The sequence below is a fragment of the Dorea hominis genome, from assembly GCF_014287705.1.
GTDB classification, from domain to species: domain Bacteria; phylum Bacillota; class Clostridia; order Lachnospirales; family Lachnospiraceae; genus Dorea_D; species Dorea_D hominis.
Genome location: NZ_JACOOY010000004.1, coordinates 1 through 57671, shown reverse-complemented (window position 1 = coordinate 57671; position 57671 = coordinate 1). Strand labels below are relative to the sequence as shown.

The 57671-nt window shown below is 41.9% G+C and carries 54 protein-coding genes (1 of these 54 running past the window's edge); 34 read left to right on the top strand and 20 right to left on the bottom strand.

Annotated features, from left to right (window positions below; genetic code table 11):
- From H8S07_RS04000 to H8S07_RS03985, 4 genes are all read left to right on the top strand, one after another.
- On the top strand, positions 1 to 1682 hold the 3' portion of the coding sequence (locus H8S07_RS04000) for an alpha-galactosidase (protein ID WP_186855467.1). The gene continues 550 nt to the left of window position 1, outside the view; only the last 1682 of its 2232 coding nucleotides appear in the window; its start codon lies beyond the left edge, outside the window; it ends in the stop codon at positions 1680 to 1682.
- A gap of 15 nt (positions 1683 to 1697) precedes the next feature.
- Entirely contained in the window at positions 1698 to 2321 is a 624-nt protein-coding gene (locus tag H8S07_RS03995; RefSeq protein WP_186855466.1) for a YczE/YyaS/YitT family protein, read from the top strand.
- Between the two features lie 187 nt (positions 2322 to 2508).
- The gene (locus H8S07_RS03990) at positions 2509 to 3156 is read left to right on the top strand and encodes a DUF4317 family protein (protein WP_186855465.1); all 648 of its coding nucleotides are present in this window, start codon (positions 2509 to 2511) and stop codon (positions 3154 to 3156) included.
- A gap of 80 nt (positions 3157 to 3236) precedes the next feature.
- Positions 3237 to 3506: an FmdB family zinc ribbon protein gene (locus H8S07_RS03985; protein ID WP_186855464.1), complete on the top strand. Its 270-nt coding sequence runs from the start codon at positions 3237 to 3239 to the stop codon at positions 3504 to 3506.
- Positions 3507 to 3661: 155 nt separating this feature from the next.
- Here H8S07_RS03985 and H8S07_RS03980 read toward each other — a convergent pair whose 3' ends face one another.
- Entirely contained in the window at positions 3662 to 4699 is a 1038-nt protein-coding gene (locus tag H8S07_RS03980; RefSeq protein ID WP_186855463.1) for a DNA/RNA non-specific endonuclease, read from the bottom strand.
- Entirely contained in the window at positions 4696 to 5103 is a 408-nt protein-coding gene (locus H8S07_RS03975; RefSeq protein WP_117537052.1) for a ribonuclease Z, read from the bottom strand. Before H8S07_RS03975 ends, H8S07_RS03980 begins: the two co-directional genes overlap by 4 nt.
- An 84-nt stretch (positions 5104 to 5187) precedes the next feature.
- Between H8S07_RS03975 and H8S07_RS03970 the strand changes: the two genes are divergently transcribed.
- Entirely contained in the window at positions 5188 to 5517 is a 330-nt protein-coding gene (locus H8S07_RS03970) for a C-GCAxxG-C-C family protein (protein WP_186855462.1), read from the top strand.
- A gap of 62 nt (positions 5518 to 5579) precedes the next feature.
- On the opposite strand, the gene H8S07_RS03965 is transcribed toward H8S07_RS03970, so the two are convergent.
- Positions 5580 to 6353, bottom strand: coding sequence for a class I SAM-dependent methyltransferase (locus H8S07_RS03965; protein WP_186855461.1), 774 nt, complete (start codon positions 6351 to 6353; stop codon positions 5580 to 5582).
- Between the two features lie 185 nt (positions 6354 to 6538).
- Between H8S07_RS03965 and H8S07_RS03960 the strand changes: the two genes are divergently transcribed.
- The gene (locus H8S07_RS03960) at positions 6539 to 8119 is read left to right on the top strand and encodes a glucose-6-phosphate isomerase (protein WP_186855460.1); all 1581 of its coding nucleotides are present in this window, start codon (positions 6539 to 6541) and stop codon (positions 8117 to 8119) included.
- Positions 8120 to 8371: 252 nt separating this feature from the next.
- Here the strand turns inward: H8S07_RS03960 and H8S07_RS03955 are convergent, their stop codons facing one another.
- From H8S07_RS03955 to H8S07_RS03940, 4 genes are all read right to left on the bottom strand, one after another.
- Positions 8372 to 9355 (bottom strand): calcium/sodium antiporter, encoded by a 984-nt coding sequence (locus tag H8S07_RS03955; protein WP_186855459.1) that lies wholly within the window; start codon positions 9353 to 9355, stop codon positions 8372 to 8374.
- Between the two features lie 459 nt (positions 9356 to 9814).
- Positions 9815 to 10888, bottom strand: a complete 1074-nt coding sequence (locus H8S07_RS03950) for a PTS sugar transporter subunit IIC (RefSeq protein WP_021859656.1) — start codon at positions 10886 to 10888, stop codon at positions 9815 to 9817.
- Between the two features lie 138 nt (positions 10889 to 11026).
- Positions 11027 to 11878: a response regulator gene (locus H8S07_RS03945; RefSeq protein ID WP_186855458.1), complete on the bottom strand. Its 852-nt coding sequence runs from the start codon at positions 11876 to 11878 to the stop codon at positions 11027 to 11029.
- Positions 11875 to 13215 carry an ATP-binding protein gene (locus H8S07_RS03940; RefSeq protein ID WP_118288001.1) on the bottom strand — a complete coding sequence of 447 codons (1341 nt, stop codon included), beginning with the start codon at positions 13213 to 13215 and terminating at the stop codon, positions 11875 to 11877. Before H8S07_RS03940 ends, H8S07_RS03945 begins: the two co-directional genes overlap by 4 nt.
- Positions 13216 to 13532: 317 nt before the next feature.
- Between H8S07_RS03940 and H8S07_RS03935 the strand changes: the two genes are divergently transcribed.
- Positions 13533 to 15320: an aminopeptidase P family N-terminal domain-containing protein gene (locus H8S07_RS03935; protein WP_118288000.1), complete on the top strand. Its 1788-nt coding sequence runs from the start codon at positions 13533 to 13535 to the stop codon at positions 15318 to 15320.
- A 249-nt stretch (positions 15321 to 15569) separates the two neighbouring features.
- The gene (locus H8S07_RS03930) at positions 15570 to 16160 is read left to right on the top strand and encodes a 50S ribosomal protein L25 (protein ID WP_118519960.1); all 591 of its coding nucleotides are present in this window, start codon (positions 15570 to 15572) and stop codon (positions 16158 to 16160) included.
- 154 nt (positions 16161 to 16314) lie between these two features.
- On the opposite strand, the gene H8S07_RS03925 is transcribed toward H8S07_RS03930, so the two are convergent.
- Positions 16315 to 17241, bottom strand: coding sequence for a CAP domain-containing protein (locus H8S07_RS03925; protein WP_186855457.1), 927 nt, complete (start codon positions 17239 to 17241; stop codon positions 16315 to 16317).
- A 118-nt stretch (positions 17242 to 17359) separates the two neighbouring features.
- On the bottom strand, positions 17360 to 21280 hold the full coding sequence (locus H8S07_RS03920) for a fibronectin type III domain-containing protein (RefSeq protein WP_186855456.1): 3921 nt from the start codon (positions 21278 to 21280) through the stop codon (positions 17360 to 17362).
- A gap of 217 nt (positions 21281 to 21497) precedes the next feature.
- Between H8S07_RS03920 and H8S07_RS03915 the strand changes: the two genes are divergently transcribed.
- Positions 21498 to 23309, top strand: a complete 1812-nt coding sequence (locus H8S07_RS03915) for a DUF6273 domain-containing protein (RefSeq protein WP_118287997.1) — start codon at positions 21498 to 21500, stop codon at positions 23307 to 23309.
- Between the two features lie 183 nt (positions 23310 to 23492).
- Here H8S07_RS03915 and H8S07_RS03910 read toward each other — a convergent pair whose 3' ends face one another.
- The 3 genes from H8S07_RS03910 to H8S07_RS03900 all read right to left on the bottom strand — a co-directional run bounded on the left by H8S07_RS03910 (position 23493) and on the right by H8S07_RS03900 (position 24797).
- Entirely contained in the window at positions 23493 to 23840 is a 348-nt protein-coding gene (locus H8S07_RS03910; RefSeq protein WP_021859663.1) for a PadR family transcriptional regulator, read from the bottom strand.
- A gap of 109 nt (positions 23841 to 23949) precedes the next feature.
- Entirely contained in the window at positions 23950 to 24405 is a 456-nt protein-coding gene (locus H8S07_RS03905; protein WP_186855455.1) for a hypothetical protein, read from the bottom strand.
- Between the two features lie 17 nt (positions 24406 to 24422).
- Positions 24423 to 24797, bottom strand: a complete 375-nt coding sequence (locus H8S07_RS03900) for a DUF6120 family protein (protein ID WP_186855454.1) — start codon at positions 24795 to 24797, stop codon at positions 24423 to 24425.
- 176 nt (positions 24798 to 24973) lie between these two features.
- Between H8S07_RS03900 and H8S07_RS03895 the strand changes: the two genes are divergently transcribed.
- Positions 24974 to 25222: a hypothetical protein gene (locus tag H8S07_RS03895; protein WP_186855453.1), complete on the top strand. Its 249-nt coding sequence runs from the start codon at positions 24974 to 24976 to the stop codon at positions 25220 to 25222.
- A 40-nt stretch (positions 25223 to 25262) separates the two neighbouring features.
- Positions 25263 to 25910 (top strand): hypothetical protein, encoded by a 648-nt coding sequence (locus H8S07_RS03890; RefSeq protein ID WP_021859667.1) that lies wholly within the window; start codon positions 25263 to 25265, stop codon positions 25908 to 25910.
- Positions 25911 to 26282: 372 nt separating this feature from the next.
- Here H8S07_RS03890 and H8S07_RS03885 read toward each other — a convergent pair whose 3' ends face one another.
- The 6 genes from H8S07_RS03885 to malQ form a co-directional block, all read right to left on the bottom strand.
- Positions 26283 to 27092, bottom strand: coding sequence for a Cof-type HAD-IIB family hydrolase (locus H8S07_RS03885; protein WP_186855452.1), 810 nt, complete (start codon positions 27090 to 27092; stop codon positions 26283 to 26285).
- A gap of 13 nt (positions 27093 to 27105) precedes the next feature.
- A complete protein-coding gene (locus H8S07_RS03880; RefSeq protein ID WP_186855451.1) occupies positions 27106 to 28473 on the bottom strand; it encodes a UDP-N-acetylmuramoyl-tripeptide--D-alanyl-D-alanine ligase in 1368 nt (455 codons plus the stop codon).
- A 15-nt stretch (positions 28474 to 28488) separates the two neighbouring features.
- Positions 28489 to 29556, bottom strand: a complete 1068-nt coding sequence (locus tag H8S07_RS03875; RefSeq protein WP_186855450.1) for a D-alanine--D-alanine ligase family protein — start codon at positions 29554 to 29556, stop codon at positions 28489 to 28491.
- 18 nt (positions 29557 to 29574) lie between these two features.
- The gene (locus H8S07_RS03870) at positions 29575 to 31029 is read right to left on the bottom strand and encodes a nicotinate phosphoribosyltransferase (protein WP_186855449.1); all 1455 of its coding nucleotides are present in this window, start codon (positions 31027 to 31029) and stop codon (positions 29575 to 29577) included.
- Positions 31030 to 31115: 86 nt separating this feature from the next.
- Positions 31116 to 31850 carry a lysophospholipid acyltransferase family protein gene (locus H8S07_RS03865; protein WP_118287991.1) on the bottom strand — a complete coding sequence of 245 codons (735 nt, stop codon included), beginning with the start codon at positions 31848 to 31850 and terminating at the stop codon, positions 31116 to 31118.
- A 28-nt stretch (positions 31851 to 31878) separates the two neighbouring features.
- Positions 31879 to 33414 (bottom strand): 4-alpha-glucanotransferase, encoded by a 1536-nt coding sequence (malQ, locus tag H8S07_RS03860; protein ID WP_279287641.1) that lies wholly within the window; start codon positions 33412 to 33414, stop codon positions 31879 to 31881.
- Between the two features lie 132 nt (positions 33415 to 33546).
- On the opposite strand from malQ, the gene H8S07_RS03855 reads away from it, so the two are divergent.
- The 12 genes from H8S07_RS03855 to H8S07_RS03800 all read left to right on the top strand — a co-directional run bounded on the left by H8S07_RS03855 (position 33547) and on the right by H8S07_RS03800 (position 46597).
- Positions 33547 to 33954, top strand: a complete 408-nt coding sequence (locus H8S07_RS03855; RefSeq protein WP_186855447.1) for a protease complex subunit PrcB family protein — start codon at positions 33547 to 33549, stop codon at positions 33952 to 33954.
- Between the two features lie 225 nt (positions 33955 to 34179).
- Positions 34180 to 35796 (top strand): DUF3794 and LysM peptidoglycan-binding domain-containing protein, encoded by a 1617-nt coding sequence (locus tag H8S07_RS03850; RefSeq protein WP_186855446.1) that lies wholly within the window; start codon positions 34180 to 34182, stop codon positions 35794 to 35796.
- Between the two features lie 55 nt (positions 35797 to 35851).
- Positions 35852 to 36730, top strand: a complete 879-nt coding sequence (gene ispE / locus H8S07_RS03845; protein WP_118287987.1) for a 4-(cytidine 5'-diphospho)-2-C-methyl-D-erythritol kinase — start codon at positions 35852 to 35854, stop codon at positions 36728 to 36730.
- Positions 36727 to 37407 (top strand): GntR family transcriptional regulator, encoded by a 681-nt coding sequence (locus H8S07_RS03840; protein ID WP_021859677.1) that lies wholly within the window; start codon positions 36727 to 36729, stop codon positions 37405 to 37407. The genes ispE and H8S07_RS03840 overlap by 4 nt, the downstream gene beginning before the upstream one ends.
- Before the next feature lie 76 nt (positions 37408 to 37483).
- A complete protein-coding gene (locus H8S07_RS03835; protein ID WP_330598503.1) occupies positions 37484 to 38206 on the top strand; it encodes a stage II sporulation protein R in 723 nt (240 codons plus the stop codon).
- A 13-nt stretch (positions 38207 to 38219) separates the two neighbouring features.
- Positions 38220 to 39404 carry a cation diffusion facilitator family transporter gene (locus tag H8S07_RS03830; RefSeq protein WP_118287986.1) on the top strand — a complete coding sequence of 395 codons (1185 nt, stop codon included), beginning with the start codon at positions 38220 to 38222 and terminating at the stop codon, positions 39402 to 39404.
- Positions 39391 to 40107 (top strand): acyl-[acyl-carrier-protein] thioesterase, encoded by a 717-nt coding sequence (locus tag H8S07_RS03825; RefSeq protein ID WP_330598502.1) that lies wholly within the window; start codon positions 39391 to 39393, stop codon positions 40105 to 40107. Before H8S07_RS03830 ends, H8S07_RS03825 begins: the two co-directional genes overlap by 14 nt.
- Positions 40108 to 40119: 12 nt before the next feature.
- Entirely contained in the window at positions 40120 to 40959 is an 840-nt protein-coding gene (locus tag H8S07_RS03820; RefSeq protein WP_118287985.1) for a CvfB family protein, read from the top strand.
- A gap of 93 nt (positions 40960 to 41052) precedes the next feature.
- A complete protein-coding gene (locus H8S07_RS03815; protein WP_021859682.1) occupies positions 41053 to 41286 on the top strand; it encodes a hypothetical protein in 234 nt (77 codons plus the stop codon).
- 329 nt (positions 41287 to 41615) lie between these two features.
- Positions 41616 to 45089, top strand: coding sequence for a DNA polymerase III subunit alpha (locus tag H8S07_RS03810; RefSeq protein WP_186855444.1), 3474 nt, complete (start codon positions 41616 to 41618; stop codon positions 45087 to 45089).
- A gap of 74 nt (positions 45090 to 45163) precedes the next feature.
- A complete protein-coding gene (pfkA, locus tag H8S07_RS03805) occupies positions 45164 to 46141 on the top strand; it encodes a 6-phosphofructokinase (RefSeq protein ID WP_021859684.1) in 978 nt (325 codons plus the stop codon).
- Between the two features lie 18 nt (positions 46142 to 46159).
- Positions 46160 to 46597, top strand: coding sequence for a DUF1934 domain-containing protein (locus H8S07_RS03800; protein WP_021859685.1), 438 nt, complete (start codon positions 46160 to 46162; stop codon positions 46595 to 46597).
- 49 nt (positions 46598 to 46646) lie between these two features.
- On the opposite strand, the gene H8S07_RS03795 is transcribed toward H8S07_RS03800, so the two are convergent.
- A complete protein-coding gene (locus H8S07_RS03795; RefSeq protein ID WP_021859686.1) occupies positions 46647 to 47087 on the bottom strand; it encodes a hypothetical protein in 441 nt (146 codons plus the stop codon).
- Between the two features lie 162 nt (positions 47088 to 47249).
- On the opposite strand from H8S07_RS03795, the gene cls reads away from it, so the two are divergent.
- A complete protein-coding gene (cls, locus tag H8S07_RS03790; protein ID WP_408640164.1) occupies positions 47250 to 48677 on the top strand; it encodes a cardiolipin synthase in 1428 nt (475 codons plus the stop codon).
- A gap of 143 nt (positions 48678 to 48820) precedes the next feature.
- On the top strand, positions 48821 to 49921 hold the full coding sequence (tig, locus tag H8S07_RS03785; protein WP_021859688.1) for a trigger factor: 1101 nt from the start codon (positions 48821 to 48823) through the stop codon (positions 49919 to 49921).
- A gap of 171 nt (positions 49922 to 50092) precedes the next feature.
- Here tig and H8S07_RS03780 read toward each other — a convergent pair whose 3' ends face one another.
- A complete protein-coding gene (locus H8S07_RS03780) occupies positions 50093 to 51421 on the bottom strand; it encodes a helix-turn-helix domain-containing protein (protein ID WP_021859689.1) in 1329 nt (442 codons plus the stop codon).
- A 252-nt stretch (positions 51422 to 51673) separates the two neighbouring features.
- Between H8S07_RS03780 and H8S07_RS03775 the strand changes: the two genes are divergently transcribed.
- The 9 genes from H8S07_RS03775 to H8S07_RS03740 all read left to right on the top strand — a co-directional run.
- Positions 51674 to 52849, top strand: coding sequence for a M20 family metallopeptidase (locus H8S07_RS03775; RefSeq protein WP_186855442.1), 1176 nt, complete (start codon positions 51674 to 51676; stop codon positions 52847 to 52849).
- A 52-nt stretch (positions 52850 to 52901) separates the two neighbouring features.
- Positions 52902 to 53183, top strand: coding sequence for a hypothetical protein (locus H8S07_RS03770; RefSeq protein WP_330422626.1), 282 nt, complete (start codon positions 52902 to 52904; stop codon positions 53181 to 53183).
- Between the two features lie 26 nt (positions 53184 to 53209).
- Positions 53210 to 53473 carry a sporulation transcriptional regulator SpoIIID gene (spoIIID, locus tag H8S07_RS03765; protein ID WP_117537033.1) on the top strand — a complete coding sequence of 88 codons (264 nt, stop codon included), beginning with the start codon at positions 53210 to 53212 and terminating at the stop codon, positions 53471 to 53473.
- A gap of 249 nt (positions 53474 to 53722) precedes the next feature.
- On the top strand, positions 53723 to 54400 hold the full coding sequence (locus H8S07_RS03760; RefSeq protein WP_021859692.1) for a TetR/AcrR family transcriptional regulator: 678 nt from the start codon (positions 53723 to 53725) through the stop codon (positions 54398 to 54400).
- Between the two features lie 98 nt (positions 54401 to 54498).
- Positions 54499 to 55218: a CpsB/CapC family capsule biosynthesis tyrosine phosphatase gene (locus H8S07_RS03755; protein WP_118519945.1), complete on the top strand. Its 720-nt coding sequence runs from the start codon at positions 54499 to 54501 to the stop codon at positions 55216 to 55218.
- 33 nt (positions 55219 to 55251) lie between these two features.
- The gene (locus H8S07_RS14615) at positions 55252 to 55374 is read left to right on the top strand and encodes a hypothetical protein (protein ID WP_021859694.1); all 123 of its coding nucleotides are present in this window, start codon (positions 55252 to 55254) and stop codon (positions 55372 to 55374) included.
- Between the two features lie 69 nt (positions 55375 to 55443).
- The gene (locus tag H8S07_RS03750) at positions 55444 to 56451 is read left to right on the top strand and encodes an LCP family protein (RefSeq protein ID WP_186855441.1); all 1008 of its coding nucleotides are present in this window, start codon (positions 55444 to 55446) and stop codon (positions 56449 to 56451) included.
- Between the two features lie 54 nt (positions 56452 to 56505).
- Positions 56506 to 57249 carry a YveK family protein gene (locus H8S07_RS03745; RefSeq protein WP_021859696.1) on the top strand — a complete coding sequence of 248 codons (744 nt, stop codon included), beginning with the start codon at positions 56506 to 56508 and terminating at the stop codon, positions 57247 to 57249.
- On the top strand, positions 57249 to 57671 hold a 423-nt coding region (locus H8S07_RS03740), incomplete at its 3' end, for a CpsD/CapB family tyrosine-protein kinase (RefSeq protein WP_186855440.1). The genes H8S07_RS03745 and H8S07_RS03740, both read left to right, overlap by 1 nt.

The window sequence follows — 57671 nt, the reverse complement described above, 5'->3', positions numbered from 1 at the left end:
GTCTGGATCTTCCGGACAAGGATTATATATGGATGCAGTTATCCGGTGCATGGTCAAGAGAGCGTTATGTGAAAAACAGAGTTTTAGAACAGGGAATTACAGCAATCGATAGTATGCGTGGAAATTCCTCTCATGAGCATAATCCATTTATGGTATTGAAACGAGAGAATACAGATGAAAATGTAGGAGAAGCCATTGGTGTTAGCCTTATATACAGTGGAAATTTTCGGATACAGGCAGAAGTGGATACCCATGATGTTACAAGAATTACAGCAGGTATTAATCCGACAGGATTTGATTGGAAATTAGAACCTATGGAGAGTTTTCAGACGCCTGAAGCAATGCTTGTATATAGTGATCAGGGACTGAATGGAATGAGTCAGACTTTTCAGAAATTATATGCCAAAAGGCTGGCAAGAGGCTATTGGAGAGATCGGACCAGACCAATTTTGAATAATAATTGGGAAGCAACTTATTTTGACTTTACGGAAGATCGGCTTGTTGAGATCGCCGGAAAAGCTAAAGAATGCGGAGTTGAATTATTTGTACTGGATGACGGATGGTTTGGCGCAAGAAGAAATGACAGAGCCGGTCTTGGTGACTGGGTAGCAAATCCGGATCTTTTACCAAATGGGATAAAAGGCTTAGCTGAAAGAATTGAGAATCTGGGGATGAAATTCGGTCTCTGGTTTGAACCGGAAATGGTAAACAAAGATTCAGATTTATATCGTACACATCCGGACTGGATCATTCAGACCCCGGGAAGAAATACTTCTCATGGAAGATATCAGTATGTACTGGATTTTTCAAGAAAAGAAGTTGTGGATTGTATTTATAATATGATGAAAAAATTATTGTCAGAAGCTAAGATATCTTATATCAAATGGGATATGAATCGCAGCATTACAGAGTGTTACAGTGTAAAACTTCCGGCAGACAGGCAGGGAGAGATATTTCACCGTTATATTTTAGGCGTATATGATTTATATGAACGTCTGACAATGGCATTTCCGGAAGTATTATTTGAATCCTGCGCGAGTGGTGGCGGAAGGTTTGATCCTGGCATGTTATATTATGCTCCGCAGGGATGGACAAGCGACGATTCAGATGCAATTGAACGTCTGAAGATTCAATATGGGACTTCTATGTGTTATCCACTCAGCAGTATGGGAAGTCATGTATCGGTTGTTCCGAATCATCAGGTATTTCGTAATACTCCGTTACATACCCGTGCGAATGTTGCATATTTTGGAACCTTTGGATATGAGCTGGATCTGAATAAATTAACAGAGGAAGAAATCAAAGAAGTAAAAGAACAGATTGTATTTATGAAAGAATACAGAGAGGTGTTGCAGTTCGGAACATTTTACAGATTGAAGAGTCCGTTTGATGGAAATGAAACTGTCTGGATGGTGACCAATGAAGATCGTACACTTGCGATTGTAGGTTATTACCGTGTGTTAAATGGAGTTAATCAACCGTATAGTCGTGTCCGTTTACAGGGACTGAATCCGGATATGCTTTATGAAAATGTCTGGAATCACACAGAAAATTATGGAGATGAGCTGATGAACTTTGGACTTATCACCTCTGATGTAACAGCAGGAGAAGTGCCGGGAGATGCTGTCCCGTGTACGGATTTTGAATCAAGAATATATATGTTAAAAGGGAAAAAGGAGTAGGAGGAAAGAAGAACAATGAAAATAACAAAACGGGCTGGGATGATGATTTTAGGAATCTTGTTTATTGGTCTGTGTGTGTCTTTCCTTCGTTTGTCCGGGTTTGGCGTAGACCCTTTCAGTGCAATGAATCTTGGAATCAGTGGATTTATCGGCTGGAGTTTTGGAACATGGCAGTTATTGATGAATGCAGTGATTCTTGTAATTGTATTTTTCCAGGCAAGGCACTGCATTGGTGCAGGAACTATCATTAATATGATTTTTGTCGGATATATCGCAGATTTTGTTTGTTGGCTGGCACAGGATGTAGTACAGATAGAAATGTCTCTTCCGCTTCGTATAATTGCGCTTGTACTCGCCCAGTTAATGGCATCAATGGGAGTTGCATTATATATGGTTGCGGATATGGGAATTGCACCATATGACAGTGTGGCAATCATTATTGAAAAGCTGACACATCAGAAAATTCCATTTCATAAAGCAAGAGTACTTTCAGATGTGGTTGTAGTAATTGTTGGAATTGCATTTGCAATCGCATCAGGAGCAGGAATCTGGGCTGTTGCAGGAATTGGTACAGTGATTAATGCATGTTTCAACGGACCTTTGATTCAGTTTTTTAAAACAAAACTTGAAAAAATGTAAAGATTCCTGTAAAGAAATGTAATAAAAATTTATAACCCCGCAATAAAAAGGAAAAAGAATTGAATTTAAAAGGTTCTTCTATGATCGAATAAAAATCATAGGAGAACTTTTTTTGCAAAAACAGGATTGCGAGGCAGAAAGGCTACGTTTATAATAAAGAATAGAGAATATAAGGGGAAAAAGACAGATGGCAGAAGAGTTAAAAACGAGAAGAATAAACCGGGAGGATATGCTGGAGCTGACGCGTCGCATGACAATAAGCCGTAACTGTTTTTCGAGAGTTGTAGGAGCGTATTTTGATGAAGAAGGATATGTGGATGGTACATTTAATATTCATTTCTTGAAATTATCAAAAGCGGATCAGGGAAAAAATTTGAAGCTTGCAAAGGCAATCCCGTTTGCAGATACAAACAGGCAATTAAAAGAATATGTATTTCCGAAGACGGCAAAAAAGCCGGGAAGTATTTGGCAGCTTCTGATGGCATTGAAAGAGTGTGAACTCAAAAATGACGGACTTCTGGAAACATTTTACGAAATCCTGGGAGAGAAGCTTAACCAAAACAGGGAATATGGATTTTATCTGTTTTATGGCTGCTATGATGTGCCGAGAAAAGGCAACGACAAGACAGAACAGTGGGAATCCGAAGAAGTATATCCGTTCCTGACAGGTGTATTTGCGCCGGTCAGTGGAGATTACGAGATGGGCGAGCCGCAGTTTGGCTTTTTATTTCCGGCATTTTCGGACCGGAGTGGAGATTCCGGAGCGATTGCATGGTATGAGAAGAATGCAGGCAGACCACATGAGGAATTCTTACAGCTGTTGCAATTAATGTGATTACAGAGTTTGTGCTTGATTCTGACAGAAGATAGAAAAATCAGCAAAAGACAGAAGTATTATTTAAAGGGGGATAAAAGATGTATTATGTACCTGATGGCACACAGATGTGTGGCTATTATGAATGTGAAGAGTGTGGGAACCGTTTCTTATCACTTACGGTAAGACCACAGATGGTCTGTCCGGCATGCGGTGAGCAGCCGGATATGGAGATCGGCCCGGATGAGCCGATGCCTGTAATAGAAGAAACGGCAAAATTATTACAGGTAATCCAGGGCGAAGATGAAGTAGAGAAAATGGATGCTTTGCTTTCCCTTGCAGTAACAGGCGGAAATGAAGAGTGGATATAACGAGCATAAAATACAGCAAAATCCTGATAGTTTCCACCCGGTAACGATTAGATAAAAAAGAGGAAAGTAAAAAACCGCATTGCAGCAAGTTTAATCGCTACTGTAATGCGGTTTTATAATTTTTATAATATTCGGAAAAGCCACCCGTGACAGTATCACGGGTTACAGTTCTTGCACGGCTCATACCCCGAATTGATGAGCTCAGAGCGTTTCCCGGTATATGTTTTCTTATTCTTATCTTTCATCATCTTCACGCTCCGGCAGTCCGGTTTGTGAAATTTGTTCGTGTTCTCGTTAATGATGTAAGTTCCTTTTGCGGAACTCTGTCCGGAACGGCGTGAATCTTTCGCAGAGCTGTCGCCAGTCTCATAATCAATCTTGATTCCCGGCTGTACGTTATACACATATACGCAGTAGGAAATGCCTTTGCCTTTGTCCTCAACAGATTCCGCTTCCATCAGTACACCGTCAGCCAGTAAGTTTTCATCCGTATATATCGGCGTTACCCGGTACAGAACGTGGTTGTTTGTCTCTTTTACATAGTCAGCAACCATATTTTCAAAAGGCAGCATGCCATCTACATTCAGATAGCGCGTTCCGGTCATGAGATTACTTTCGTTCGCATTTTCAGCGGTGAGCTGATAACCGATCAGATGACAGCGGTTGTAGAGGTATTTGCCGTCTACGTTGTTGTACTTCACTGTGTGCCAGCCGGAAGGTTTGACCATACCGATCCGTCCGCGCTTTTCCGTTGGCATGGTTGCTTTGCAGACATTGGCATAAGCAGTGCGGCAGCGGCCGAGCGCATCTAATTTGCTGTACTTCTCAAAGACTTTTTTCGTCAGGTCCGACTTCTTAAAAAACGGTACATTGTTATGAACTTTGATATAAGGCGAACCAGAGTACTTCGGTATCTTAGAAGTACTTACAGCCGAAGTTTTTGCCTTAGAAGCGGCAGCCTTTGTCTTGCCTGCGGTATCAGAACCGGCAGTATTACCGGAATCCGCCTGTGCAGATGTATCATCCGAACTGTCTTCGGCATTCGTATTTTGATCTTCAGATGAAGCAGATTCCTGCGTAGTCGTTTCTTTAGAAGACGAAGACTGTGAACTGTCCCCGGCATCCGCACAGCCACCGAGCACCAGCACACCGGCAAGTATAATATTTGCAAGTAATAACTTTAATTTTTTCATCTTGTCCATATCTCTCTCGTTATCTTATCGTGTGAAAATCCCTTGAACTCCTTCTGGTCTGCCAGAGTCCAGCCGTGCAGATCAATGTCAAAATAATAATCAGCCGGGTAAACACGATTCCAGTGATACAGAACAATCTCATCCAGTCTCGATTCATCAATCAAATATTGTCCGTTTTCAATAAAACAATAGTCGTTGTCATCTGCCTGGATCAGAAAATTATTTGCAACCTGGATCCGGGATGTATCGTCCGTTTCAAACTGTTCAAGACTGTATTCATTCATCCAGATCCGTTCCGGCATCGTATAGGCAAGAATGTCATGACGCACTTCGCGGTCCTTCGACTGACGACGCCGGTTGAACATCATGCCATTGTTGTCATCAACGCAAATAATAAGTTTCATGTAAGCTCCCCTTTCCCTTACTAATGGTAGTGGTTTTATTATACCACAGATGACGAAACTATGTTCGTATAAATTTTACCAGAAATGAATCGTTTAAAATTAAAAGTTGCACTTGTGCTTTCCGGAAGAAGTCACAACTATGAATTCGAGCGAGTGGTATTTACAGCCGCCAATAAATTACATCAGAAATTCCGGGAACATCATAAATCCATGTGTTGCCGAGTGCTGACAAATAATTTCACATGGAATACAGCAGAACATAAATTAAACTGTGAAGATCTGGTTCGAGATGCAGCATTAATTATAGAGTCCATTATTCAGACAGATCTGAAAGCATATTTGCCGGAAAATGGTGGGAAAAAACCGGATGCCAGAGCAAGAATCCATAGAAATTCTGACAGCATCCGTATTTAGTATATCAGAAAATGTATAGGACGGAACCGGCTTAAACGATTGTACCGGGATGCATTTCGATATTATTTCCTGAGAATATCTACAGTATGAGATCCGGCACCGACAAGCTCCGGACGTTCACATATGGTCAGATGATAACGGATAAATGCTTCAAATGTGGCTTCATCCATTGCATTTAATACCGGACGCATATAATCCGAAGGACCGTCGGCTGAAATGACCTTAATCCGTTTCAGACCGGCGGCTTTATTATAGGCATCCATATCTTCAAGCCGTACATAATCATAGAGATCTTCCGCTTCCGGCTGTACACGGAAATCTTTGCTGATCTTGCCATTTTCCAGACATTCGAGAATGTGATTCTGCCTGAACCCGTAAGTCAGGATACTGTATTCATTCATGCAGTATGCAACAAGCATGACACCATCATCTTTCAGAACACGTTTCGCTTCTTTCAAAGCCTGTACTTTCTCTTCTGTCGTGAGCAGATGATACATCGGCCCAAAGACAAGCACCATGTCAAATTCTTTGTCCGGGAACCGTGAAAGCTTCAGGGCATTTCCCTGATAAGCTTTGACGGTACTGTTTTTCTGCTTTAAAATCCCAAGATTGTATTTTACAAGCTCGACAGCCGTAACATCGTAGCCTTCTTCGGCGAGTGCGACACTGTAACGTCCGGTTCCTGCGCCGACATCCAATATTTTCGCATGAGGATCATCCGGCAAATAGGCATGGATATATTTCATGGAAGTTGTAAATTCTACCTGCCCGTGCCGGCTATTCAGACGCTTCTCTTCATTAAATTTATTATAGTATTTTTCTAATTCTGTCATCATAGTAAATAAGGCTCCTTCATAAGTCGCTGAGTTCGTTTAAAAGTATAGCATATTCTGAGGATTTTGAGAGAAAATCACAGAATTTTTACCATTTTCTTGGGAGGTTTGAAAAGTTAGATTCGGTATGGTATGCTAGAAAGGTAAAAGATAGAGAACAAGTAAGAATAAAGGAGGAATCTATCACTATGATAAATTGGAAGAACACAGATACCCTGGCTTCTTATCAGGAGCTTGCAAATGTAAAACGTGTGAATCTTGCAGAAGCAATGTCCGGTGAGCAGGGAGCAGAGCGTGTGAAAAATTACAGCGTTTCTATGACAGAGGGACTTGATTATAATTATGCTGCAAAAGAAGTAGATGATACTGTGATCGATGCACTTGCCAAACTGGCAGATGAAGCACAGCTTGTTGATAAATTCGAAGCACTTTACAACGGAGAAGTAATCAATACAGGAGAGAACCGTCTTGTACTTCATCATCTGACACGTGGACAGCTTGGAGATAAAGTAGTGGCAGACGGTGTAGATAAACGAGCATTCTATGTAGAACAGCAGGAGAAGATTGCTGATTTTGCAAACAAAGTACATGCAGGAGAGATTGTAAACGGAGCCGGCGAGAAGTTTACAACTGTCGTACAGATCGGTATCGGCGGAAGTGATCTAGGACCACGCGCAATGTATCTGGCACTTGAAAACTGGGCAAAGAAAAACGGTCTGTTTAAAATGGAAGCAAAATTTATCAGTAACGTAGACCCGGATGATGCGGCAGCAGTTCTTAATGCCATTGATGTTGCACATTCTATTTTCGTACTGGTATCCAAGTCCGGAACAACATTAGAGACCCTGACCAATGAATCTTTTGTAAAAGATGCATTAAAGAACGCAGGGCTGGATGCAAGTAAGCATATGATCGCTGTAACAAGCGAGACATCACCGCTTGCAAAGAGTGATGATTACCTTGCAGCATTCTTCATGGATGACTATATCGGAGGACGTTATTCTTCTACATCTGCAGTTGGTGGAGCTGTACTTTCACTGGCATTCGGACCGGAAGTATTTGCACAGTTCCTGGAAGGAGCAGCGGCAGCAGACAAATCTGCAACGAACAAAGATGTGCGTAAGAATGCGGCACTTCTGGATGCTATGATCGGAGTATATGAGAGAAACATCCTTGGTTATCCGGCAACAGCAGTACTGCCTTATTCACAGGCTTTAAGCCGTTTTCCGGCACATTTACAGCAGCTGGATATGGAATCCAATGGTAAATCTGTAAACCGTTTCGGAGAGCCGGTAGATTACGTGACAGGACCGGTGATCTTCGGAGAGCCTGGAACAAACGGACAGCATTCTTTCTACCAGCTTCTGCACCAGGGAACAGATATTGTACCGCTTCAGTTTATCGGATTCAAGAACAGCCAGATTGGCACAGATGTTGTGATTCAGGACAGCACAAGCCAGCAGAAATTATGTGCAAACGTTGCAGCACAGATTGTCGCATTTGCATGTGGTAAATCTGACGAAAACCGCAATAAGAACTTCGAAGGCGGACGTCCGTCAAGCATTATCATCGGAGAGAAGCTTGATCCGAAGACATTAGGTGCGCTGCTTGCTCATTATGAGAATAAAGTAATGTTCCAGGGATTTGTATGGAACCTTAACAGTTTTGACCAGGAAGGCGTACAGCTCGGAAAAGTCCTCGCAAAACGTGTACTTGCACACGAGACAGACGGAGCACTGAAAGTATTCAGCGATCTGTTGAATATTTAATATACGAAACAGTTTTAAAAGGGGGTAGTCCGAATAAGGATGCCCCTCTTTAGATATGTGTAAAATTGGATGTAGTAGCCAGATTATGAATAATGATCATGGCATCATAATAAAAGAAAAAAATCCCCACAGCTTGTACCGATTTATTAACAGAATGGATACAGGCTGTGGGGTATTATCGTTATAGAAGTGTTATTAATAAATTATGGCAACTATATTATAAAGTTGTATTATTAAATGACCCAATAGTATTTAGCGCACACAGATATAAACCATATAAGCTGCATACATCAGAAGCATAAGGATACCTTCTTTGCGGTTGATCTGCTGCCTGGTCCATGCAAATGCAAGAACGATCACGCTCATAATAATGAGCAGGATAATGTCGATGACATTTTCCATCAGGAATGAGATCGGGCTGATCACAGTTGCAATTCCGAGTACGAATAAAATATTGAAAATATCTGATCCGATGACATTGCCAAGTGCCATATCAACTTCGCCTTTTTTAGCGGCGACCAGTGAGGTGACAAGTTCCGGAAGACTGGTTCCCATAGCAACGATCGTAAGTCCGATCAGTGTCTGACTGAGTCCCATCCTGGAAGCAATGGACGATGCACCGTCAACAACGAAATCTCCGCCAAATTTGATTGCGATCATACCTCCGATAATAAAGACAAGACTCTTCCATGTTGGCAGGATTGCAATATTTTCTTCTACAAATTCAGCCTGTTCTATCTGTCCTGACTGTGCGGGATCCGAGAGAACTGCTGCACGGGCTTTCTTTGCAGACTGGATCATCCAGAGCAGATAGCCGACAAAAAGAACCAGGAAGATAATTCCGTCAATGTGTCCGAGTGTCATGCCGATATAGCCGAGTACAAGCATCAGTGCCGCACAGATGATAGAGAGCGGAAATTCCTTCTTCAGTGTATCCTGGCGGATCGTCAGAGGAGAAAATAATGCGCAGGCGCCACAGACAACCATCAAATTGAAAATGTTCGATCCGATGACATTGCTGACGGCAAGGCTGTTGTTATTTGCAAGTGACGCAGTCACGCTGACTGCACATTCCGGAAGACTGGTTCCCATAGCAACGATCGTCATACCGATGAGCATGGCAGGAACATGGAATTTCTTAGCGACAGAAGAACTTCCTTCGACAAAAAAATCCGCTCCTTTGATAAGTAACACAAATCCAATCACGAGAATCAGAATAGCTTTTAATAATTCCATTTTACGAAATCCTTTCTGAAATTTTTGAATAAATAATGTATTTTATATTTATATAATGATACCCAAATTTGGAAGCCTGAATCCACATGAGATTGCTCATGAGCGGATGAAAGACTTGCTGGACATTACATCTATTCTATTACATACAGTGCTAAAATGCAACAAAATTAGAAACCCCTGTTTTTAACAGTTATGTTACTAAAATGAGGTAGAAAAGCCATATATTCTATGGTATCATAAACAAAATATATTTTTCCTTAGAAAGAGAGAATCATTATGCAGGTAGATGAATTTGAAATATCAAAACCAATCGATCTTAAGAAGCTGTTCCGTCTGCTTGCGTAGCTTCTTGAACGGGACATAATAAGCGCAGAAAATAACAATAAAAATATCCCCATTGTGTGTGGTGCCACAATGGGGATATTTTCTATATTTTGTTGTTAAAATAAGGGGGCTTTTTTATACGCTCGGCTCAAGCGCTTCCTCAGATTCAACAGCTTCTGTAGTTTCTGCGATAATTTCTTTTACAAGTATTCCTTTCTTCTCGCGGATGTGTTTGAAAACTGTTCCGCCTATAAATCCTGCAAGTAAACCGCCTGCTGCTGCAAATGCAAGAGAGATTACAACAGTTCCCGGCGCATTAAATGCAAATGGTGCAAGAAGTCCAGGAATTGGAGAAGCTGTACCAGGCGCATTATTCACAATGTGGAATACCGCCGCTGAGATACCTGCAAGTCCGCCGCCAAAGAAATTCGAACAATAGATAGGAATTGGATTGGCAGTTACGATCGGGGCCTGTGTTAAAGGCTCTAACATAACGCCGATTACGTTACCTCTGTTACCAAGTTTCAATTTGTGGAATATCATACCGTTTGTGAAAGAACCACCAAAGCATGCAACTGCGGCAATACCCATTGGAAGTCCTGTCAGCCCTAACATGGCTGTCAGTGCCATAGAACTTAACGGTGATGTACAGATCATTTTCATAATACCACCGAGCAAGAATCCCATAACGATCGGGGACTGATCGGTTGCTGCTGAAATTGTAAGACCGATTCGTGATAATAAGATGTTCACACCCGGTTCTACACTTACAACGATAATACGTGCGATTGGAGCGACTGCAAGAGCACCAACGATTACGTTCACACCTTCCGGAAGTTTCTTTTCAATAATCGGTGCAACAAATCCTACGATATATCCTGCGATAAATCCAGGAAGGATTCCGTAACCTGCAACGGCTACACCGGCTACTACTCCGTATAACGGGTTAGCTCCCATACAGATTGGAACCATGATTGCCGCTGCAACACCACCCATGCTTCCGGATGTGGTTCCAACCTGTTTTAAAAATGAAATACCAAACAAATCTCCGCTGATATAGCTGTGAATTGCCTCGACAAGGAATGTTGCAACGGCTGCATCTGCCATACCTGACATTGCAAGCGATCCCTTCGGCATCTTAAGACTGAACAGTGAAAACACTGCTAATGTTGCGACCAATAAAGCTACACCTGATAAAACTGTTACCATACGTTACACCTCTCAACTTTCTTTGATTTAAAAATTCTATAAGTCCGTCCGTTTATTGATAGGTATAATATATATGCACGGTTACAAAAAGTTTCAATAGGTGACAATATGCATACAAATAAGCGCGATTATTATAAATCATTGTGCATTTTGACAACGAAAAGCGAGAGAAGTCAGAAAATGACGAATCTTCAAATTACCGTGTCTGACAGTTTTTTGACGAATACAATCCATTTCTTTCCGCACCTGTTCAAAATTGTAAAGTGTACTGGAATAATCAACGAAGATCTCGTTTGAGTAATCATCCAGACCGAGATGTGCCAGATTGACAAGACCGTTAAACGCAGTACGGCGGATACGCTGCTCCATGGACTTCGGATTATCACAGAATTTACTGCACAGTTCGCTGACAGTCATTGTATCCACGCTTTCCGGGTGCATACACATGTATTTGACGATCGTAATAATATCTTTGCTACCGGTATCGCCTATAATTCCGAGACGTGTAAGGATCGTGCGCAGATTTGCCTCAATCTGCTGCTCATTTGCTGACTTGGAAACAGAGGATTTGTTTGTGTCAGGGGTAAAAATATTATGCATCTGCTGAACCATCCGTTTCATGGAAAGACCGTCGCTGACTTTGCGGATGATGGATTCCACTTCTACGCTGTTGATTGGTTTCTGGATGAAAAATTCTACACCGGCTTCATAGGCAGAAGCAATCATATCCTTGGAAGCAACCTGTGACAGCATAATATAGGCTGCGTCCGGAAGAATTTTTTTCGCTTGCTTGATGAAAGAAATGCCGTCCATCTCCGGCATAAGGAAATCGACAAGAACGATGTCCGGGCGCATGACAGGCAGATCTGCCAGTGCCTCTGCTGCGTTTTCCGCACTTCCGCAACAGACACCGAGTCCACGCGTATTTACGATCAGTTTTAAAATGTTTGTAATGTTTTTATCGTCATCTATAAAATAAAAAGACATCATGATTTGATCACCTCAATTTGATTCTTTGGTATGCTTACTGTAAAAGTTGTATTTCCCGGCACGGATGCCAGTTCGATTGAACCGCCGAGACGTTTTTCGACAAGATCTTTCACAAGACCAAGACCGATTCCACGGCTTACTTCCCCGGTTTCAAAATTAATTTTGGTTGAGAAACCGGTATTAAAAATCTCATCTTTGTATTCAACCGGGATTCCCGGACCGTCATCTGTAATTTTGAAAATGACAGCTTCATCCTGGGAAAATATGGAAATCATAAGAGTTACAGTCTGTTCCTGTGCGGCTTCCAGTGCATTGATGAGAAGATTACGGAAAATGGATAACAGCTCATAATGTTTGGAAGTATAAAAATTTGTTTTGCAGATAAATTTAAAATTCAGTGTCTTATCCATGGAATCAGCAAGTGTAAACATGGAAGTCTTAAGCAGTGTGAAAATCTCTTCCAGATACATGCCGTCCTGTTCGACTTCCTCGTTCAGTGCTTCAGAAATTCCACGCATGATCAGAAGGTATTCTTTCTTGATCTCGTGGATATCTCTTGCAGTTGCCAGAGCGGAAGTAGATAATTCTGCCGGAACATCGGCCTCCGTCAGCTCCTGATATAATTTGTAAGAATGATTCATTGTCTCTTCAATAAGCAAAGTATTTTTCTGCATCCAGACCATTTCCCCATTCAGTTTGGAAATGAGAAGAACGAGGCGCTGATAACGCTCTTCATGTTCCTTTTTCAAAAGAAGCATCCGGTATTTTTCAAAAAGTGTCAGAATCAGCCAGACCACACAGGAGCGGAAAAAAGCTGTCAGGAAAATACCTGTCTGCAGGCGGATATGAAATGCGGAAATATCCAGACGTACAAGCAGTTCCAGAAAGTTTGCCACATAGTCAATTACGGTCAGAACGAGTAGTGTGTGATTTCGGTTCGGATATTCTGAAAATGCAGTTGTGTCTATATCTTTTCGCTGCGTCAGTTTTCTGAAAAAGCTTTTGCCGGAAGATTTCCATGATGTTATATTTTTAACATATATATATAGAAGAAACCCGTAGCAAAGATAGAATGTCATTTCAGGAAAATACCGGGAAATCGGTGCTGTAGTATCTGTTACGATCCATGCAAGCAGCATACGGAGTGAACAGACGCCGACTGCTGAAAGCACTGTCACCGGAATCAGTGGAAAATCCTGGATCAGAAATGTCATGGCAGACAAAAAAATCACAGCAACAGATAGCTGAAAGTTCCGGGTGAACAAGCTGATGCTAAGCTGTGAGAGAATAATAATGACTGCACTGTAAAAACATGATTTCTTTATCGGTATGTTCATTGTAAATTATCCTCAGTGAAAAAATTCTGTTTGCATATCGTGGCGGGTTCCAAAGTTTGTCATCCATATATGAGCAAGCTCATATGGATTTAAACTTTTGAACCCTAGTATCATATCTAGTGTATCTGACAAAATGACGAAAATCAATAGTTATACTATGATTATTTTTGTTATATTTATAATAACATAACAAAATATTTTTTGACAAATATTAGAGGATTATTGTAAACTATAAACAGTTTCCAAAAGACTGCATTACGGATTGGTATGGTAATTGCAGAGGGGTAACAAATCTAATAAGAAAGAAGGAACAACAAATGACAGTACCAGAGAGACTCGAAGCACTTCGCAAACGGATGGAGGAGAAGAAGATTGATGTTTATGTAGTGCCAACCGCTGATTTCCATCAAAGTGAATATGTTGGGGAACATTTCAAGGCGAGAAAGTTCATCACAGGATTTTCTGGTTCCGCAGGGACAGCAGTCATCACAAAGACAGAGGCAAGACTGTGGACGGACGGACGTTATTTCATCCAGGCTGCAAAGCAGTTGGAAGAATCTACAGTAGAGCTGATGAAGATGGGAGAACCGGGTGTGCCGGAGATGAATGCTTACATCGAGAAAGTGTTACAGGCAGGGGAAACACTTGGATTTGACGGAAGAGTAGTATCTGTCGGAGAAGGTCAGGGCTATGCGGACATTGCAGCAAAGAAAGACGCACATGTGAATTACCAGGAAGACCTGATCGATGAGATCTGGAGTGACCGCCCGGCAATGTCAGAAGAACCGGCATTTGATCTGGATGTGAAATATGCAGGAGAGACGGTTGCTGACAAACTTGCAAGAATCCGTAAAGAGATGAAGGATGCAGGAGCGAATACACATGTAATGACAACACTGGATGATATCTGCTGGATGCTCAATATCCGTGGAAATGATATTGATTTCTTCCCGATGGTATTATCTTATGCGATCGTTACAATAGATGGCGTAGAGCTGTATATTGATGAACGTAAACTGGATGATGCGTTGAAAGCAAAGCTGGCAGCAGATGGTGTGAAACTTCATCCGTACAATGACATTTATGAAGATGTGAAAAAGTTTACAGAAGATACAGTTGTGATGGTTGATCCAGGTAAATTGAACTATGCAATTTTCAATAATATTCCGGAAAATGTGAAAACAATTGAGCAGAGAAATCCGGCAATTCTTATGAAAGCAATGAAGAACCCGGTAGAGATCAAAAACATCCGCAAAGCCCAGATCAAAGACAGTGTAGCTCATGTCAGATTTATGAAATGGCTGAAAGAGAATGTCGGAAAGATGAAGATCACAGAGATGAGTGCGTCAGACAAGCTGGATGAGTTCCGTGCAGAGATGGGCAATTTCATCCGCCCGAGCTTTGAGCCAATCTCTTCCTTTGGAGAGCATGGAGCAATTGTGCATTATACATCATCTCCGGAGACAGACGTTGAGCTGAAAGAGGGACAGCTGTTCTTAACAGATACAGGCGCCGGATTTTATGAAGGATCTACAGATGTAACAAGAACTTATGCATTAGGCGAAGTGCCGCAGATCATGAAAGACCATTTTACATTGGTTGCGATCAGTAACTTGCAGCTTGGCAATGCAAAATTCTTAGAAGGATCTACAGGTATGGTTCTGGATATCCTTGCAAGAAAGCCTTTCTGGGACAGAGATTTGAACTTCAATCACGGAACAGGACATGGAGTTGGTTATCTGCTTAATATTCACGAAGGACCGACTGGATTCCGCTGGAAATACCGCCCGGGCGAGACTGAGCCGCTTGCAGAAGGCATGATCATCACAGATGAGCCGGGAATCTATATTGAAGGTTCCCACGGTATCCGTCTGGAAAACGAACTTCTGACAAAGAAAGGAACTCTGAACGAATATGGACAGTTCATGTATTTTGAAGCGATTACACTGATTCCGATGGACTTAGATGCCATCAACCCGGATATCATGACAGCAGAAGACAAGAAGCTGCTCAATGATTATCATGCGAGAGTATACGAAGTGATTTCGCCATATCTGAATGACGAAGAGAAAGCATGGCTTGAGAAATACACAAGAGCAATTTAACAGAGATAGAGAACTTCATGGCTGGCGCTTCCCGTTTCCGGTGTGCGCCAGCTTTATTGCTATATAATTTAGAAAAATTGAAAAAATCACAAAAAAACACCTCAAAAAAAGTGTATATTTGGTTAATCTGTTTGTTATAGAAGAGATATAATAAGACCGTAACAAGAAAACCTACTTAACACACCTCTTTGTATTGTAAGACAAAGTCGAAGGATGCTAAGCATATCAGATTTTTGGAGGAAAAGATAAATGAATACTTTAAAAGCTGAAAAAAGAAGCATGGACATCAAAGCAAAGAAATTAAGAAGAGAAGGATTTGTTACGGGCAATGTATTTGGCCGCGAGATGAAAGAATCTGTTCCGGTAAAAATGGACAAAAAAGAAGTAGAAAGCCTTCTGAAGAAGAACAATAAAGGAAGTCAGGTTATGCTTGATGTTGACGGAACAAAGCATAATGTGCTGATTAAGGATATTCAGTTTGATCCGATTAAAAAACAGATCAACGAAGTAGATTTTCAGGCATTGGTAAGCAACGAAGCAGTTCACTCTGTAGCTGAGATCGTATTAGTTGATGCCGAGAAAGTAACAACAGGCGTATTGGAAGAACATCTGGAAGAAGTAGCATTTAAGGCATTACCGAAAGACCTTGTAGATAAGATTGAAGTCAATGTAGGCGATATGCATGCAGGTGATACAATCAAAGTAAAAGATCTGGATATTGCCAAGAATCCGGAGGTTACATTATCTACGGATCCGGAAGCACTGATCGTAAGTGTAACAGAAGTTCATGCATCAGCAGATGATGAAGAAGCTGAAGACGGAGAAACAGCAGAAGCATAATATAAAATGCCTAGATAGAAAATTTGAGATTGTAAAAAATAAGAAGCACATTCTGATGCAAAGATGAGAAGCGTTAGGATGTGCTTTTTAATAATAGAAAACGACAGCCACTTACGACCGTCGTTTTTGATATAGTAAATTATGTTATTGCAGTTTATTTCACTGTAAGTGTCTTGGAGAAACTTACCTTCGTACCGGTTTTCAATTTAGCAGTGATCTTCACCTTACCGGTTTTGGAGCCTTTCTTCACAATTCCGTTCTTATTGACAGTAGCGATATCTTTATTGCTGCTGGTCCAGGTAAAGCTGGATGGATTAAGAATTGGGCGTGCATACATGTATGGACTGTTGTAGTCGGTATACAGTCGCATGGAAGGATTTTCATTGTAGAGCTGATCGACGGAGGAGCGCATTGAAAAATATTTCTTTTTCAGATATTCATTCTTGGTGTCTACATTTTTCGTGTATTTTACCTTGGATTTGGACTTCTCTACTTTTTTAACTTTGGTATTACTGAACTCAATAGAGTATGTTACGGAAGTGATATAGTCGTACTCTGTTGTTGTGTAAGTAGCGGCGATACCGGCGCACTTTGCCTTGGAGAGCAGTAATCCTTTACGGTGAGGCGGAGAAGCAATCCAGGAATCAACAACTGCTTTTGCACTGGTTATACTGCCTGAAGCACCAAAGTCGGAAGGCTCCATGTAGTAACTTCCGCCGATTTCCAGACAGTCTTCATAGCAAATACGTTTATTCAACGTCTTGGTAAGTTTCCCGTTCGGTCTGCGGTGCGGGCTGGTCTGTGGTGTGTAAATATTCAGTTCCGCACCACGGGTGATGGCAGCCTTTGTAAGATCCTTATCCAGTTTCAGAGCTTTCAGATGTTTTTTCTTACGGTATTTGTTCACATACTTTAAAATAGCCTGTGCCTGCTTGTAATCCTGGGTTACAGTAAGGGAAATCTTACCGGTTGACGGTGCCTTGGCATAAGAAGTGGTTGGGCCGGCGAAGCATGCAAGCTCTACTACGAGAGCGGCAGAAAGTGCTGCGCAGGCAAGTCGCTTGAACCATTTGTTTTTCATAGCTTTTCCTCCGATGAATAAATATTCTATAAAATGAGTATATCATACATGCGTATGTATGACTATATAAAAAAGAAATCCCGGCATAATGCCGGAATCCCTTTTCCATTGTATCATCTTATTTTGTTTTTAAAGATTTTACTTTTGACCAGTCAGAGTGGAAGTTTTTCGCTCCGACTTTCTTGTAAGTTCTGATTCTTACATAATATTTCTTGTTCTTCTTTAAGTTCTTAATTGTCTTAGAAGTAACTTTGTTCTTAGAAATTGTAACAGTTTTTACTTTGGAACCAAATCCTTTCTTAACAGAATACTGAATCTGATAACCGGTAACCTGCTTGGTCTGTTTTTTACAGGTTGCCTTGAATGCTTTTTTGCCAGCTTTTACAGATTTCAGAGAAGTTGCTACCGGGCTGATCTTGAATGATTTAGTGATCTTTCCTGTGTAGTTTCCTTTGAATGTTACAACTGCTTTTGCTCTTCCGACTTTTTTATTAGAAGAATATTTTACAGTATAATCCGTGCCGTTTTTCAGCTTCTTACCTTTTACAGTAACTTTTACAGCCGGTTTGATGGATTTTCCATTGTAAGTATAACGTACTTTGCTTAAGGAAACCTGGTTGGATTTTACAGCCGTTTTCTTAGCAGGCTTATCCTGATTCGGTTTATCCGGAGTTGTTTCATCTGCAGATTTGTATTCAATAACATTGTTGTACATAGAGATGGATCCCATCTTGAAAGTAACGATTCCGTTGCTTTCTGTGAAGTTCAGTCTCTGGAGTTTACCGTTTTTGTCGATGTAGTAAACATTTTTTACAGCTTTTCCTTCCGGAACCACTCTTGTGATTACGAAATCACCGGCTGCCAGTTTGGAAATCTCAGTTCTGTACATGTTGATTGCATCGATATCAACAACTTCATAATCTTTGCCTTCTAATTCATCAACTTTGTAATCTTCTAATACGCGATCGTTGATGTAGTAGCTTCCTTTACCGAAGTTCAGACCTGTAACTGTTGTGTTGTTTGAAGAGCCAACCATAACAACGTCACGGTCATGTTCTGTTCCTTTATCTACGAGGTAAATGCCTCCGACGCTTCCGCAGCTGAAGTGGTTGAATGTGTATTTTCCTGCTCCATATTCGGATTTGTCTTTTACAGTTAATGGGAAGGATTCTACGCCGTATTTGTCGCTTTCTACCTGTACCATGTAGTTGTAATCTTCCATCAGGCTTACGTTGAGGTTTCCTTCTGCATCACTGACACCATTTACAGTTTCGTAAGGGCTTACCAGTTTTACGTTAACATCCGGAACTGTGTTCATGTTACCTTCTTTGTCTACATAGTATACTGGAAGGCTTACATTGACACGTGCAGCATCTTTTGGATCTTCCAGAGCTGTCTGTCTCTTTGTGAGATCAAAGCTGCTTTCATTTTCATTGCATTTATAGCAAAGTGGTTTGTCACCTGTCTTAGACAGAGTGATGTAATGATTTGGCATCTCGTATTCGGAATCCTCAGCATATACGATGTAGTGATGATCTTTGAACATTTCTACATCCGGAAGTACTCCGTTGTGAGATTTAACAGTAGTTTCAATGGTCTGTGTTGAGCAGTTGTAGAATACAAATGTGATGTCTTTGTCCAGAGGTGTAGCTTTCTCTGTAGATTCATTGTATTCATTTACTTTCATATCTTTTAATGTTACTTTGTCTGCGGCATAAAGTGTTTTTACTTCCTGGCTGTCACCGCATTCATCATCAGAGAACTTCTTGCCGGTTGTATTTTCCTTACCGTCGATTCTCTTAAGATCCAGGTAGTTGTAGTTCAGACGTCCTTCGATATCTTCCACATCATAGCCTTTCAGGACAGCCTGTGTCTTGCCGGCTTTATCCTGCTGGAACTGGAATGGAATACCGCCCAGTTCTTTGTACTGCTTGAATAATGGGTTTGTATCGAAATCAATCTCATAAGTATCATTTTCATCCAGAGTCAGAAGATAGTCGGTGTAACTTTCACCCATAACAACAACTTCACCTTCACGGCTCAGGACAGTTTTGGATTTATTTGTATCCAGACGGGTCATCTTGAAGGATAATCCGCCTTCTGCGTAATAACCGTTGTCAGAGAGCAGTAAGCTCATCCAGCAAGAAGCCGGAACGATACAGCTTGGATCCTGTTTCTTGTCCAGTTTCTTTACAACGATCTTAGTGCATACCTGCTCGTCAGCATCAATACCTTCATCATAGTCATAATAAAGTGGAGCCTGGTTGTCATAACGTGCGTAAATACGCATTAATTTATCACTCTTGTAAGCACCTACGATATTGTGTGTCTGCCAGTATTTGTTAGCTACATCAAAACCAATCTTGTACTGCACTTCGGCTTTCATCTTTACACCGGAGAGCTTACCGTCTTTGGTCGTATAACGTGTAGAGTAGTTATTACTATCCAGAAGGGTCTGCATGTTGATGAGGTCAAATGCCATACCATCTTCTACCGGAGTACCGTCTTCGTATACAACGTCGATATCAGCAACGTTTACATCCTTATTGTAAGGTACTTTTACCGGATCTTTTGCGCCATATTCCTTAACCGTAAGTTTTCTGACAGGTGTCTTTGTGATGGTCTCGGTTTCATTGTCATAATGTAACAATGTTTTGGAATTCTGGGTTGCAGCTACACGAACGAAACCGTCCTGTGCGTAAGCCAGTTCATAATCAGTCCAGAAATCTTCATCTTCGTAGTCATCGATAGAAACTTTATACGGAACACCGGCTTCCAGTTTTAAGTTGGAAAGTTTACCATCTTTTGTAGTGTAGGAAACAGTATCATTTGCTGCATCATCTGTATTATAGAAAGCAAATACATGTCCGTCTTCTACTGGCTTTCCATCTGCATATGTAACCTGTAAAGAAGGAATGGTAACTTTTTCTGGTTTTGAATCATCTGCGCCATATTTCTTAACAAGAAGCTGACGGATTGGAGTTCCGGTAACTTTGTTGTTGGTTGTGTCATAGTAGAATAATGTTTTGGAATTTTCATCTACACCGGCACGGACGAATTCGTCCTCAGCATAAGCCATTTCGTAATCAGCCCAGAAATCTTCATCATCATCAGGGCTGATACCAAATTTATACTGTTCATTTGCAAGAAGTTCAACATTGTAAATCTTACCATTCTTCACAGTATAAGTATCCGGGTAAGAAGATTCACCGGCGAAAGAGACTTCAATAACATGTCCGTTTTCTACAGGTTTACCGTCTGTGTAGTTAACCGGAACAGAAGGAATGGTAACTTTAACCGGATCTTTTGCGTCGTATTTTTTGATGACTAATTTACGGACAATTTTGTCTGTAATCTTGCCCTCTGTCATATCGTAGTGTAATAAAGTTTTGGAATCTTTATTTACAGCGACACGGACGAAGCCATCCTGTGCGTAAGCCATATCATGTTCTTCAATATAATCCCAGTCATTCCAGCTTAACGTAACTTTATAAGATACACCTGGAACCATTTCGATATTTTTAATTAAACCATTTTTTACTGTATAAGAAGATTGCGCGCCGTCTTCGCTGTTGAAGAAAACTATGGTAACGCCATCTTCTACCATTTTCCCGTCAGCATAAGTAACAGGTATAGAATTAATTGTTACTTTCTCGACTGCTTCATCATCATCTTTCTTATCGCCGTCGTCTTTTGCATTATCTTTTGTGTCATCTGCTGCTTTTGCCTGTTTCTTTACAGTTGTTTTTTCTACTGCTTTAGATTTGGCCGCCTTTTTATCAGCAGATTTGTTTTCGACTTTTGCGTCGTCTTTTTGATCTTTGTCTTCTGTTACAGTTTCAGCTTTTTTGTCTGTTGCTGATTCTGCTGTGTCCGGGATTGTGATCTTACCGGACTCGTCCTGCCGGTCATCTGTTGCCTCTGTCTGGACTGCTGTGGTATCCACGTCTTTCGCGTATACGAAATTCGTTGGAATCATCGTCAGCGTCATCGCAGAAGAGAGCAGAATTGCGGCAAGTTTTGCAAATCTTTTTTTCATAACTTTCCTTTCCTCTCTTTAAAATTAGTAAAAATTTATAACAGACCACTTTTATTGTAACTTTCTATAGGTAAATTGTATAATTGATAATTATAATAAATGAGGGTATTTATAGAATCTACGTATTTGAATATAGGTGACACAGGAAATATAATAGTATCAAAGTGAATGTGCCGGTGAATGAAATGCCGGGGACTACAATGGGAGGAAAAAGAAAATGAAAAAGAAAGTGATCAGTATTTTGCTGGCGGCAGCGTTGATGATCGGTATGACGGGTATACCGGCAAAGTCCGCATCTATTGGAAATCTGTGCGTACAGGCGGCGGATGCGGTGGAACTTAAGAAGCCGCAGATAGAAACGGACACATCGATGGAAGCCGGACAGCGGGTGACGTGGGATACGATTTATTATGGATATTATCCACAGACGGAGATTGTGTCGGAGAAGACGCAGTGTGGTGCGGCGAAGAATCAGAAGTGGAGTAAAGAATCCGATTATGAAGTTAATGATAAAGTATATCAACAACTGCAAGACGCTAAATATACGAAAAATGGAGATACGGTCATAGATGGTGTAAAATATCGCCGAATCCGAAAGGAAGACAGCACTTTTCCTGCAACAAGCGGACAGGATATCCCACATTATTATTTCTGGGCAAGAAGTGTGACGTATCACTATTTCCGTTATGAACCGATCCGCTGGCGTGTGTTAAATATAGCAGATAAGAATGCACTTCTGCTTGCGGATGTCTCATTGGATGACCAGCTATATAATAGAGAAGCAAAAGATACGACATGGGAACAGTCATCGATCCGGAGCTGGCTGAATGGATATGGAGAGGAAAAAGAGAAGAACTTTAAGGATACAGCTTTCCGGGAAAAAGAGCAGCAAGCGCTTGTAAATACTTCGCTTCAGAATTTGGGAAATTTACATTATGATACGGTCGGCGGATCTGATACGAATGACAGGATTTTTCTGCTTGCGGAAATGGAAGTGTACGGCGGTGCGCAGGCACTGACGCATGGATTTATTTCCAATTATCGTGACGGTGATCCGGGTGCGAGAGATGAGGCGCGTCGCTCCAAGAGCTCCACTTATGCGAAAGCAATGGGCGTGTGGAGCAATTATGAGGATGGATTTATCGGCAACTGTCTCTGGTGGACACGCTCGCCGGGACAGTACCAGAATTATGCGGCATATGTATGCAATTATGGATTTATCCGTAATTATGGGGAATTGGTGGATCGCAATCATATTGGGGTGCGTCCGTCTCTGATCATTGATCTTTCGGATGAGAGCAACTGGTCTTATGGTGGAACCGTTTGCAGTAATGGGGAGCAGAATGTGACAGAAGCTCCGGCATTGAATGTATTTGCAGATCAGAAGATGGATTATGTGGATGAGCCAGATGACGGAAAGAAAGATGATGATAAAAAAGACGACGATAAGAAGGATGATAACAAGAAGGACGATAACACACAGAAGCCGTCAGAGATCAAAGTGAGTTCTGTGAAAGTCACTTCCGCATTGTCGAAGAAAATTGCGGCAGGAAAGAGTGTGCAGTTAAAGACAACTGTCGCACCGGCGAAAGCAAGCAACAGGGCTGTAACGTGGAAGACAAGTAATAAGAAATATGCGACTGTGAACAGCAAAGGACTTGTGAAAACACTGGCAGCAGGAAAAGGCAAAACGGTAACGATCACGGCGACAGCAAAGGATGGAAGCAAGAAGAAAGCAAGCATCAGACTTTCTATATTAAAAGACCGTGTGAAATCTATTTTCATGAAAGGAACGAAAACACTTGCCCGCGGAAAGAGCAGCAAATTGAAAACGACAGTGAAGACGACCGGAAAGAAAGTAAATAAGACACTTCGCTATACAAGCAGTAACCCGAAGTACATAAAAGTCAGCTCTTCCGGTAAAGTCACGGCGCTGAAAAATGCAAAAAAAGGTGCGAGCGTGAAGATCACGGCGATGGCGCTGGATGGAACGAATAAGAAAGCAAGTGTGAAAATTAAGGTAAAATAAAGTAGTAAGCATTATTAATGGAATAGGGCAAAAATAAGAACATAAGAAACTGGAATGAAAGAAGCGCCTGCTTCGCAGATGTTATGAATCTGTGGAACAGTCGCTTCGTGGTTTAATATTCGGAGAAAGTATAATGTACAAATAAAAATCCCAGCAGGCGTATATCTGCTGGGACTTTTAGAGTTAAGATTCTACCGGAAAATCATAATCAAGGATCTTCTCAATAGAACGATTCGTTTCGTAAAATTCATTTTTCAAATAAGCAAGCCGTTCTTCGCCGGATGCTTCCAGATGATAGTAAACACGGATCATCCGCTTCCCGGCAGGTTTTTTATAATCGGAGATATATCCCTTTTCGATAAGTTTGTACAGGGCGGGATAAAGTGATCCCTCCGGAACTGTCAGATAATCGTCAGACAATTCTTTGATCAGTTTGGAAAACTGATATCCGTAGCAGTCTCCCTGTTCTTTTAAAATATGAAGTAAGAGCATCTCTACAGCGCCCTTTTTGAAATTATTCTGTGCCCGCATAATAGTGTCAATCCCTTCCGTTGCTAACTATTATAAAGAATAAACCTTAAGAAAACAACTATTTTTGCATTACATATACAATAAATATTAATAAAAAATTAAATAATTCTTAAGAAAATTTTCCGGTTGAACTGCATGTAAGTTTTACTGTACGGGTTACGGTGTCGATGACAGAGTTATTATAATAGTGTTTTGCGGTGGCTGTAGCGCTGGCTGTGTTCTTTGATTTGGATGCGGAGCTGTTTACAATTTTCCATCCATCCGCGCTGGATTTGGCAGATACACTAGAGGAAGTACATTTGGAAGTGCCTGATCCATATGTGAATGTACCGGTTACTTTGACATACCATTGTACAGAGTTTTTGTGGTAGTATCTGGCATATTTCGATTTGGTTACTGTATTTGAAAATGGTTGAAAATTTCGTGATGCATCATCTTCTATAGTGTAAATTAAATAGTCGCCATTATCTAAATATTCGATTTCGTTAGAAGATGAGGAAGCGAATACATTCATTGGAAACAGCATTAAAGAAAAAATAAGAATAAATGTTAATATTTTTTTCATAATAAGTTAACCTCCTTTTATTCGATAGATTCTATAACATGAGTTGGGATTGTTTTCTGTGTCTCCCTATATAATTTGTGCAGATAAAAGCTGCGTACGCCCGTTACAATAATGAACGCAATGAGAACTGCAACGAACATTCTGCGGATATAGCAGGTAAAACGAAGATTCTTGGTCAGATAAGAAGAATCACAGTTTGAATAATAGTCAGCTACGATTTCTTCGGGATTACCAAGTTCATCACATATTTCAGAATAATTAATAGCGGGATTTTCTTCAGACAGATTGGTCAATGCGGATTTGATATCCTGAAATAACTGCTTTTCCGTTGCTTTATGTATAGGAAGAAAAAGCTTGAGATTCTTATAATATGTTTTACACGCTTTGTTCATTTGTATACCTCCGAATTTGACATAATAATATTTATAAATACATTATATAGTTGATAAAAGAAAAAACAATACATAGAATATCTAAATATATATTGACGGAACAAAAATTGGATGATAATATCAGAATATAGAATGCTGGAAGGAGAAAAATAACGACCAGAGAAGGAGGAATATCTATGAAAGAAAGTCCATTAATACTTTATATTGTTCATTTTATTGTATGTGTTACAGTGATGGTAATGGTATCTCTTGAAATAAGAAAATATGGAACACAGGATATGTTATTATGCGCATTAAAATGGTTTTCACTTACTGCGGTGATAGGTTCGGGGTTCTTTTTGGATGAGAAAATAAAAAAAGTGAAAGAAGAAAGCCGAAAAGAAAAAGAAGAAAGTCGTAATAGCAGGGATTCTGAAAAGCAATGAAACAATCACAGATATTTAATGGACGCGGGAGAGAAAGATTATGAGTAAAAAAGGAAAAGTTATAAGTGCGGTAGTCGTAGTTACTGGATGTCTGGCGCTTGCCGGAAGCGTTGTGCAGAATAATTCCCAGGCAAATGGCAAGGTCTCATTGGAGGGCTTTGGAAAAGTACTGAAAAAAGAATACAAGAATCCAGAAGAGGCTTCCGCAAAAAACTTATATGCGAAGGGAAATTATTCAGAAATTACAAAAACTGATATGGAAAAAGCAATTGCATATTATAAGGCTAAAGGCATGAGCGAAGAAGAAGCAGAAAAAGAAGCTTATAAATATGAAAAAGAAAGCGCAGCATTATGTACAGAGGCAATGAAGGCAGGCTGTAAGGCGACAGACAAAGAAGTGGCAGATTATGTAAGTGATATGCGTGCTGAGTATGAAGGTAAGAAACTGGATGAATCCAGCCAGAAACAAGTTGATGAGATCATTGCACAGTTTGATTCACCGGAAGATTATTGGAAATATGAGAAGACGGTATATCAGAAACTTCTTCCACAGATCAAATATAGAGAGAAGCTGGAGAAGGAGTATAGCGAGAAGCATGCAGGTGACAGCAAGGCTGATTGGGGAAAATACTTTGACAATTACAGGAAAGAAATTGTGGAGAAAGAAGATTTCAAGCTTGTGAAGTAAATATATGTGTTATATCTTTAAAGGGTGGAGAAGATAAAAGGGGATACATCGAAAAGCGCGATGTATCCCCAAGCAAGCTGAGACAGGACGGAGGGATACAAAGAAGTATCTCTTGGAAGAAGTATAAGGGAAAAAGAGATACACAACAAGCCAAGAGCGTATCCCTCAGGGTAAAGAAAAGCCAAAAGGGGATATCCTAACAAGCTAAAGCATATCTCCAGAACAAAGAAAAGCAACAAGGGAGCTGAACTCCACGGATATACAATATATCCGCGGAGCCCAGCTCCCTTGTTTTTATATATGCATGAAAATTCATCCTCGGCGGGAGAAGCGAAAAGCAATTCTACTTAAGGAAATACTTCAGGCGTATCCCTACCGCAAAAATTCATTAATAACATGCAGTACGCCATCCTCGTCGTTGGACTTGGTGATGTAATCGGCGCGCTCGCGCACCAGCGGCTGTGCGTTCGCCATGGCAACGCCAAGGCCGGCGGTCTCGATCATCGTAATGTCGTTGTAACCGTCGCCGCAGCAGATCATCTGATCTGAAGTAAGTCCGATGCTGGATAACAGCTTCAGAAGAGAATGTGCTTTATCCACCTGCGGAGGCATGATCTCCAGGAAGAACGGATCAGAGCAGTAGATGTAGAGGTAAGAGCGGAAATAATCCGTCACTTCCTTCTGCGCTTTTGCAATAATCTCTGGTTCTCCTGTTACAAGAAACTTGTTCGCCGGTTCTTTAATATTTGCCGCAAAATCATCCATCTCGATGATCGGCATGTGATTGATCCGGGATTCTAGTTCGGTATATTTGTTCGGTTTGATTCCGGAGAGGATATTATCTGCTGTATAAGACAAAATATCCAGCCCGTCATATTTTCTTAAAATCTGCAGAAGAGGTTCTACAATATCTCCCGGAAGAGTCTTATTATAAATCGCCTGCATACTTCTGCAATCGGTAATTCTGGCACCGTTAAAAGAGAGAATATAGCTTCCGTAGTCTTCCAGATGTAGTTGTTTCGCAAGTGGAAGAACTCCCTTGGTCGGACGTCCGCTGGCAAGCACGACTTTCTTGCCCTGCTCCTGAATATCGATCAGAGCTTCCAGAGTGGGTCTGGAGATCTCTTTCTTCGAGTTGGTCAGCGTACCGTCGAGGTCCAGTGCTAATATCTGATATTCCATGGATTCTACACTCCTACAATGCTTCCAGAGCCTCTACCAGTTCAGGAAAATGCATTCCATGAGAAGCTTTGACAAGGACATTGTCTCCCTCTTTCATAATATTTTTCATCTCTGCAAGGAAATCCGCTTTTGTTTTAAACCAGTGTACTTCTGTACCGTCTACGGAAGCACCGTTTGCAATCTCTTTCGCAAGATCTCCGATCGCGCATACAACATCTACACCTTTTTCAGCGGCATATGCGCCTGTCTCGTAGTGCAGTTCTTTTTCATTTGCACCAAGTTCACCCATATTTCCAAGGACAGCAACTTTACGTCCGATCGCCATATCGAGAACATCAATGGATGCCTTTGTAGAAATCGGATTTGCATTGTAGCAGTCATCTAAGATCGTCAGCTTATCGGTAATGATGATGTGGTTTCTTCCCGGAATAGACGGGAGATTCTCGATACCGGCTTTGATTTCTTCATTTGTCAGATCAAGGCTGTATCCGACAGCGGCACCTGCCAGCGCATTGGATACCATGTGGATACCCGGAAGCGGAACAACGCAGTCAAAAGAAGTTCCGTTTGGCATGTGGAGCGTGCATGAAGTTCCTTTAAGTCCGAGCGGTTTAATATCTGTTGCGCGGAAATCACTGTTGTCACCGGTTCCGAAGAATACAGGCTCTACACCTTTGATCGGACCGGATTCACGTAAAATATCATCATCTCCGTTGAAAATGATGGTTCCGCCATTTTTCATATCCTGGATCATCTGGGATTTCTCCTGGAAGATACCTTCTCTTGTCTTGAAAAATTCCAAGTGGGCAACACCGATGTTCGTGATCACACATACATCCGGACTTGCAACAGAAGAAAGTCTGCGCATCTCGCCGAAGTGGTTGACTCCCATTTCCAGAATAGCAACCTGGTTCTCCTCGTTCATTTCAAAAATTGTGATCGGAAGTCCCCATTCGTTATTGAAATTTCCTAATGTCTTATGAACATTGTATTTCTGGGAAAGTACAGATGCGATCATCTCTTTTGTACTTGTCTTTCCGACACTTCCTGTAATTCCGACAACCTTTACATCGAAAGAATCACGGTACAGTTTCGCAATGTCTAAAAGTGCCTGACCGGTTGATTCTACCAGAATATACGGGTAATCGGTTTCGCCCAGATCTTCATGGGAAACGACACACATTGCGCCCTTCTCGATTGTATCCGGGATAAATTTATGTGCATTTACATTTTCTCCGTCAATAGCGACAAAAAGGTAATCTTTCTCGACTTTACGACTGTCGATCACGACACCTGCTACTTCCTGGGAAAGTTTGGATGTATCGCCGTGATAAGTTCCTTTACAGGCCTTGGTGATATTTTCCAAAGTAAGGTTTTTCATAGAATAAATTCCTCCTTATTGGTAGCGTGCTTTGATTGATTCATCAATGATCTGCTCGCACAGATCACCATATTCCAAACCGGCAGCCTTCGCAGCCTTCGGAATCAGACTCGCCGGAGTCATACCCGGAAGTCCGTTCATTTCCAGACAATAGAACTTACCGTCTGTATCGTCAACGATAAAGTCAGCGCGTGCATACACATCCATGCGTAAAGTGCGAAATGCCTTCTCTGCCATGCGCTTCATTTTCTTCTGTGTCTTCTCATCGAGAGAGACCGGAGGGCAGATTTCCTGTGCGCCGCCTGCCTGGTATTTGTTCTCGTAGTTGAACACACCGTCTTTAGGAATGATCTCTACGATCGGAAGTGCTTTGCCGGCGAGAATACCACAGGCAAATTCTCTTCCTTTGATATAAGGTTCAATTACAACTTCTTCTTCCTGATGGACATCAAAAGACTGATGGATCGCATCAAGATATTCTTCTTCGGTGTGAACGATAAATACACCGATGCTGGAACCGCCGGAGCATGGTTTGATAACCAGAGGAAGATAATATCCCAGCTCGTCAAGCGGGGTATCTTTTGTCTGGCGATTCAGGGAAGTTCCTCGCGGAGTTGCTACACGACTCATTTTAAAAATCTGTTTGGCAACCAGTTTATTCATAGAAAGGGAACAACCCAGAGAATTCGGACCGGTATAACGGATGCCGAGGATATCAAAAGTAGCCTGCAACTTTCCGTTCTCACCGACAGAACCGTGCAGAGCCATAAAAGTAATATCTGCCATACGGCACAGCTCGATGACGTTCGGTCCAAGATAGCAGTCGGACTGATCAGGTCGGGACTTTTTCAAAGCATCGAGATCCGGCATCGTTGTTTTGATACCTTCTGCAATACCAAGTCCGGCGTCCGGAAGATCGAAGACTTCGTCCAGTTTATCCGCATCATAAGGTAGTCCAAAATAAACGTCCAGCAGATAAGCCTGATGCCCCCTTTCGCGTAGTGTTTTACAGATTCCTGCTCCGGAAATAAGTGATACGTCGCGCTCAGGACTGAGTCCTCCGGCTAATACTATAATTTTCATAAAATAAATTCTCCTTACTTAGTCAGATATGCTCATCTGATCAAGCAGCGATTTTTTCACATCGTATAATTTCTGTGATAAATCCACATGGATACGATGTGGGTAGAAGAGACGTTTGGTCTCATCCCAGAGTGTATCCGTCTCTTGCTTGCAGTAAGCTGCAATCTCCATAACAGAAGGAGAGTTGTAGACACATTCACCATTTATGAAGACTGGAACGAGAATCTCACGCATTGTGTATGTGCCACCCGGAAGCCTGGTCTTTTTCCATGTCTCGATTGGATCAAATAATAACAGATCTTCATTGGTGTCATATTCTTCGCCGGCAAAACAGATCAGATCAGCTTTGAGTTTTCCTGTTTCTTTATCATAGATACGATAAATGGTTTTGTTACCAGGATTTGTAATTTTTTCTGTATTTTCAGAAATCTTAATCTTCGGAATAAATTCTCCGTCCTGATTCTTTATGGCAGCCAGCTTATATACACCGCCGAAAGACGGGCAGTCCTTGGAAGTGATCAGATTTGTACCGACACCCCAGGAATCAATGGCTGCTTTTTGCATCTTCAGATCGTGGAGAAGGAACTCATCCAGATCATTGGATGCGCAGATGGTTGCATCTTCGAATCCGGCAGCATCCAACATCTTGCGTGCTTCTTTAGAAAGGTATGCAAGGTCGCCACTGTCAAGACGGATTCCGTATTTTTTGAGGGGATGACCAGACTCTTTAAATTCTCGGAATACACGAATCGCATTCGGTACACCGGATTTGAGAGTATCATACGTATCGACAAGTAATGTGCAGTTATCCGGATACATTTTCGCATAGTTCTTAAATGCAGTATATTCATCCTTGAAGCTCATGATCCAACTATGTGCATGTGTACCCATGACCGGAACATCAAAAAGCTGTCCTGCAAGAACATTGGATGTGCCGACGCAGCCGCCGATCATAGCAGCTCTCGCACCATAAAGTCCGGCATCCGGTCCTTGTGCACGTCTCAGACCAAATTCCATAATACCGTCGCCGTCTGCCGCAAAGACAATTCGGGAAGTCTTCGTAGCGATCAGTGACTGGTGATTGATGATGTTCAGGATCGCGGTTTCTACAAGCTGTGCCTCCATGATCGGAGCGATCACTTTTAACAGTGGCTCTTTTGGAAATACAACGGTTCCTTCCGGAATTGCATAGATATCACCACTGAAATGAAAACCGCTTAAGTAGTGCAGAAAATCCTCACTGAAAATGTGCAGACTTCTTAAGTAGTCCACATCCTCGTAAGTAAAATTCAGGTTCTTCACATAATCGATCACCTGCTCTAATCCGGCACATACAGAATATCCGTTGCCGCAAGGATTCTGGCGGAAGAAAACGTCGAAAATAACGGTTTCGTTCTGTTTCTCCTCATAGTATCCCTGCATCATTGTCAGCTCATAAAAGTCCGTCAATAACGTAAGATCTTGTCTGTTCATGGTCCCATTTGTCTCCTTTTTTATAAATTCCGTTCCATTATAGCACTTACAGAGAAAAAAGTAAAAGAAAAAAGAAAAGCCAGGCATTAGAGTAATGCCTGGTTCTTCTTAATGGTATCTTCAATAATCTTCTGACAGTTCTGTGAGAGCTGTTTTTTCTGTTCACGGTCCAGATCTTTTGCATAGATCGGCTTGCCATATTCGATGATGACGTGGGTCTTCTTAATGCGCGGGAACTGTTTCTCGAAAATCGAGATTGTGTTATTCATGCTGATCGGTACGATTGGACAACCACTTTTCTCAGCAATTTTAAAAGAGCCGCTGTGGAATGGAAGAACACTTAACTCTTCGCCGGTATTTCTCGTACCTTCCGGGAAAATGCAGATGGAGATTCCGCTTTTTACGTATTCAATTGCTTTGAGGATGGTCTTTAGTCCCTCTTTCGGGTTGTCACGGTCAAGGAAGAGGCAATAAAGGCGCTTCATCCATGTGCGGAGCAGAGGATAGCTCATCATTTCCTTTTTGGCAATGTATCCGGTGCGGCGTTTGCATCGGGAGTAAGTCAGAAGAATGTCAAAATAACTTCTGTGATTGCCAATGAAAAGTACCGGCTCATCCGGGATCCTTTCTTCACCGATTACAGTGATCTCAGTTCCTGCAATCTTAAGCATAAATCGGAATGCAGCCTGCACCATGCGCAGACATTGATAATCGGCAGCTTCCTGATTAAATTTGCTGATGATCCATTCGATACCCAGTACCGGGATTCCGAGGATCAGATATAAAAATAAAGTAATGACTACCAAAATAAATCTAAACATTTGTATATCCTTTCTTTGCCTGGGGCGCTTAATCAAAGCGTCCATATAATAAGGTAAGTTCACGAAGGGTATCTGCGTATTCCGGTTTCAGATCTTGTGCACGGAAACGCCAGCTCCAGTTGCCGGTGGCTTTTCCCGGCGTATTCATGCGTCCTTCATCTCCGCAGAATAAAAGATCCTGCAGCGGATAGATCGCATAAGTGGCAATGCTGGAAAGCGCTGCCTTTATCAGCCCATAACCGATCTTCTTCTCATCGGTTGTTCCGGTGTAAGCACAGACTTTTTTGCGGCAATGTTCCGGTAATGTCTTGTACCAGGAAAGTGTTGTAGCATTGTCGTGTGTTCCGGTGTAGCAGACGCAGACCGGAGATTCAAAACGGTGCGGTAGGTATGCATTTTCGTCGGTAGAATCAAAAGCAAACTGCAGAACCTTCATGCCCGGGAATCCGAAATGTTCACGAAGCGCATTTACCTCATCCGTAATGATACCGAGATCTTCTGCAATGATCGGCAGATCGTCGCCGAGTGCCTGGGAGATCGCATCAAAGAGATCCCAGCCCGGCACCTTCGCCCAGTGTCCGTTGACGGCAGTCGGTTCGCCGTAAGGGATAGACCAGCATGCGTCAAAGCCACGAAAATGGTCGATACGCAGGATGTCCAGATTCTTAAGCTGTGTGCGGATACGCGAGATCCACCAGGAGAAATCGCTGTTCTTATGTGCATCCCATGCATAGAGCGGATTGCCCCAGAGCTGCCCGGTTGCAGAAAAATAATCCGGCGGAACTCCCGCAACAGAGAGTGGATACCCTTTCTCGTCCAGGTGGAATAGTTCTTTATTTGCCCAGACATCTGCACTGTCCATGGATACGAAGATCGGGATATCGCCGATGATCTGGATGCCTTTCTCATTTGCATATGCTTTCAGTCTGCCCCATTCTGTGAAGAAGATAAACTGCAGAAATTTGTAATATCCGGCTTCTTTCTGCAAAAGCTGTTTTAATTCCTCTTTGTATTCCGGGGATGGGCTGCGGTACATATCCGGCCAGTCCAGCCAGCTCCTTCCGTCATTGGCGTCTTTGCAGGCGAGGAAAAGCGCGTAATCCTCCAGCCAGAAAGCTTCCTCCTGACAGAAGCGTGCGAAATCCTGCTTTAGCGGATCGCCCCCGTCTCTTTCGTAAAAACGGTTGTATGCAAGGCGGAAAATGCTGTGTTTCCACGGAATGACCGTTCCGTAGTCTACCTGTGCGCTGTCTCCGGCAGGTGCATCTTTCAGTTCATGGTCGAATAAAAGTCCCAGTTCTTTCAAATGATCCGGGCTTATAAGAAGCGGCTGCCCGGCGAAGGCAGAGAAACTCTGATACGGAGAATCTCCGAAACCTGTATGTGTTAGTGGAAGGATTTGCCAGAGTTTCTGTCCGGCGGCTTCCAGAAAATCAACAAAATGGTATGCCGTATGTCCAAGATCTCCGATCCCATATGGAGAAGGAAGTGATGTCGGATGCAGAAGAACACCCGCCTGTCGTCTGTATTGTTTCATAATTAAGTACTCCTTAGTCTGTTTCAATAAAATCCAGCTGCTTGTGTGAATGTACAAAAGCACATTTTTATGGCAACACTTTTATAAGTATACACCAAAATTGGTATTTTTCATAGGTTCACTGTGTATGATATTAAAGAGAAATTGCAGGGTGAGTGTATGCGGAAGTGGTTGTTGTGTGCAGGACTTGTTCTCTGTTTGTGGATATTGTGTGGCTGTTCGATCCGGAAAGTGGATGACACGCAGAAAAGAAAAGCCGTATATGAAAATGTCCGGAGAGAGGAAATACCGGAAGAATGTAAGAAATGGATTGAAGAAAAGAAACAGGAACCATTTACCCTGACATACGAAGATCAGGGCAGTCTGTATCTGTTCTGCGGGTATGGAAGAAAAAAGCAGGACGGTTACCGGGTGAAGGTTATAAAGATAGAAGAAACTTCCAATACAATTTTCTTTCAGACAGAGCTTGTCGGTCCGAAAAGAGGAACCGTAAGAAAAAAGAAGGAGACCTATCCGTACTGCGTGGTGAAAATGAAAGCAGGCGGGAAGATAGTGGTATTTGAATGATACCAGGGGTTCAGGTCTGCAGCCATATGCGCTTGCGCATGAGTGGATGCAGGACCTTGAACCCCGCCCACAACATGAGCATAAAAGTGGGATTTCAATCTCACGATATGCGAATGATGGGGGCGGATTGTGAGAGTGCGCAGCACGGAACAATCCGTGGGTATCATAAAGGATGGTTATAGCTTGATGAAAAACAATAAATAACAGGAAAGTGAGGTTGTCAAAATGGAGCAAAAAGATTATGAAACTCTGACATGCGAGACGCAGGAATTTAGGAGATACAGCCAGGGAAAAACGATTGTAGATCAGTTTTATGTGGATCAGGACTATAACGTGCCGGATGCCAAAAGTGATGTGCAGCGTGTGATCCTGAATGAAGGTACATTGCGCATCGAAGAGCAGAAAATTGTGGACAATTACATACGGATCAGCGGAAAGATACAGTTTCGCATGCTTTATGTGACGGATGATTCTGAGAAACGGCTGTCATCTCTGGAAGGAAGATTTCCATTTGAGGAGCTGGTTTATGCAGAGAAAGTGCCGGAGGGCAGTTTATTTATCAAGAGTTCACAGACGGAACTTACCGTAACGGTGATCCATTCAAGAAAGCTTGGAATCAAAGCACTCGTAGAATTACAGGTTTGTTCGGAACAGCAGAAAGAAGAACATCTGACAAGCGATATTTACAGAGAAGGAAGACGGGGGGAAGAAGGCAGCGAATACGCAGACGGACTGTGCAGAAAGAAGAGACAGGAGACACTTCTGAAAATGCATACGATGAAGCGTGATACATACCGGATCAAAGAAGAAGTACAGATTGGCGGGACAAAAGAAAATATCGGCACATTACTGTGGACCGAAGTCACTCCGGGAAAACTGGACACAAGGATTGGGGAGGAAGTACTTCTGCTGCAGGGTGAAATGCTTGTGTTCTGTTTTTATGAATCGCCGGATGGAAGGCTGGACTGGATAGAGCAGACGGTGGCATATGAAGGAAAGATTCCGTGTTATGGAGCAAAAGATTCCATGTATCACCAATTGTATCCGGTATTTACAGATGTGGCAGTGGAATCGCGCATGGACGAGGAAGGAGAAGTAAGAATTCTTGGCGTGGAAGCAACGCTGGATATGCGGCTGATCGTCTATGAAGAAGTAGAAATGGATGTGCTGGAGGATGCCTATGCGCTGGATGGTGAGTGTGAGATAAAATATAAGGACTGTCCGTGCGAAAAATTACTGATGCAGAATCATACCAAATGTAAAGTGACAGAGAAGCTGACACTTCCGGAGATTAAAGAAGATATTTTACAGATTTGCCACAGCACAGGAAGAGTGGAAGTGGAGAGTACACAGATTACAGAGAAAGGAATCGAAGTGGAAGGTGTATTGCATATCCAGTTTCTTTATATCAAATCAGACGATGAAATCCCGTTTGATGTATGGCAGGGAATGGTTCCGTTTACTGCATTTCTGGAAAGTAATGAGACGAACGATCGGATGCAGGTGGATCTGACGTGGTGCATCGAACAGTTAAATGTCGGACTGCTTGGAAATGCAGAAGTAGAAGTAAAAGCAGTACTTGCATTTCACGGATTCCTGAAAGAAGAAGTGAAAATACGCTGCCCGCAGGAAATGATCTGTCTCCCGTTTGATGCAGAAAAACTGGAAAAACAGCCGGGAATCGTAGGCTACATCGTAAAAGAAGGAGATACGCTCTGGGATCTCGCAAAGCGTTACGGCACAACCGGAGAGAGGATTCTTGAGATGAATGACTGTGAAAAGAATGGACTGAAATCTGGGGATAAAATATTGATTTTTAAGGAAAGTTTAAGTATACTGTAGGTAAATTGTATACAAGATACAAGGTATAGGGTAAAAAGTACAAGGAGAACAAAAGATGGACAGATTAGAACTGAAAGCACTTGGAAAAATTAATCTTGGTCTGGATGTGCTGGGAAGACGGGAGAATGGCTACCATGACGTGCGTATGGTTATGCAGACCGTTTATCTCTATGACCGTATTATTATGAAGAAGAGTAAGACACCGGGGATCAGACTTGAGACGAATCTCTATTATCTTCCGGTAAATGAGAATAATCTGGCTTATCAGGCTGCACAGATGCTGATGGACGAATTTCATATGGAAGAAGGTGTTTCCATACAATTGGATAAACACATTCCGGTGGCAGCAGGCATGGCAGGCGGAAGCTCGAATGCGGCAGCAGTTCTTTTTGGAATGAACCGGATGTTTTCACTTGGCCTGAGTCAGAAAGAACTGATGGAACGAGGTGTTAAGCTCGGTGCAGATGTTCCGTACTGTATTATGCGCGGAACCGTGCTGGCAGAAGGAATCGGAGAGATTCTGACACCATTATCCCCGATGCCGAAATGCTATGTTCTTATTGCAAAACCGGCAATAAGTGTATCGACGAAGATGGTCTATGAGAAACTGGATTCTCACGAAATCGAAGATCATCCGGATATCGACGGTATTTTAGCAGGATTAAAAGCCGGAGATCTGAAGAAAGTTGCAGGCAGCATGGGCAATGTACTGGAGCGTGTAACTGTGGATGCTTATCCGGTGATCGACCAGATTAAGAAAATGATGATAAAAGAGGGCGCGCTGAACGCTATGATGAGCGGAAGCGGACCGACTGTATTTGGAATCTTTGAAGAGAAAGCAACGGCAAGAAAAGCTGCCGATGCGATCCGGGATGCGAGACTGACAAAACAGGTTTATGTGACGAATATACACAATGCAAGGAGAAAAAGATGAAAGAACCGAAATTTAATGTGACAATGAATGAATATCTGCCTCTGCGTGATGTTGTATTTAATACATTAAGACAGGCAATTCTGCGCGGAGAGCTGAAACCGGGCGAGCGTCTGATGGAGATCCAGCTCGCAAATAAGCTTGGCGTCAGCCGTACACCGATCCGTGAGGCGCTTAGAAAGCTGGAGCTGGAAGGTCTGGTAAATATGGTGCCGCGAAAAGGTGCCGAAGTTGCAGACATTACAGAGAAGAGTCTGCGCGATGTACTGGAAGTAAGAAAAGCGCTGGAAGAATTATCCGTACAGCTTGCGTGTGAGAAGATCACAGAGGAAGAGATCGAGGAACTGAAACGGGTAGCAGAGCGATTTAAAGATACACTGGATGATCAGGATGTAACAAAAATCGCGGAAGCTGATGTGGCATTTCACGATGTTATTTATACGGCAACAGATAATCAGAAGCTGATTCTGCTGCTTAACAATCTGCGTGAGCAGATGTATCGTTACCGGGTGGAATATCTGAAAAAAGAAGAAGCATATCCGCAGCTTATCGCAGAGCATGAAGAACTGATCGATAATATTTCAAAGAGAAATAAAGAAGAAGCAACCCGCATCATGTGCGAACATATCGACAATCAGGTTGCAACCGTGATCAATGTTATTCACACAAAAAAAGTTTAAAAGGATTTGAAAATATTTGTATAAATTCCTGTGAAATGTGAAGACTCCCAATAAAAGAAAGGAGTACATAGAACAGGTGAGATATATAAATATAAAAACTTATAGAATTCAGAAGGCAGTCTGTGTTATACTGAGCGTCTGCGCCGCATGTCTTTTATTTTATGTGTTGTGTGACTGTGAAGAAATCAGGGCGCAGAGAGCAATTGATAAGACGCAGGAAAAACTTGCAAAAGAAGTATTGAGATTTCATGTTCTGGCGAACAGCGACAGCAATGAAGACCAGAAAGTGAAAAGGCAGGTCCGGGATGCCGTGCTTGTATACGGAAGCCGGTTACTGAAAAGCGATAGAAATAAAGATACATCTGCAGATGCTGACAGCATGGAACAGGAAGTATCAAGAGCAGAGGCAGAGCGACTTGTGAGGGAGTATTTGCCGGAATTTGAGCAGGAAGTAAACCGGGTGCTTAAAAAAGCGGGTGTAAATTACCGTGCGAAGGCAGTGCTGACAGATGTCTATTTCCCGGAGAAATACTATGGAAATATCTGCTTTCCGAAGGGATGGTACCGGGCATTAGAGATAAGACTTGGGAAAGCCACAGGGCATAACTGGTGGTGTGTGTTGTATCCGAGCATGTGTTTTACAGAGGCGGTCTGTGTGACACCGGATGAAAAAGGCAGAGAGAACTTAAGAGAAATGCTGGATGCAGATGCGTATGAACTGGTGACGAAGCCGGAAAAGTTCCGGTTAAAAAGCTATTTTTTCGGTGAGAAGCTGAACCGGTGGCTGGCAGACAGATAGAGGAGGAAATGTCATGACAGAGTTTCTGATTAGACATTTTGTAGAAAATTATGAAGATGTGGAAAAGGTGTCTGTGCGGACAGCATATGGAGTGCTGGCGAGTGTCACGGGCATCTTTTGCAATCTTTTTTTATTCGGACTGAAATGGTGTATTGGATTTTTCCTGCACAGTATTTCCATTATGGCAGATGCATTTAATAACCTGTCGGATGCAGGTTCATCCATCATCAGTCTGGTTGGAGTGAAGATTGCAGAGAGACCGGCAGATGAAGAGCATCCGTTCGGACATGGAAGAGTGGAATATATTGCGGCGCTGGTCGTCGCATTTCTTGTGCTGGAAGTCGGATTTACATTTTTTAAAGATGCCATTTCTAAAATAAGACATCCACAGGAAATGCGATTCCAGTTATTTTCGGTAGTTGTATTGATCCTGTCCGTTGCGGTCAAGTTGTGGATGAGCTACTTTAATAAGAAATTGGGAAAAAGGATAGATTCCAAAGTGATGATGGCGGTGTCGGCAGATGCGATCGGCGATGTCATTACGACATCGGCAACGATATTTTCAGTTGTATTTTTAAAGCTGACCGGGTATAATATCGACGGATTTATAGGTCTGGGTGTATCCCTTGTCGTTATGTGGGCAGGTGTCGGTATCGCAAAAGATACGCTGGAGCCATTGATCGGTCAGGCAGTAGATCCGAAAGTCTATTTACAGATCACGAATTTTGTGGAAAAATATGACGGTGTAGTTGGCAGCCACGATTTGATCGTACATAATTACGGACCGGCAAAGAGTATGGCATCAATCCATGCGGAAGTGCCGAATAATGTGGATATTGAAGAATCTCATGCCGTCATTGACCGGATTGAGCGAGAAGCCATGAAGAAGATGGGACTTTTCCTTGTGATCCATATGGATCCGGTTGAGACAGAAGATAAAAAAGTGCTGGCGATCAAAAAAGATGCCGAAGAGATTATAAAAGAGATGGACAAGCGTGTCAGCATCCATGATTTCAGGGTAGTAGGAGGTAGGGATCATAAGAACCTGATCTTTGATATGGTGATTCCTTACGAATATGATAAAGAGAAACAAAATGACTTAAGAGAAGAGTTTGCTCGCAGACTCCGGGAAAAAAATGACCGGTATCATGCGGTGATCACAATGGAAAGGAGCTATGTGGCAAGTGCAGCAGAATAATCATTATACATTTGACAGCAAAGTGCGGTTCAGCGAAGTCGATCATACCGGCCGTATTACCTTACCGGGGATTATCAACTATTTCCAGGACTGCAGTACATTCCAGTCGGAAAGTATCGGACTTGGCGTGGACTATTTTGCGGAACATAACAGAGCCTGGATACTAACTTACTGGCAGGTCGTGATCGAAGAATATCCGCGACTTGCGCAGGAGATTAATATAGCGACATGGGCGACAGAATTTAAAAGCATGTTGGGAAAGCGTAATTTCTGCATGACAGATACAGAAGGAAAGAAACTTGCATATGCCAATTCTGTCTGGGCATATATGGATATGAAAAAAGGACGCCCGGTGCGGCCGTCCGCAGAAGAAGTAGAACCGTACGGAAGCGGAGAACCACTGGAGATGGATTATCAGCCAAGGAAGATAAAACTTCCGGAGAGTGCGGTAAAAAAAGAGCCGTTTGCAGTGCGAAAATATCATATCGATACGAACGAACATGTGAATAACTGTCAGTATGTACAGATGGCAATGGAATATATCGAACATACCGGGGATATCAGGCAGGTTCGTGTAGAATATAAAAATTCGGCAGTGTATGGAGATATCATTGTGCCGAAAGTGGCAGCAGAGGAAACAAGAACGGTAGTGGAGCTTTGTGATGAGTCGGATCGGATCTTTGCGACCGTTGAATTCAGCTAATAGGAGAAAAAGATGAATTTACAGAATGAATTAGGAAAAAGAAGAAGTTTAATGGTAGTAAAAATCGTAGATTTCGGTGTATATCTCGGAACAAAAGATGAGAAGGTTCTGCTTCCGAAGAAAGAAGTGCCTGCCGGTATTGAAGTCGGAGATCCGATCGAAGTATTCTTATACAAAGATTCATCCGACCGTATCATTGCAACCACCCGCATACCAAAGCTGATGATGGGAGAAGTGAAGGTACTGGAAGTTGCTGACACAGCGAGAATCGGTGCATTTCTGGACTGGGGTCTGGAAAAAGACCTCCTGCTTCCGTTCCGCGAGCAGACAGCAAAAGTCTCCAAGAAAGACAAAGTATTAGTTGCTCTGTATGTGGACAAGAGCGGAAGACTGTGCGCAACGATGAAAGTGTATGATAAGCTCCGCACAGATGCGCCATACGAGAAAGACGCAGAAGTGAAAGGACGCATTTACGAGATCAGTGATAACTTTGGCGCGTTTGTCGCAGTAGATGATAAATATTCTGCGCTGATCCCGAAGAGAGAAGCGTACGGCAATCTGAAAGTCGGCATGGAAGTCGAGTGTCGCGTAACAAAAGTGCACGAAGACGGAAAACTAGATCTAAGTGTCAGAAAGAAAGCGTTTGAGCAGATGGATGATGATGCAGTCATGATTCTGGGCTATGTAGAAAAAAATGGTGGAAGTATTCCATTTACTGACAAATCTGATCCTGAAAAAATCAAGGAAACTTTTGGAATTAGTAAAAATGCATTCAAAAGAGCAGTTGGCAGATTATTTAAAGAGCATAAGATACAAATTAAGGAGAATGGAATTGAACTTGCGAAAAAATAGGTTCTTGAAATCCTAAAAAAATAAGGTATAATTAGTAGCGTGAGAAAAAGAAAAGAGCTTATCAAGCGTGAATAATGGAAGGAGAGCAATAGAATGAAAGTACAGAATATCAAAGACATCGACGCATTTTTTAAGACAGTTGACGATTGTTCAGGAAGAGTTGAATTAGTAACAGGAGAAGGAGACAGACTGAACCTGAAATCTAAATTATCTCAGTATGTTTCTATGGCAAACATCTTCTCAGGCGGAGAGATCCCGGAGCTTGAGATCATCGCTTATGAGCCGGAAGATACAGACAGACTGATCAAATTCATGATGAACAACTAATTAGAATCAGGTCGCAAAGAGATATGAGAAGGCAGATGGCAGGATATGCTATCTGCCTTCTTGCGTGTATAGGCTTCAGAGAAAGCTGACGTTACAACGTGCACTAATGTTATGCAGATTATGATTATGAAAAATTTAGTTCGGGATAACAAAAAACGCTATCATGGGTGGAAATGTGGTATAATATTCGAGATACCAGGGGCAAAAGCCTGAAACCACTATGTGCAGGCACATGAGTGGTTTTATGGAACAATTCGTATGGTATCTTAACAAAATGAAGAAATATAAGAATACATAAATTATAAAATAAAAAGGAGTCGGAATAGATTATGAGTTTTGCGCATCTGCATGTCCATACGGAGTTCAGTCTGCTGGATGGTTCCAATAAAATCAAAGAATGTGTTTCCAGAGTGAAAGAACTGGGAATGAACAGTGTGGCGATCACGGATCATGGAGTTATGTTTGGCGTGATCGATTTTTATCGTGCGGCAAAGGCAGCAGGGATCAAGCCAATCCTTGGATGTGAAGTGTATGTTGCGCCCGGCTCCCGTTTTGATAAAGAGGCAGTTGGCAATAATGATGACAGATATTATCATCTCGTACTTCTGGCAGAAAATGAGACCGGTTATTACAACTTAATGAAGATTGTATCCAGAGGATTTACAGAAGGCTACTATTATAAACCGCGTGTCGATATGGAACTATTGGAGCAATACCATGAGGGAATCATTGCTTTGAGTGCTTGCCTTGCAGGAGAAGTGCAGAAGAATATTCTCCGGGGAATGTATGGTGAGGCAAAGGCTGCAGCGTGCCGGTACAAAGATATTTTCGGAGAAGGAAATTTCTTTCTGGAACTGCAGGATCACGGAATGGAGGAGCAGAAACTGGTAAACCAGTCGCTGCTTCGTATGTCGCAGGAGACAGGAATTGAACTGGTGGCAACGAATGATATCCACTATACTTACGCAGACGATGTGAAGCCACATGACATCCTGCTCTGTATCCAGACTGGCAAGAAGTTGGCAGATGAAGACCGTATGCGTTATGAAGGCGGGCAGTATTACATTAAGTCCGAAGAAGAGATGCGAAAATTATTTCCATATGCACAGGAAGCAATCGATAATACACAGAAGATTGCGGACCGCTGCAATGTGGAGATTGTATTTGGTGAGAAGAAGCTGCCGAAATATGATGTGCCGGATGGTTTTACTTCCTGGGAGTATCTGAATAAATTATGTTATGAAGGACTGGAAAGACGGTATCCGGGAGATGATCCGAAGATCCGTGAACGTCTGGAATACGAGCTTAGCGTTATTAAACGTATGGGGTATGTAGATTATTTCTTGATTGTATGGGATTTTATCAAATATGCAAGAGACCACGGCATCAGTGTCGGACCGGGACGAGGTTCGGCAGCCGGAAGTATTGTATCCTACTGTCTAGGTATTACAAGTATTGATCCGCTCCGGTATCAGCTCCTGTTTGAGCGTTTCCTGAATCCGGAACGTGTATCTATGCCGGATATTGACGTGGACTTTTGCTTTGAACGAAGACAGGAAGTCATTGATTATGTTGTGCGGAAATATGGAACTGACCGGGTGGTGCAGATCGTAACGTTCGGTACAATGGCGGCGCGCGGCGTTATCCGCGATGTAGGGCGTGTTATGGACCTTCCGTATGCATTTGTAGATGGAATCGCCAAAATGATCCCGAAAGAACTGAATATTACACTGGGGAAAGCATTACAGTCCAGTCCGGATTTCAAAAAAGCTTACGATAACGATCCGCAGGTAAAAGAGCTGATCGATATGTCCATGCGTCTGGAAGGACTTCCGAGACATACATCCATGCATGCAGCCGGTGTCGTGATCAGTCAGAAAGCAGTAGAAGAATACGTTCCGCTTTCGGTAGGTTCGGATGGTTCGGTTGTCACACAGTTTACAATGACAACGCTGGAAGAGCTGGGACTTCTGAAAATGGATTTCCTCGGTCTCCGGACGCTGACTGTTATTCAGGATGCAGTGCGCCTGGCAGAAAAGAGTTCCGGTAAAGAGATTGACATCAATGCGATTGATTATAACGATAAAAAAGTACTGGATTACGTCGGAAGCGGCGAGACAGATGGTATATTCCAGTTGGAAAGTGGCGGTATGAAAGGGTTCATGAAGGAACTGAAACCACAGAATCTGGAAGACATTATCGCCGGTATCTCGCTGTACCGTCCGGGACCGATGGACTTCATTCCACAGTATATTAAGGGAAAGAACCATCCAGAGTCGATCACTTACGACTGCCCGCAGCTGGAGCCGATCCTTGCGCCGACTTACGGTTGTATCGTATATCAGGAACAGGTTATGCAGATCGTACGTGATCTTGCCGGATTTACACTGGGACGAAGCGATCTTCTGCGCCGTGCCATGTCCAAGAAAAAGGGGGACGTGATGCAGAAAGAACGGCAGGCATTTGTCTACGGAGACGAAGAAGGCGGTGTGCCGGGCTGTATCGCAAATGGAATTGACGAGAAGACGGCAAATAAGATCTATGATGAGATGATTGATTTCGCCAAATATGCATTTAACAAGTCACATGCGGCGGCTTACGCAGTTGTATCTTATCAGACAGCCTGGTTAAAATATTATTATCCGGTAGAGTTTATGGCGGCGCTTATGACGTCTATGATCGATAATCCGCCGAAGGTTGCAGAATATATTTATAGCTGTCGTCAAATGGGAATCGAGATCCTGCCACCGGATATCAATGAAGGTGTCGGTAACTTTTCGGTACAGGACGGAAAAATCCGTTATGGCCTTGCGGCGATTAAGAGTATCGGTCGTCCGGTCATTGAATCAATCGTAAGAGAGCGGAATGAACGCGGAAAATTTAAGACACTGAAAGATTTTATCGAGCGCCTTTCCGGAAAAGAAGTGAATAAACGTACGATCGAAAGTTTTATCAAATCCGGTGCATTTGACGGGCTTGGAGGCACGAGAAAACAGTTCATGATCATTTATGTGCAGATTGTGGATCAGGTGAACCAGGAGCGCAAATATTCCATGGCAGGACAGCTTTCGCTGTTTGATATGGTGGACGATGACCAGAAAGCAGAATTTGATATTCCATTGCCGAAGGTCGGAGAATATGAAAAAGAGACAAGGCTTGCATTTGAAAAAGAAGTGCTGGGCGTCTATCTGACTGGACATCCGATGGAAGAATACGAAGAAAAATGGAGAAAGAGTATTTCCAAAACGACGTTGGACTTCCAGCTTGATAAAGAAACCGGTGCAGCGAAAGTGCATGATGGCGCAAAAGAGATCATCGGAGGAATTATCGCGACGCTTGCCATTAAGTATACGAAGACCAATAAAACGATGGCGATCCTGACACTGGAAGATCTGCTCGGAACAGTGGAAGTAGTCGTATTTCCGAGAGATTATGAAAAATACAAAGAATATCTGCAGGAAGAAAATAAAGTATTTATCCGCGGACGCGTATCGGAAGAAGATGACGCACCGAGCAAACTGATCTGCGAATCGGTAGTTCCATTTTCCCAGACACGCAAAGAACTGTGGCTCCAATATGCAGACAAAGATACATTTCTTGCACAGGAACAGATGCTCTATGACCTGATTGGAAACTCTGACGGAAGAGACGAAGTTGTCATTTACTGCAAGAAAGAACGTGTTGTAAAACGGCTTGGAAGGAACCGGAATGTACAGGTTGAAACTGGCTTATTAAGCAGGCTTATGAACTATCTTGGCGACTCTTGCGTGAAAGTAATCGAAAAAAACATTGAAAACATTTGATAATTCATGTAAAATGGTGCACGGATGGATAAATTATATTAAAATAAGTAAGGATAAATGATGGAGGGATGATCATGGCAGACAAAACAATACGTACGATTGGTGTTCTTACCAGTGGTGGAGATGCACCGGGAATGAATGCGGCAATCCGTGCAGTAGTAAGAACAGCATTGGGTAAAGGCCTGAAAGTCAGAGGAATCAGAAAAGGTTACCAGGGTCTTATGAACGAGGAAATTATTGACCTGTCAGCCAGAGACGTATCAGACATTATCGAGCGTGGAGGAACAATTCTCCAGACAGCACGCTGTAAAGAGATGCGTACAGAAGAAGGACAGCAGAAAGCAGCAGCTATCTGCAAAAAATATGGAATTGACGGACTGGTTGTAATCGGTGGAGACGGTTCCTTTGCAGGAGCACAGAAGCTTGCAAACTTAGGAATCAATACGATCGGACTCCCAGGAACAATCGACCTGGATATCGCATGTACCGAGTATACGATCGGATTTGATACAGCAGTTAATACTGCAATGGAAGCAATTGATAAAGTACGTGATACTTCTACTTCCCATGAGAGATGTTCTATTATCGAGGTTATGGGAAGAGATGCCGGATATCTGGCACTCTGGTGCGGTATTGCCAACGGAGCTGAGAAGATCCTGATGCCGGAAGAGCATGACTTTGATGAAGCAGCAATCATCAAAGATATTCAGGAGAGCAGAAAACGTGGTAAGAAGAATTATATCATCATCAATGCAGAAGGTATCGGAGATTCTATCAATATGGCGAAGAGAATCGAAGAAGCAACCGGTATGGAAACAAGAGCAACTGTTCTGGGACACATGCAGCGTGGTGGAAGCCCGACATGTAAAGACAGAGTGTATGCTTCTATTATGGGTTCAAAAGCAGTAGACCTTTTGCTGGAAGGAAAGTCAAACCGTGTCGTTGGTTACAAACATGGTGAGTACATTGATTTCGATATTGATGAAGCACTTGGAATGCATAAGAGTATCCCGCAGTATCAGTATGACATTGCAAAACAGCTTGCGCTGTAAGAGAATGAGATAAGAATGATGACGAAGGATGTATTATTAACAATTTCCGGTCTTCATTATGATGAATTTTCCGGTCGGGAGGATGACAACGAGCCAATCGAAGTCATCACCCCGGCTGCTTATTATCTCAAGAATAATAAGCATTACATTATATATGAAGAAGTTGTGGAAGGTATGCCGGGAAGTATTAAGAACAAGATACGGATATCCGGGGAAGATCAGCTTGAGATATTAAAGAGCGGTCTTTCAGGCACGCATATGGTATTTGAAAAAGACAAGATCCATATGACGCCGTATGAGACGCCGTATGGTGAGCTTCTCCTTGGCATATATACAAAGGATCTGAAAGTAGAAGAATCCGACGACCGGATCAATATCCGGATAAATTATGAGCTGGATATTAATGGCGATAAAGTTGCCGACAGTGAGATTAAGATGTGTGTAAAAGCAAAATAAAAAGGACAGGTCGGTAAAAGCCTGTCCTTTTTATAAAATCATTTTCATTTTACTTGTTTCTCAGTCTTGCGAAGAATCCCTTTTTCTTTTCCGGTGTTTCAAGCGGACCACGAAGTCCTTTGACACCTGTAATGTAAATACCACTGACTGTGGCTTTTACTTCTTTCTTAACAGGGATTGTAGGATAAACCTGAGCATCGCACATCAGAGTCATTACCTTCGGTCCAACCTTTGCTTTAACAACCGGTACTTTGGAACGGCGAAGATACTTCGGCGTGTTCTCCAGTACGATCGGCGGGAAACCTGCATCTTTGAGACGAATACGACCTTTATCAATAACCAGCATGGATACGGTCTGCTTAACAGCATCTAACTGTTCCTGCTGTTCGGCCTGCTTCTTCTCAGCTCTTTTCCCGAGGAAATATAATGCAATGCATGCAATGATTAAAACGACTAAGATCACTAATAAGACAATCGTTAATTTACTCACAGCGAACCTCCTAAAATCTGTTTTTCACGAAGTACATTGTATCATTCTTTTGACGCAAGTGCAAGAGATTTGAGATTTTAGCAGGGAACTTACATAACAGGGGAGGTGTTTAGAATGTTTATTGCGGCAGGTCATATGATCAGTGAAGCATATTTATGGCTGATGGATCATTTATTTATCATCAATCTCGTATTTTCAATTCTGATTATTTTCTTTCAAAGACGGGATCCGACGACCGTATGGGCATGGCTTCTGCTGCTTTATTTTCTGCCGGGACTTGGATTTATTCTCTACCTTGTATTAGGGCAGAATTTCCATAAAGACCGGATGTTCAAGATGAAAGAAATTGAGGGCGAGATCAAACATGCGGTGCGAAGGCAGGAAGAATCGATCTATCGGCGGAAGTTGAAACTCCGTGATCCGGAACTGGAGCGTTTTAAGAGCCTGATTCTCTATAATCTGAATGAAGGGGAGGCGGTGCTTACCGATAATAACGATATCCGTGTGTATACAGACGGAAGGGAGAAATTTGATGCACTGTTATCCGAGATGGATCATGCGAGAAATTATATTCATTTGCAGTATTATATCATCAGGAATGATGAACTCTGGCAGGAAATTGAGGAAGTACTTTTAAGAAAAGCCAGACAGGGTGTGGAGATCCGAGTCCTTTTTGACAGTATGGGATGTCGTGGAATGAAGAACAGCGATTGGGATCGTCTGGAAAAAGCCGGCATTCAGGTGGCAGAATTTTTTCCGGCAGTATTAGGAAAACTGCAGCTTCGTGTGAATTACCGAAACCACCGGAAGATTGCAGTGATCGATGGAAGAATCGGCTTTGTCGGCGGATTTAATATTGGAAGAGAGTATCTGGGAAAAGATGAGAAATTCGGATACTGGAGAGATACCCACATTTGTATCGAAGGAGCGGCGGTCACTTCGCTTGCAGTCCGTTTTGCACTGGACTGGAATTATGCAGCGAGAGATAATATTTTTCTGGAGGATCATTTGTTTGAACTGCCGACTTATATCCGGAACGGGCGTGATCCGGTGCAGATCATTTCCAGCGGACCGGACTCACATAGTCAGGAAATCCGTAACAATTATCTGCGCCTGATCCATATGGCAAGAAAAAATATTTTTATACAGACGCCGTATTTCATACCAGATGATGATATCCGGGACGCGCTTATTATCGCAGCAAAATCCGGAATTGACGTGCGCGTGATGATCCCGTGTAAGCCGGATCACCCATTTGTATACTGGGCGACTTATTCTTACATCGGTGAGATGGTGGAGGCGTGCGTGCGATGTTTTACTTATGATAATGGATTCCTGCACAGCAAATGCCTGTGTATCGACGGCCTTGTCACCTGCATGGGAACTGCCAATATGGATATCCGTAGCTTTGCACTGAATTTTGAAGTAAATGCAGTAATCTATAGTGCAAGGACAACAAAACAGTTGGAAGACGCATTTGAAAATGATATGACAAAAAGCTCTCTTGTGACAAAGAAATCTTACGAGCAGAGAACGCTTTTGATCCGCTTCAAAGAGCAGTTCTGCAGGCTGTTGTCTCCGGTGCTTTAATTCGACAGGATAATGCCCGCCAACATAGCGTGTTCTGTGAAATAAATGTGAAAAGGGTAGGCATAAGGGGGAGAATGTGGTATAACATAATAAGGCTATGGGTTCGCATGTGCGAATGCGTAAATATATTTTCGAGGTGAACTATGAAAAAGAAAGCAGCAGTATTATTAACAGGAATTATGACGGCATCTCTTCTGTTGTCAGGATGTCAGAGCAGTAAAGGAATCGAGAATGACAACTTGAAGATTTCACAATACAAGGGTGTGGAAATTGATGAGGTAGACAAAGCTGACGATGTAACGGATAAGGACGTGACAAGTTTCATTGATTCTGTTCGGGAGTCTAATGCGAAGACAAAGACGATCAAGAATCGTGCAGTTAAGAAAGGTGACACCGTTACAATCGACTTCGTTGGTAAGATGAATGGCAAGAAATTCGACAACGGATCTGCAAATAACCAGAAGTTAAAGATCGGATCGAACACATTTATCGAGGGATTTGAAGACAGTATCATCGGACACAAAGTTGGGGACAAGTTCGTATGGAATGGAAAATTCCCAAAGAACTATTCTGAAGAGCTTGCAGGTAAGAAAGTAAGTTTTACAATTAAGGTAAAAGCAATCATAGAGTCCAAGACACCGGAACTGAACGATGCATTTGTTAAGAAAGTTTCAAGTAAATCCAAGACAGTTGCAGAGTATAAGAAAGAAGTAAAGAAAAAACTGGAGCAGGAAGCACAGGATACATATACAGAATCTGTTGAGAGTGGCGCATGGGAGAAAGTTCTGTCTAATACAAAAGTGAAGAAGTATGACGAGAAAGAACAGAAGAAGATGGAAAACGCATGGATCAGCCAGTACAAACAGTATGCAAAAGCTTACAACATGGATTATAGCAAGTTCCTTGAGCAGCAGATGGGTATGACAGAAGAAGAATTCAACAAACAGGTAAAAGCTGCTGTTAAAGATACGATGAAGCAGAACATGGTAACAGAAGCGATCGCAGACAAAGAGAACATCAAGATGAGCAAGAAAGACTACAATAAAGAGCTGAAAGCAATTGCCAAGAGTTATGGATACAGCTCTAATGTAGATGCGCTCAAGAAAGCATTTGAAGAGCAGGATCTGAAAGATGCGGCACTGAAGAATATGGTAAAAGAATGGCTTGGAAAGAACTGCGTTCAGGTTGCTAAGAAGTCCAGCGATTCAAAGAGCTCCAGTGATTCAAGCAGCTCAAGCAACTAATCGGACAGCTGCATAGAGCAAAATATGAGATTTAATTTCAATAATAAAAACAGCGTCACAGGAATGATTTTTAAATCGTTTCTGTGACGCTATTTTTATATGATAGAAAATTGCATTTCTTATTATGTAAAAGCCTCCGGCGGGATGAGTGATTTACTGATCTCTTAAATACTATAATTTTAACCGGTAAACTTTAACCGGACGCCCCTTAGAAGTAGTTGACCTTGTGTGGGCAATAGTAGCGGCACCGCCATTTTCCAGATTGCGGAGAATGCGGTTTGCATTCCGGACAGTAACGCCCATATGGTCTGCCAGCTCATTTGTTGTAAGTTCGTATGAACCGGTCATTTTGATGATGGAGGTCAGTTTCTGGATCGTTAAGGTAGAGAGTTTGCAATTCTCTGCAATTTTAAAGATGTTATCCGGAAGATTTTGCGGAAAACTCGGAAGCTGTGAAGAACCGAGCGGTCCGATGAGCTGATTGGTCTCGTTCATCACAAAACTTCCATCTGTATTCCAGGATTCCCGCAGGGCATTTTCCGCATGCTTTTTCGCATCTGTAATATTTTTCCCGATTCCATAACCAACTGCGGCAGAGATGTCGTAATTTTTTTTCAACATTGCGATAATATGTCCAACCTCGAAGTTTTTGGTAATCATGGCAACTACACGGTGAGTGGTATAAATGTAGTAAACGTTGGATTCTTTCTGCAAAATGGCGTCGATCAGAAACTCTTTCTTGATATTCTGAATAGCGTCTTCCAGTATTTGGTCAGTTTTATCAGAAACAGACGGTTCATGCGCAGCAATTGCGATTGCTGCAGGCAGATTCTCGCGGTATTTTTCCAGCCGGATCTGGGACAATAATTCCTTGATCTGGGATTCTAACTGGTCTTTTACAGGATAAAGAAAATAATAAGGAACTCCGTGTTCTTCTAATAAGGGGATTGTACTGCTGTAAGAGCAGAATACCATATCGATTTTATCCTGTTTCCAAAGATCGATAATTTTCAATGCAATATTCATTTCAATCATGGAAAAATCGCCGGTTGTACTTTTATTTGCCCATTGATCCATCGTAAGTGCCAGATTATTTAAATCCAGTTCATGGATGAGATAATCAACAGAAGCATGTTCATAATTGCCCGGTGATTGAATAATCGGAAGCATAAAGTCAAAAATACAGCGCTTTGGATCCAAATCACGTCGCTCAAGAAAAAATTTTACAAGAGCGTGGTAAAAGGAAATCATATCTGCGTGAAAAGATACAACTGGCTTTTTAAATTCTCCTACATGATGTTCGATTGCAGACAGGGCTGTTGTACCACTGACCATAAAACCGTCAGCAATGGTTTCGTATTTTTTATAGATATCTGCGATGTGTTCAAAATTTGTATAATCTGCGATTGTGACATCACATTCTTCTTTAAATTCTTCAAAAGCTTTTTCAACAAAAGGATGAAGATATGTACTCGTTATAATTACAATCTTTGTTTTCATGAAATTCTCCTTTCCTTTGTATATTTTACTGAAAAAATGCACATAATTCAAGGCGAAAAATTGTAAATTATAGCAAAAATCAAAAGGAGCTATAGAAAAGTGTTGACTGATATATTGAATACGGCTATGATTATTCCATAAATATTCCATAAGTATTCCGCAAATATTCCGGAAATATTCTAAATATATTCTACAATTTAAAAATTAGAGTAAAGTATGAAAGAAAGATGCTATTAAGAAGGAGGAGACGATATGAACTATTATGAGAGAGCGAAGGAACTGAGCGAAGAGACCGTTGCTAACCGCCGCTATCTTCATACGAATGCAGAAGTTGGCTTAAATATGCCAAAAGCGCAGGCATTTGTTATGGGAAAATTAAAAGAATATGGCTTAGAGCCAAAAGAATGTGGTCATGGTGTGACGGCAACACTGGGAAAGGGTGGAAAGGTTCTGATGCTTCGGGCAGATATGGATGCACTTCCGATGCCGGAAGAGAGTGGGGAACCGTTTGCATGTCCGTCCGGTCAGGAAGCACATGCGTGCGGACACGATTTCCATGCAGCAATGCTTTTAACAGCGGCAAAGATGCTGAAGGAAAATGAATCTGAATTACAGGGAACAATTAAGTTTATGTTCCAGCCGGCAGAAGAGACTTTTGAAGGAAGCAAAGATATGATTGAGAACGGAATACTAGAGAATCCAAAAGTTGATGCCGCACTTGCCTATCATGTGGCAGCAGGACAGATGCCGGTAGGAATTTTTATGTATAACGATAACGGAACAATGATGTATTCCGTGGACGGATTCAGGATTGATATTAAAGGAAAAGGTTCGCACGGTGCATATCCACAGAATGCCATTGATCCGATCAATATTGGAGTTCACATTTACACAGCTCTGGAAGCAATCATGGCAAGAGAGGTCGATCCGACAAAAGCATGTGTTATGACAGTCGGTAAATTTGAAGGCGGAACAGCTGCAAATATCATCCCGGATACGGCAGTAATCGAAGGAACAATCCGCAGCAATGATAAGCAGGCGAGAGAACTTATGGTACGAAGAATGAAAGAAGCAGCAGTAAAGACAGCAGAAAGTTACGGCGGAACGGCAGAGATTACCATGCTTTCAGAAGTGCCACCTCTGATCTGTGATCCGAAACTGACCGATGAGATTGTAGGATATATGAAAGAAATGAATATTCCTGGTTTAACTCCATATCCGGGAATTTCAGCAAGCGCATCGGAAGATTTTGCAACAATTGCGGAGAAGATTCCATCTACATTTATCTATCTGTCAGCAGGATATACAGATGAGAGAGGACAGTATGGTGCACACAATCCGAAAGTGCAGTTCAACGAAGACGTGTGTCCGATCGGTTCAGGATGCCTCGCACATTGTGCAACACAGTGGTTAAAAAATAACAATTAAATATAGAACGACAGCAAAAAAGGAAGAAAAGGCCAATGAGCCATTAATTCCTTTGAAATTATTTAAAAATACTCAGTATACAGTGCTTCTGATTATTGGGTTTATCTGTTATTTTTATCAAACAGCTATGAATGTGTATGCACCGATCGGAGCAATGAAAGTTATGGGCACATCTATCATCATTTACTTTGTAGCATTGACAATTACCGGTATTGCAGAAAGTTACCGATCTGTATCCATTACACCAAGCGCACAGGCAACATTGCAGCCGGAAGATATGGGAGTAGGAAAATCGAATCAGACATACATTAAAAAACCCCTGCATAGATTGTAAAAAACAAACTATGCAGGGGTTTTTATATGAAAGATTACATCGAAGAGCGGGCGGTAGAGATTGCATATTATATCATTGAACATGAAGCAACGGTGCGACAGACAGCAAAACAATTTGGAGTGAGCAAGAGCACGATACATAAAGATGTGACAGACCGTCTCCTGGCGATCAACCCGGCGCTTGCAAAGGAGGCAAGAAAAGTCCTGGACAGAAATAAATCTGAACGGCATATCAGAGGCGGACTGGCTACAAGAGAAAAATATTTGCACCGGCATCTTGAAGAAAAATAATGACTTTTAAATGTCGTGAATCAAGTACTATAATAAAGGTCTGAAAATGTGGTAGTAGAGACAGGCGGGAGAATGTGTTCAGGCATTTTCTTCTGCCTGTCTCTGTGATGAAAAAAGATAATAACAGACAAAACAGATTGGCATATATTAAGTCAATAGAAAATATAAATGACACTTTCAGAGTAAACGGGAATGTGGTACGATAGGTGATGAATTGGAGAAAGTTACAGCAGAATCGAGAGGAAAAATATGATTACAAGAAATTTTCGGAGAGAACAGAAGAGAAAGCGCGTAATGGCATATTTTATCAATGCAACGATAGAATTGATGGAAGAAATCGGGATTGAGAATCTGACGATCCGAAAAGTTGCAGAACGTGCCAAATATAACAGCGCAACTTTATACAATTATTTTGACAGCCTGGATGAGCTGGAAATGTTTGCAAGTGTGAAATGTCTGAATGAGTATGTAAAAACATCGCAGATCAAATATTCAGAAGGCAAGAGTATGAGAGAATGGTATCTTGGAGAATGGAGATGTTTTTGCGAGCAGGCATTTCGTCATCCACGCATTTATAACTTCTTATTTTTCAGCCCGCTTGGGGAGACAAATATGACGGAGATATTTCGTCGGTATTATGAAATTTTTCCACAGGAAAAAGTAGAAGAAATAGAAGAATACGAAGAATTTATGGCAAATGGAGATTTTTATAAAAGAAATCAAATGCTTCTGACAAAAGTATTGCAGGAAAAAGAATATAATCTGACAGATAAAGAAATCAGTGAGTTAAATGAGATGAGTATCCTGATTTTCAGAGGAATGCTGGAGACCATGCGCATTGATAAAAACAAACCTACACTTGCGCAGGCTGTTCATCGCACAGTGCAGTATCTGGAGAATACACTGCGGGTATATCATTTGGTATAAAAAGGTTGCAGTTTGTCAAGCTTTGTGATAATATACATAAGAATTATTAGAGAGTTATATATATAAATGGTTAGAGTTATAAAAATTGGTTAGAAGTTATGAGTAAGATAGATTTTCATTCCCACATTCTGCCGGGAATAGATGATGGAGCCAGGAATTTGGAGACATCGTATAATATGCATCAGATGGCCAGACAACAAGAAGTAGATCTCATGCTGGCGACACCCCATTTTTATGCGTCACAAGACAGAATTGATAACTTTTTAAAGAGGCGTGAAGAAGCTTGGGTTCAGTTCCACGACACTGTCGAAGCGTCGGAAGAGACAGAACCCCGGATTATACTCGGTGCCGAGGTGGCTTTTTTTGACGGAATCAGCCGTGCACGGGATATTGAAAAACTGACCATTCAGGGAACAAATTTAATGTTGCTTGAAATGCCTTTTGAAGTATGGAATAGCCAGCAGATAAAGGAAGTAGAGTATCTGATAAAGGAGCGAAAGTTTCAGATAATAATCGCACATTTAGATCGCTTCCTGTGGATCCCCGGTAATAAAAAGTGGATAAAAGAACTACTGGAACTTCCAGTTTCCATTCAGATCAATGCAGATGCATTTGACAGCTGGATGCACACCAGAAATCTTGTAAAGTTATTTAAAGAAGGAAAAGCACATGTTCTGGGAAGTGATTGCCATGGCGCACATCACAGAGTGCCGAATTTGCAAGATGGTCGTGATATTTTAGAGAAAAAAGCCGGAAAAGAAGTACTGGAACAGATTGACAGACAGGGGGAAAAGCTACTGTCTGCGATTTTGAAATAAAGTCAGTATATTATAGAGAGGAGTATATGTGATATGACAAAGAAGAAAGTGATTGTATGCAGTGTGATATTAGGAGTTATATTAATTGGACTTCTGGCATGTGAAGTCATGTACCCGACAGGCGGGCAGGCAATGATCAAAAATCTGATGGGTTAAGATAAAACGTATAACATTAAATAAGAAGCAAAAGGATAATTACATACAGACATATGAAAGAAGGCTCTTATGAAGAAGCAATACGAAGAACAGGCAGAAAAAAAACGACTGAAAAAGAAAAGTATTATTGCGATTGTGCTTATTATTTTTATGATAGGAGTGATCGCTGGGATTTCCCAAATAGCCGATTCGCGGACGGTGGGTGTACAGAGTACAGATACGGAAAAAGATGAGTCCATTGTTTACAAAGGAGAGACGTACGTTCCGAAGAAAAATATTTCTACATATTTAATAGCGGGAATTGATTCTTCAGACAAGATTAAGAAGCTCAAAGAGTATGATGGAACCGGACAATGCGATACACTTGCTTTGGTTGTACAGGATCGGAGTACAGACACTTGTAAGACATTAACAATTGACCGTAACACGATGACAAATGTAAAAAGCCTGAGTGATAAGGGAGAATATCTCGCTACTACGAAGATTCAACTGTCACTGGCACATGCGATGAGTCTGGATCATAAAAAACGGGCGGAAAATACAGTAGATGCGGTATCAAATCTGTTTGATGGACAGAAGATTGACGGATATGCCATGGTTAATATGGGAGCGATTGTTCCGGTGAATGATATGGTTGGTGGCGTAAGTGTGAAAATTACAGACGAATTTCCAGGAAGCAAAACACTTATAAAAGGAAAGACGGTCACTTTAAAAGGAACCGATGCAGAAACATTTGTCCGCGAGCGTAAAGACGTTGGTGACGGACTGAACGACAACCGTATGAAACGGCAGCAGGTATATGAAGTTGCATTTAAACAGGCATTTTATAAGAAATGCAATGAAAATAAAAAGTTTCCACTGGAAGTTTACAATACATTGCAGGATTATATGACGACGAATATTACAGCGCAGCAGTTTTCCAAGCTTGCAGTATTGATGGCGTCTGCCAAAGCTGATACAAAACTGACGGTGAAAGGAAAAGAAGGTTTTGACGATGACGGATGGCAGACATTTACACCAGATAAGGACAGCTTAAAACAGGTTGAACTGGAGCTGTTTTATAAGAAACAAAAATAACGACAGAGTACTGTCGTTGATAAAGGTATGAAAGGGATAATAAGGAGAAGCAACATGAACCAAAAACAATCAAATGATGAATTGGAAATTGATTTGCTGGAAGTGGCAGGGATGCTTTTAGAAAAATGGCATTATTTACTGGTCTGCTTTTTAGCAGGAGCCGTGTTATTTAATGCATTTGCATTTTTCGGCATTAAGCCAACTTATGAATCAACAGCCAAACTTTACATTGTAACAACATCTGAAAACTCCGTGGTGAATTTAAATGATCTGAACCTCGGAACTTCACTGACATCCGACTATGAACAGTTAATGCTCAGCTATCCGGTATTAGATAAGGTAATCAAAAAACTGGATCTGAATACAACATCAGAGAATCTGAAAAAGGCATATACTTTAACTAATCCGGATGATACACGAATCCTGGAGATTAAAGCGACAAGTACAGATCCGGAGAAAGCAAAAGAGTTAGCTGATACGATGGCGGAAGTGGCAATGGATTATCTGCCGGACACAATGAGTGCGATGACACCCAACTTTGCACAGCATGCGAAAGTTGCAGATCATAAGGCGAATCCAAGCTATGGCAAGTATACAATCATGGGCGCATTGTTAGGACTGATAGCCTGTGCAGGTGTACTAATCGCAGGATATCTGATGGATGATACGATCCACTCATCCGAGGATATGGAGAAATATTTTGATCTTGTTCCATTGACTTCTATTCCAGATAGTGATCTGTTTATTGAGAGCGAATCAGATATGAAAAAAACAAGAAAAAGGAGGGGAAGAAGATAATGAAAGAATTAGCAATTAATCTTCCGGAACTTCCATATGCAGTAGAGGAAGCAATGAACCGTCTGCGTATTAATATTAAGTTTTGCGGAAATGATACAAAGAAGATCCTGATGACAAGCTGTCTTCCGAATGAAGGAAAGAGTACAGTAGCAATCTTCTTATGGAAAATGCTTGCAGAAGCCGGATTCCCGACAGCCTTCGTAGATGTAGATCTTCGTAATTCCGTTGTAAGAAAAAGATACGATGTAGATTATAATGAAGAGACAAGTGGTCTGAATCATTATTTGTCTGGAATGGCAGAGTATGAGGATGTAGTATATAAGACAAACATTCCAGATGCATACATGGTACCATGTACACAGCTTTTGGAGAATCCGTCTCCGCTTTTGGAAGATGCACGATTTAAGCAGTTATTAGATAAG

Coding starts and splice junctions, on each gene's coding strand:
- H8S07_RS14615 (WP_021859694.1), top strand. CDS start 55,252: ATGACAAAGAAGAAAGTGATTGTATGCAGTGTGATATTAGGAGTTATA.
- H8S07_RS03945 (WP_186855458.1), bottom strand. CDS start 11,878: ATGATGTCTTTTTATTTTATAGATGACGATAAAAACATTACAAACATT.
- H8S07_RS03775 (WP_186855442.1), top strand. CDS start 51,674: ATGAACTATTATGAGAGAGCGAAGGAACTGAGCGAAGAGACCGTTGCT.
- H8S07_RS03870 (WP_186855449.1), bottom strand. CDS start 31,029: ATGAACAGACAAGATCTTACGTTATTGACGGACTTTTATGAGCTGACA.
- tig (WP_021859688.1), top strand. CDS start 48,821: ATGAAAAAGAAAGCAGCAGTATTATTAACAGGAATTATGACGGCATCT.
- H8S07_RS03980 (WP_186855463.1), bottom strand. CDS start 4,699: ATGAAAAAATTAAAGTTATTACTTGCAAATATTATACTTGCCGGTGTG.
- H8S07_RS03925 (WP_186855457.1), bottom strand. CDS start 17,241: ATGAAAAACAAATGGTTCAAGCGACTTGCCTGCGCAGCACTTTCTGCC.
- H8S07_RS03910 (WP_021859663.1), bottom strand. CDS start 23,840: ATGCGGGCACAGAATAATTTCAAAAAGGGCGCTGTAGAGATGCTCTTA.
- H8S07_RS03890 (WP_021859667.1), top strand. CDS start 25,263: ATGAGTAAAAAAGGAAAAGTTATAAGTGCGGTAGTCGTAGTTACTGGA.
- H8S07_RS03880 (WP_186855451.1), bottom strand. CDS start 28,473: ATGAAAAACCTTACTTTGGAAAATATCACCAAGGCCTGTAAAGGAACT.
- H8S07_RS03755 (WP_118519945.1), top strand. CDS start 54,499: ATGAGTAAGATAGATTTTCATTCCCACATTCTGCCGGGAATAGATGAT.
- H8S07_RS03900 (WP_186855454.1), bottom strand. CDS start 24,797: ATGAACAAAGCGTGTAAAACATATTATAAGAATCTCAAGCTTTTTCTT.
- H8S07_RS03995 (WP_186855466.1), top strand. CDS start 1,698: ATGAAAATAACAAAACGGGCTGGGATGATGATTTTAGGAATCTTGTTT.
- H8S07_RS03810 (WP_186855444.1), top strand. CDS start 41,616: ATGAGTTTTGCGCATCTGCATGTCCATACGGAGTTCAGTCTGCTGGAT.
- H8S07_RS03905 (WP_186855455.1), bottom strand. CDS start 24,405: ATGAAAAAAATATTAACATTTATTCTTATTTTTTCTTTAATGCTGTTT.
- H8S07_RS03940 (WP_118288001.1), bottom strand. CDS start 13,215: ATGAACATACCGATAAAGAAATCATGTTTTTACAGTGCAGTCATTATT.
- H8S07_RS03850 (WP_186855446.1), top strand. CDS start 34,180: ATGGAGCAAAAAGATTATGAAACTCTGACATGCGAGACGCAGGAATTT.
- H8S07_RS03970 (WP_186855462.1), top strand. CDS start 5,188: ATGAATCGTTTAAAATTAAAAGTTGCACTTGTGCTTTCCGGAAGAAGT.
- H8S07_RS03930 (WP_118519960.1), top strand. CDS start 15,570: ATGAATACTTTAAAAGCTGAAAAAAGAAGCATGGACATCAAAGCAAAG.
- H8S07_RS03865 (WP_118287991.1), bottom strand. CDS start 31,850: ATGTTTAGATTTATTTTGGTAGTCATTACTTTATTTTTATATCTGATC.
- H8S07_RS03950 (WP_021859656.1), bottom strand. CDS start 10,888: ATGGTAACAGTTTTATCAGGTGTAGCTTTATTGGTCGCAACATTAGCA.
- H8S07_RS03955 (WP_186855459.1), bottom strand. CDS start 9,355: ATGGAATTATTAAAAGCTATTCTGATTCTCGTGATTGGATTTGTGTTA.
- H8S07_RS03965 (WP_186855461.1), bottom strand. CDS start 6,353: ATGATGACAGAATTAGAAAAATACTATAATAAATTTAATGAAGAGAAG.
- H8S07_RS03855 (WP_186855447.1), top strand. CDS start 33,547: ATGCGGAAGTGGTTGTTGTGTGCAGGACTTGTTCTCTGTTTGTGGATA.
- H8S07_RS03820 (WP_118287985.1), top strand. CDS start 40,120: ATGAATTTACAGAATGAATTAGGAAAAAGAAGAAGTTTAATGGTAGTA.
- H8S07_RS03760 (WP_021859692.1), top strand. CDS start 53,723: ATGATTACAAGAAATTTTCGGAGAGAACAGAAGAGAAAGCGCGTAATG.
- H8S07_RS03915 (WP_118287997.1), top strand. CDS start 21,498: ATGAAAAAGAAAGTGATCAGTATTTTGCTGGCGGCAGCGTTGATGATC.
- spoIIID (WP_117537033.1), top strand. CDS start 53,210: ATGAAAGATTACATCGAAGAGCGGGCGGTAGAGATTGCATATTATATC.
- H8S07_RS03875 (WP_186855450.1), bottom strand. CDS start 29,556: ATGAAAATTATAGTATTAGCCGGAGGACTCAGTCCTGAGCGCGACGTA.
- ispE (WP_118287987.1), top strand. CDS start 35,852: ATGGACAGATTAGAACTGAAAGCACTTGGAAAAATTAATCTTGGTCTG.
- pfkA (WP_021859684.1), top strand. CDS start 45,164: ATGGCAGACAAAACAATACGTACGATTGGTGTTCTTACCAGTGGTGGA.
- H8S07_RS03990 (WP_186855465.1), top strand. CDS start 2,509: ATGGCAGAAGAGTTAAAAACGAGAAGAATAAACCGGGAGGATATGCTG.
- cls (WP_408640164.1), top strand. CDS start 47,250: ATGGATCATTTATTTATCATCAATCTCGTATTTTCAATTCTGATTATT.
- H8S07_RS03840 (WP_021859677.1), top strand. CDS start 36,727: ATGAAAGAACCGAAATTTAATGTGACAATGAATGAATATCTGCCTCTG.
- H8S07_RS03960 (WP_186855460.1), top strand. CDS start 6,539: ATGATAAATTGGAAGAACACAGATACCCTGGCTTCTTATCAGGAGCTT.
- H8S07_RS03935 (WP_118288000.1), top strand. CDS start 13,533: ATGACAGTACCAGAGAGACTCGAAGCACTTCGCAAACGGATGGAGGAG.
- H8S07_RS03780 (WP_021859689.1), bottom strand. CDS start 51,421: ATGAAAACAAAGATTGTAATTATAACGAGTACATATCTTCATCCTTTT.
- H8S07_RS03750 (WP_186855441.1), top strand. CDS start 55,444: ATGAAGAAGCAATACGAAGAACAGGCAGAAAAAAAACGACTGAAAAAG.
- H8S07_RS03745 (WP_021859696.1), top strand. CDS start 56,506: ATGAACCAAAAACAATCAAATGATGAATTGGAAATTGATTTGCTGGAA.
- H8S07_RS03975 (WP_117537052.1), bottom strand. CDS start 5,103: ATGAAACTTATTATTTGCGTTGATGACAACAATGGCATGATGTTCAAC.
- H8S07_RS03885 (WP_186855452.1), bottom strand. CDS start 27,092: ATGGAATATCAGATATTAGCACTGGACCTCGACGGTACGCTGACCAAC.
- H8S07_RS03815 (WP_021859682.1), top strand. CDS start 41,053: ATGAAAGTACAGAATATCAAAGACATCGACGCATTTTTTAAGACAGTT.
- H8S07_RS03985 (WP_186855464.1), top strand. CDS start 3,237: ATGTATTATGTACCTGATGGCACACAGATGTGTGGCTATTATGAATGT.
- H8S07_RS03920 (WP_186855456.1), bottom strand. CDS start 21,280: ATGAAAAAAAGATTTGCAAAACTTGCCGCAATTCTGCTCTCTTCTGCG.
- H8S07_RS03800 (WP_021859685.1), top strand. CDS start 46,160: ATGACGAAGGATGTATTATTAACAATTTCCGGTCTTCATTATGATGAA.
- H8S07_RS03830 (WP_118287986.1), top strand. CDS start 38,220: ATGACAGAGTTTCTGATTAGACATTTTGTAGAAAATTATGAAGATGTG.
- H8S07_RS03895 (WP_186855453.1), top strand. CDS start 24,974: ATGAAAGAAAGTCCATTAATACTTTATATTGTTCATTTTATTGTATGT.